The 56,330-nt window shown below is 69.2% G+C and carries 51 protein-coding genes (1 of these 51 running past the window's edge); 37 read left to right on the top strand and 14 right to left on the bottom strand.

Translation table 11 applies throughout. From position 1 onward, the window contains the following. The 11 genes in view from HUA74_RS32455 to HUA74_RS32505 are tightly spaced (at most 35 nt apart) and all read left to right on the top strand, a layout consistent with a single transcriptional unit that may run on beyond the window. Positions 1 to 2,708: the 3' portion of a TAT-variant-translocated molybdopterin oxidoreductase gene (locus HUA74_RS32455; protein ID WP_174457686.1), read on the top strand. It extends 457 nt beyond the left edge of the window; only the last 2,708 of its 3,165 coding nucleotides appear in the window; the start codon falls outside the window, past its left edge; the stop codon is at positions 2,706 to 2,708. A gap of 2 nt (positions 2,709 to 2,710) precedes the next feature. Continuing rightward, entirely contained in the window at positions 2,711 to 4,111 is a 1,401-nt protein-coding gene (nrfD, locus tag HUA74_RS32460) for an NrfD/PsrC family molybdoenzyme membrane anchor subunit (RefSeq protein WP_141646857.1), read from the top strand. Positions 4,112 to 4,115: 4 nt separating this feature from the next. Next, entirely contained in the window at positions 4,116 to 4,661 is a 546-nt protein-coding gene (locus tag HUA74_RS32465; RefSeq protein WP_141646858.1) for a DUF3341 domain-containing protein, read from the top strand. Beyond that, positions 4,658 to 5,251, top strand: a complete 594-nt coding sequence (locus tag HUA74_RS32470; protein WP_141646859.1) for a cytochrome c — start codon at positions 4,658 to 4,660, stop codon at positions 5,249 to 5,251. The genes HUA74_RS32465 and HUA74_RS32470 overlap by 4 nt, the downstream gene beginning before the upstream one ends. After that, complete coding sequence (locus HUA74_RS32475) at positions 5,248 to 6,483, top strand: hypothetical protein (RefSeq protein ID WP_141646860.1); 1,236 nt, start codon at positions 5,248 to 5,250, stop codon at positions 6,481 to 6,483. Before HUA74_RS32470 ends, HUA74_RS32475 begins: the two co-directional genes overlap by 4 nt. Then, the gene (locus tag HUA74_RS32480; RefSeq protein ID WP_141646861.1) at positions 6,480 to 6,941 is read left to right on the top strand and encodes a hypothetical protein; all 462 of its coding nucleotides are present in this window, start codon (positions 6,480 to 6,482) and stop codon (positions 6,939 to 6,941) included. Before HUA74_RS32475 ends, HUA74_RS32480 begins: the two co-directional genes overlap by 4 nt. Positions 6,942 to 6,976: 35 nt before the next feature. Then, on the top strand, positions 6,977 to 7,858 hold the full coding sequence (locus HUA74_RS32485; protein WP_141646862.1) for an SCO family protein: 882 nt from the start codon (positions 6,977 to 6,979) through the stop codon (positions 7,856 to 7,858). Continuing rightward, entirely contained in the window at positions 7,855 to 8,901 is a 1,047-nt protein-coding gene (gene coxB / locus HUA74_RS32490; protein WP_141646863.1) for a cytochrome c oxidase subunit II, read from the top strand. Before HUA74_RS32485 ends, coxB begins: the two co-directional genes overlap by 4 nt. Further along, positions 8,885 to 10,552, top strand: coding sequence for a cbb3-type cytochrome c oxidase subunit I (locus HUA74_RS32495; protein ID WP_141646864.1), 1,668 nt, complete (start codon positions 8,885 to 8,887; stop codon positions 10,550 to 10,552). Before coxB ends, HUA74_RS32495 begins: the two co-directional genes overlap by 17 nt. Beyond that, positions 10,542 to 11,207 (top strand): cytochrome c oxidase subunit 3 family protein, encoded by a 666-nt coding sequence (locus HUA74_RS32500; protein WP_141646865.1) that lies wholly within the window; start codon positions 10,542 to 10,544, stop codon positions 11,205 to 11,207. The genes HUA74_RS32495 and HUA74_RS32500 overlap by 11 nt, the downstream gene beginning before the upstream one ends. A 13-nt stretch (positions 11,208 to 11,220) precedes the next feature. After that, a complete protein-coding gene (locus HUA74_RS32505) occupies positions 11,221 to 11,679 on the top strand; it encodes a cytochrome C oxidase subunit IV family protein (RefSeq protein WP_141646866.1) in 459 nt (152 codons plus the stop codon). An 84-nt stretch (positions 11,680 to 11,763) separates the two neighbouring features. Here HUA74_RS32505 and HUA74_RS32510 read toward each other — a convergent pair whose 3' ends face one another. Beyond that, the gene (locus HUA74_RS32510; RefSeq protein ID WP_174457630.1) at positions 11,764 to 12,768 is read right to left on the bottom strand and encodes a DUF481 domain-containing protein; all 1,005 of its coding nucleotides are present in this window, start codon (positions 12,766 to 12,768) and stop codon (positions 11,764 to 11,766) included. A gap of 185 nt (positions 12,769 to 12,953) precedes the next feature. Between HUA74_RS32510 and HUA74_RS32515 the strand changes: the two genes are divergently transcribed. The 6 genes from HUA74_RS32515 (at position 12,954) to HUA74_RS32540 (ending at position 19,468) form a co-directional block, all read left to right on the top strand. Continuing rightward, positions 12,954 to 13,619: a hypothetical protein gene (locus HUA74_RS32515; protein ID WP_174457631.1), complete on the top strand. Its 666-nt coding sequence runs from the start codon at positions 12,954 to 12,956 to the stop codon at positions 13,617 to 13,619. 51 nt (positions 13,620 to 13,670) lie between these two features. Continuing rightward, a complete protein-coding gene (locus tag HUA74_RS32520) occupies positions 13,671 to 14,627 on the top strand; it encodes a GNAT family N-acetyltransferase (protein WP_174457632.1) in 957 nt (318 codons plus the stop codon). A gap of 20 nt (positions 14,628 to 14,647) precedes the next feature. Then, the gene (locus tag HUA74_RS32525; RefSeq protein WP_174457633.1) at positions 14,648 to 15,796 is read left to right on the top strand and encodes a hypothetical protein; all 1,149 of its coding nucleotides are present in this window, start codon (positions 14,648 to 14,650) and stop codon (positions 15,794 to 15,796) included. A 20-nt stretch (positions 15,797 to 15,816) separates the two neighbouring features. Then, positions 15,817 to 16,164 carry a YkgJ family cysteine cluster protein gene (locus HUA74_RS32530; RefSeq protein WP_174457634.1) on the top strand — a complete coding sequence of 116 codons (348 nt, stop codon included), beginning with the start codon at positions 15,817 to 15,819 and terminating at the stop codon, positions 16,162 to 16,164. 53 nt (positions 16,165 to 16,217) lie between these two features. Beyond that, a complete protein-coding gene (locus HUA74_RS32535) occupies positions 16,218 to 17,186 on the top strand; it encodes a hydrolase (protein WP_174457635.1) in 969 nt (322 codons plus the stop codon). Positions 17,187 to 17,341: 155 nt separating this feature from the next. Beyond that, entirely contained in the window at positions 17,342 to 19,468 is a 2,127-nt protein-coding gene (locus HUA74_RS32540) for a Bd3614 family nucleic acid deaminase (protein WP_174457636.1), read from the top strand. Positions 19,469 to 19,496: 28 nt separating this feature from the next. Here the strand turns inward: HUA74_RS32540 and HUA74_RS32545 are convergent, their stop codons facing one another. Then, positions 19,497 to 20,111: a hypothetical protein gene (locus HUA74_RS32545; protein ID WP_141646873.1), complete on the bottom strand. Its 615-nt coding sequence runs from the start codon at positions 20,109 to 20,111 to the stop codon at positions 19,497 to 19,499. Positions 20,112 to 20,758: 647 nt separating this feature from the next. Between HUA74_RS32545 and HUA74_RS32550 the strand changes: the two genes are divergently transcribed. Together HUA74_RS32550 and HUA74_RS32555 are read left to right on the top strand one after the other, a co-directional pair. Further along, positions 20,759 to 21,913, top strand: coding sequence for a hypothetical protein (locus tag HUA74_RS32550; RefSeq protein WP_174457637.1), 1,155 nt, complete (start codon positions 20,759 to 20,761; stop codon positions 21,911 to 21,913). After that, positions 21,910 to 22,536, top strand: coding sequence for a hypothetical protein (locus HUA74_RS32555; protein ID WP_141646002.1), 627 nt, complete (start codon positions 21,910 to 21,912; stop codon positions 22,534 to 22,536). Before HUA74_RS32550 ends, HUA74_RS32555 begins: the two co-directional genes overlap by 4 nt. A 4-nt stretch (positions 22,537 to 22,540) precedes the next feature. On the opposite strand, the gene HUA74_RS32560 is transcribed toward HUA74_RS32555, so the two are convergent. Then, positions 22,541 to 22,954 carry a DNA-binding response regulator gene (locus HUA74_RS32560; protein ID WP_141646001.1) on the bottom strand — a complete coding sequence of 138 codons (414 nt, stop codon included), beginning with the start codon at positions 22,952 to 22,954 and terminating at the stop codon, positions 22,541 to 22,543. A 12-nt stretch (positions 22,955 to 22,966) separates the two neighbouring features. Further along, the gene (locus HUA74_RS32565; RefSeq protein ID WP_141646000.1) at positions 22,967 to 23,413 is read right to left on the bottom strand and encodes a DMT family transporter; all 447 of its coding nucleotides are present in this window, start codon (positions 23,411 to 23,413) and stop codon (positions 22,967 to 22,969) included. Positions 23,414 to 23,539: 126 nt separating this feature from the next. Here HUA74_RS32565 and HUA74_RS32570 point away from each other — a divergent pair, with 126 nt between their 5' ends. Both HUA74_RS32570 and HUA74_RS32575 read left to right on the top strand, forming a co-directional pair. Further along, on the top strand, positions 23,540 to 24,919 hold the full coding sequence (locus HUA74_RS32570) for a DEAD/DEAH box helicase family protein (protein WP_174457638.1): 1,380 nt from the start codon (positions 23,540 to 23,542) through the stop codon (positions 24,917 to 24,919). A 69-nt stretch (positions 24,920 to 24,988) separates the two neighbouring features. Beyond that, the gene (locus tag HUA74_RS32575) at positions 24,989 to 26,206 is read left to right on the top strand and encodes a DUF790 family protein (protein ID WP_174457639.1); all 1,218 of its coding nucleotides are present in this window, start codon (positions 24,989 to 24,991) and stop codon (positions 26,204 to 26,206) included. Positions 26,207 to 26,220: 14 nt separating this feature from the next. Here HUA74_RS32575 and HUA74_RS32580 read toward each other — a convergent pair whose 3' ends face one another. Further along, a complete protein-coding gene (locus tag HUA74_RS32580; protein WP_174457640.1) occupies positions 26,221 to 26,592 on the bottom strand; it encodes a helix-turn-helix transcriptional regulator in 372 nt (123 codons plus the stop codon). Positions 26,593 to 26,700: 108 nt separating this feature from the next. Here HUA74_RS32580 and HUA74_RS32585 point away from each other — a divergent pair, with 108 nt between their 5' ends. Both HUA74_RS32585 and HUA74_RS32590 read left to right on the top strand, forming a co-directional pair. Further along, positions 26,701 to 27,096 carry a response regulator gene (locus HUA74_RS32585; RefSeq protein WP_246137506.1) on the top strand — a complete coding sequence of 132 codons (396 nt, stop codon included), beginning with the start codon at positions 26,701 to 26,703 and terminating at the stop codon, positions 27,094 to 27,096. A gap of 64 nt (positions 27,097 to 27,160) precedes the next feature. Further along, positions 27,161 to 27,994: a metallophosphoesterase gene (locus HUA74_RS32590; RefSeq protein WP_141645996.1), complete on the top strand. Its 834-nt coding sequence runs from the start codon at positions 27,161 to 27,163 to the stop codon at positions 27,992 to 27,994. A 100-nt stretch (positions 27,995 to 28,094) separates the two neighbouring features. On the opposite strand, the gene HUA74_RS32595 is transcribed toward HUA74_RS32590, so the two are convergent. Further along, the gene (locus HUA74_RS32595) at positions 28,095 to 30,311 is read right to left on the bottom strand and encodes a M4 family metallopeptidase (RefSeq protein ID WP_174457641.1); all 2,217 of its coding nucleotides are present in this window, start codon (positions 30,309 to 30,311) and stop codon (positions 28,095 to 28,097) included. Between the two features lie 579 nt (positions 30,312 to 30,890). Between HUA74_RS32595 and HUA74_RS32600 the strand changes: the two genes are divergently transcribed. The 3 genes from HUA74_RS32600 (at position 30,891) to HUA74_RS32610 (ending at position 33,510) form a co-directional block, all read left to right on the top strand. After that, on the top strand, positions 30,891 to 31,868 hold the full coding sequence (locus tag HUA74_RS32600) for an NADPH:quinone oxidoreductase family protein (RefSeq protein ID WP_174457642.1): 978 nt from the start codon (positions 30,891 to 30,893) through the stop codon (positions 31,866 to 31,868). Positions 31,869 to 31,993: 125 nt separating this feature from the next. Continuing rightward, positions 31,994 to 32,302 carry a hypothetical protein gene (locus HUA74_RS32605; RefSeq protein WP_174457643.1) on the top strand — a complete coding sequence of 103 codons (309 nt, stop codon included), beginning with the start codon at positions 31,994 to 31,996 and terminating at the stop codon, positions 32,300 to 32,302. A gap of 29 nt (positions 32,303 to 32,331) precedes the next feature. After that, positions 32,332 to 33,510 (top strand): winged helix DNA-binding domain-containing protein, encoded by a 1,179-nt coding sequence (locus HUA74_RS32610; RefSeq protein WP_174457644.1) that lies wholly within the window; start codon positions 32,332 to 32,334, stop codon positions 33,508 to 33,510. A gap of 14 nt (positions 33,511 to 33,524) precedes the next feature. On the opposite strand, the gene HUA74_RS32615 is transcribed toward HUA74_RS32610, so the two are convergent. Next, on the bottom strand, positions 33,525 to 33,929 hold the full coding sequence (locus tag HUA74_RS32615) for a hypothetical protein (RefSeq protein ID WP_141645991.1): 405 nt from the start codon (positions 33,927 to 33,929) through the stop codon (positions 33,525 to 33,527). A gap of 138 nt (positions 33,930 to 34,067) precedes the next feature. On the opposite strand from HUA74_RS32615, the gene HUA74_RS32620 reads away from it, so the two are divergent. From HUA74_RS32620 to HUA74_RS32655, 8 genes are all read left to right on the top strand, one after another. Next, positions 34,068 to 35,663: a right-handed parallel beta-helix repeat-containing protein gene (locus HUA74_RS32620; protein ID WP_174457645.1), complete on the top strand. Its 1,596-nt coding sequence runs from the start codon at positions 34,068 to 34,070 to the stop codon at positions 35,661 to 35,663. Between the two features lie 231 nt (positions 35,664 to 35,894). Then, positions 35,895 to 37,313 carry a hypothetical protein gene (locus tag HUA74_RS32625; RefSeq protein WP_174457646.1) on the top strand — a complete coding sequence of 473 codons (1,419 nt, stop codon included), beginning with the start codon at positions 35,895 to 35,897 and terminating at the stop codon, positions 37,311 to 37,313. A 33-nt stretch (positions 37,314 to 37,346) separates the two neighbouring features. Then, complete coding sequence (locus tag HUA74_RS32630; protein WP_174457647.1) at positions 37,347 to 38,459, top strand: XdhC/CoxI family protein; 1,113 nt, start codon at positions 37,347 to 37,349, stop codon at positions 38,457 to 38,459. After that, positions 38,456 to 39,055, top strand: coding sequence for an NTP transferase domain-containing protein (locus tag HUA74_RS32635; protein WP_371817338.1), 600 nt, complete (start codon positions 38,456 to 38,458; stop codon positions 39,053 to 39,055). Before HUA74_RS32630 ends, HUA74_RS32635 begins: the two co-directional genes overlap by 4 nt. Before the next feature lie 383 nt (positions 39,056 to 39,438). Further along, positions 39,439 to 39,834, top strand: a complete 396-nt coding sequence (locus HUA74_RS32640) for a hypothetical protein (protein WP_174457648.1) — start codon at positions 39,439 to 39,441, stop codon at positions 39,832 to 39,834. A gap of 55 nt (positions 39,835 to 39,889) precedes the next feature. After that, entirely contained in the window at positions 39,890 to 40,465 is a 576-nt protein-coding gene (locus HUA74_RS32645) for a YqgE/AlgH family protein (RefSeq protein WP_174457649.1), read from the top strand. 179 nt (positions 40,466 to 40,644) lie between these two features. After that, positions 40,645 to 41,907 (top strand): hypothetical protein, encoded by a 1,263-nt coding sequence (locus tag HUA74_RS32650; RefSeq protein WP_141645985.1) that lies wholly within the window; start codon positions 40,645 to 40,647, stop codon positions 41,905 to 41,907. A gap of 119 nt (positions 41,908 to 42,026) precedes the next feature. Then, entirely contained in the window at positions 42,027 to 43,610 is a 1,584-nt protein-coding gene (locus tag HUA74_RS32655; RefSeq protein ID WP_254625335.1) for a PAS domain-containing sensor histidine kinase, read from the top strand. On the opposite strand, the gene HUA74_RS32660 is transcribed toward HUA74_RS32655, so the two are convergent. Continuing rightward, the gene (locus tag HUA74_RS32660; RefSeq protein WP_174457651.1) at positions 43,607 to 46,255 is read right to left on the bottom strand and encodes a winged helix-turn-helix domain-containing protein; all 2,649 of its coding nucleotides are present in this window, start codon (positions 46,253 to 46,255) and stop codon (positions 43,607 to 43,609) included. The two genes, HUA74_RS32655 and HUA74_RS32660, sit on opposite strands and share 4 nt — an antisense overlap. A 635-nt stretch (positions 46,256 to 46,890) precedes the next feature. On the opposite strand from HUA74_RS32660, the gene HUA74_RS32665 reads away from it, so the two are divergent. Further along, on the top strand, positions 46,891 to 47,151 hold the full coding sequence (locus HUA74_RS32665) for a hypothetical protein (protein ID WP_254614659.1): 261 nt from the start codon (positions 46,891 to 46,893) through the stop codon (positions 47,149 to 47,151). A gap of 29 nt (positions 47,152 to 47,180) precedes the next feature. On the opposite strand, the gene HUA74_RS32670 is transcribed toward HUA74_RS32665, so the two are convergent. The 3 genes from HUA74_RS32670 to HUA74_RS32680 form a co-directional block, all read right to left on the bottom strand. Continuing rightward, positions 47,181 to 48,017 carry a hypothetical protein gene (locus HUA74_RS32670; protein WP_174457652.1) on the bottom strand — a complete coding sequence of 279 codons (837 nt, stop codon included), beginning with the start codon at positions 48,015 to 48,017 and terminating at the stop codon, positions 47,181 to 47,183. Positions 48,018 to 48,156: 139 nt separating this feature from the next. Next, the gene (locus tag HUA74_RS32675; RefSeq protein ID WP_174457653.1) at positions 48,157 to 48,978 is read right to left on the bottom strand and encodes a TIGR02452 family protein; all 822 of its coding nucleotides are present in this window, start codon (positions 48,976 to 48,978) and stop codon (positions 48,157 to 48,159) included. 155 nt (positions 48,979 to 49,133) lie between these two features. Continuing rightward, positions 49,134 to 49,976 (bottom strand): hypothetical protein, encoded by an 843-nt coding sequence (locus tag HUA74_RS32680; RefSeq protein WP_174457654.1) that lies wholly within the window; start codon positions 49,974 to 49,976, stop codon positions 49,134 to 49,136. Positions 49,977 to 50,292: 316 nt separating this feature from the next. On the opposite strand from HUA74_RS32680, the gene gstA reads away from it, so the two are divergent. Continuing rightward, complete coding sequence (gene gstA / locus HUA74_RS32685; RefSeq protein WP_174457655.1) at positions 50,293 to 50,901, top strand: glutathione transferase GstA; 609 nt, start codon at positions 50,293 to 50,295, stop codon at positions 50,899 to 50,901. After that, positions 50,898 to 51,257 (top strand): VOC family protein, encoded by a 360-nt coding sequence (locus HUA74_RS32690; protein WP_174457656.1) that lies wholly within the window; start codon positions 50,898 to 50,900, stop codon positions 51,255 to 51,257. Before gstA ends, HUA74_RS32690 begins: the two co-directional genes overlap by 4 nt. Here the strand turns inward: HUA74_RS32690 and HUA74_RS32695 are convergent. The 3 genes from HUA74_RS32695 to HUA74_RS32705 are packed head-to-tail and all read right to left on the bottom strand — an operon-like array spanning position 51,241 to position 56,195. Beyond that, positions 51,241 to 51,906 (bottom strand): TetR/AcrR family transcriptional regulator, encoded by a 666-nt coding sequence (locus HUA74_RS32695; RefSeq protein WP_174457657.1) that lies wholly within the window; start codon positions 51,904 to 51,906, stop codon positions 51,241 to 51,243. The genes HUA74_RS32690 and HUA74_RS32695 overlap by 17 nt on opposite strands. 18 nt (positions 51,907 to 51,924) lie before the next feature. Further along, positions 51,925 to 55,047 (bottom strand): efflux RND transporter permease subunit, encoded by a 3,123-nt coding sequence (locus tag HUA74_RS32700; RefSeq protein WP_174457658.1) that lies wholly within the window; start codon positions 55,045 to 55,047, stop codon positions 51,925 to 51,927. Next, complete coding sequence (locus tag HUA74_RS32705) at positions 55,044 to 56,195, bottom strand: efflux RND transporter periplasmic adaptor subunit (protein WP_174457659.1); 1,152 nt, start codon at positions 56,193 to 56,195, stop codon at positions 55,044 to 55,046. The genes HUA74_RS32700 and HUA74_RS32705 overlap by 4 nt, the downstream gene beginning before the upstream one ends. Positions 56,196 to 56,330: the final 135 nt, after the last annotated feature.

The following is a 56,330-nucleotide window of genomic DNA, read 5'->3' on the forward strand; positions in this document are numbered from 1 at the left end:
AGGGTCGCCCGGTGAAGGTCGAGGGCAACCCCGACCACCCGGTCAACCAGGGCGCCGCCTGCACCTTCGAGCAGGCGTGGCTGCTGTCGCTCTATGACCCGAGCCGCGCGCGCGTGCTGCGCCAGGGCAAGACGCCCCGCGCCCAGCGCGTGCTCAACGAGACCATCGCGTCCCTGGTCGGCAAGTCCGCCTCGGAGAACGGTGGCTCGCGCGTGCGCTTCCTCACGGAGGCGGTGGGTTCGCCGCTGACGAGCGACCTGCGCAACCGCATCATCAAGAAGCTGCCCAACGCGCGCTTCCACAGCGCCTCGTCCAACCAGGACACGCAGGCGGAGACGCTGCGCACCCTGTTCGGCGGGCAGCACGTGGCCGCGCTGTACGACTTCTCCCAGGCGGACATCGTCCTGTCGCTGGACGCGGACTTCCTGGAGAGCTGCCCGGGCAACCTGCGCAACATCCGCGAGTTCGCGGACCGTCGCGACCCGCGCAAGGGCAAGCTCAACCGCCTCTACATGGCGGAGGCCCGCTTCTCCATCACCGGCGGCATGGCGGACCACCGCCTGCGCCTGAAGTCGCAGGAAGTCCTCGGCCTCGCCGCCGCGGTGGCCCAGGCCATCGGTGGCAGCGCCGCTTCCCTGGCGGGCGCCGCGGCCGCGAAGTCGCCGCTGCGCGGTGAGCTGGGCAACTGGGTGCAGGCGGTCGCCTCCGACCTGCGCGCCGCCGGTCCCGGCCGGTCGCTGGTCATCGCGGGTGAGCGTCAGCCCGCCGCGGTCCACGCGCTGGCCCACGCCATCAACAACGCGCTCGGCAACGGCGACAAGACGGTCCGCTACATCCAGGCCCCCATCGCGGAAGCGACGGGCATGTCCGAGGTCCGCACCCTGGTGCAGGACATCGAGGCCGGCCGCGTCGACACGCTGGTCATCACCGCCTACAACCCCGTCTTCACGCTGCCGGACGACGTGGGCCTGGGCAAGGTGCTCAGCAAGGACCACCCGGCTCGCGCCAGGCTCAACGTCCTCTACACGGCGCTCTACGAGGACGAGACCAGCGCGCACGTCGACTGGTTCATCCCCGCGGCGCACCCGCTGGAGACGTGGGGCGACGGCCGCTCGGTGGAGGGCACCGTCTCCATCGCCCAGCCGCTCATCCAGCCGCTCTTCAACGGCATGCCGGAGTCGGAGCTGCTCGCCATGTTCCTGGACGAGCCCTTCCGCCCCGCCTACCAGCTCCTGCGCGACTACTGGCGCGGGCAGACGGCGAACGCGGCGGACTTCGAGGCCCGCTGGGAGTCCTGGGTCGCCCAGGGCTTCATCGAGAACACCGCGTCCAACCCCGTCGCGGGCTCGCCGGACTTCGGCGCCGCCGCCTCGCTGGTCGCGGGCTACACGCCCCCGGCCTCGGGTGACCTCGAGCTGAACTTCGTCAACGACTACAAGGTCTACGACGGCCGCTTCGCCAACAACTCCTGGCTGCAGGAGCTGCCCGAGCCCATCACCAAGATGGTCTGGGACAACGCCGCCCTGCTGGGTCCGGACACGGCGAAGGCGCTCAACCTCGCCCCCGGCGACATGGCGGAGCTGACCTACAACGGCCAGAAGCTGACGGTGCCGGTGTGGGTGGTTCCGGGCCACGCGGACAACACGGTGACCATCGCCCTGGGCTACGGCCGCAACGGGCTGCACGAGCAGGTCGCCAAGGGCGTGGGCTTCAACGTCAACCCGATTCGCACCAGCAAGAACCCCTGGTTCGACGGCGGCGCCACGCTCACCAAGGTGCGCGGCAGCTACAAGTTCAGCCTGACGCAGACGCACTGGCGCATGGAGAACCGCCCCATCGCGCTGGACATGCCCATCTCCGAGCTGGAGCACCCGTCCACGGAGACGCAGCACACCCTGCACCGCGTGAAGGGCGAGCTGAAGCCGGGCATCCAGGACAACCTCGTCGATTTCGACTACTCCAAGGGCTACAAGTGGGGCATGGCCATCGACCTGTCCCGCTGCACGGGCTGCAGCGCGTGCGTGGTGGCCTGCCAGGCGGAGAACAACATCCCCGTCGTGGGCAAGGAGCAGGTGGGCCGCAGCCGTGAGATGAACTGGCTGCGCATCGACCGGTACTTCGAGGGTCCCGAGAACGACCCGAAGATGGTCATGCAGCCCGTGATGTGCGTGCACTGCGAGAAGGCCCCCTGCGAGTACGTGTGCCCGGTGAACGCCACCGTGCACTCGGACGAGGGCCTGAACGACATGGTGTACAACCGCTGCGTCGGCACGCGGTACTGCTCCAACAACTGCCCGTACAAGGTCCGCCGCTTCAACTACCTGCACTACACCGCGGGCAAGACGGCCACCGAGAAGATGCTGATGAACCCGGACGTCACGGTGCGCAACCGCGGCGTCATGGAGAAGTGCACGTACTGCGTGCAGCGCATCGAGCGCGCCCGCATCGACGCGCGCGTCAACAAGCACCTCATCAAGGAAGCGGACCTCAAGACGGCGTGCCAGCAGACGTGCGCCGCCCAGGCCATCGTCTTCGGCTCGCTGAACGACGAGAACCAGCTCGTCACCCAGCTCACCGAGGACGTCCGGGCCTACAAGCTCCTGCACGAGCTGGGCACCCGTCCGCGCACCTCGCACCTCATCCGCGTGCGCAACCCGAATACCGCCCTCGAGCCGGCCAAGGCCGCGACGAAGGAAGGGAGCCACTAATCATGGCCGAGACCGCCGCCACCCCGCTCGATCCGCTTGAGCCCCGGGACCTCATCCCGCCGCACCACGACGACAAGTCCCTCAACGAGACGCTGCTGGACCATGTCTGGCGCAAGCCGGGCAAGGGCTGGTTCATGCTCTTCGGCCTGACGCTCAGCGCGCTGGGTCTGCTCGTCGTCGGCGTCACCTACACGCTCGCTCGAGGCATCGGCGTGTGGGGCAACAACCAGCCGGTCGGCTGGGCGTTCGACATCATCAACTTCGTCTGGTGGGTCGGTATCGGCCACGCCGGAACGCTCATCTCCGCCATCCTCCTGCTCTTCCAGCAGAAGTGGCGCACGAGCATCAACCGCTTCGCGGAAGCCATGACGCTGTTCGCCGTCATGTGCGCCGGTCTGTTCCCGCTGCTGCACACCGGCCGTCCCTGGTTCGCCTTCTGGCTGTTCCCCTACCCCAGCACCCTGGGCGCGTGGCCGCAGTTCCGCTCCCCGCTGGTGTGGGACGTGTTCGCCATCTCCACGTACCTCACGGTGTCCGCGCTGTTCTGGTTCGTGGGCCTCATCCCGGACCTGGCCGCGCTGCGTGACTCGTCCAAGACGAAGCTCCAGCGCACCATCTACGGCCTGTTCGCGCTCGGCTGGCGCGGCTCCGGTCGGCACTGGCACAACTACAAGATCGCCTACCTGCTCCTGGCCGGCCTCTCCACGCCGCTCGTCGTCTCGGTGCACACCATCGTTTCGTTCGACTTCGCGGTGTCCCTGCTGCCCGGCTGGCACGCGACCATCTTCCCGCCCTACTTCGTGGCTGGCGCCGTGTTCAGCGGCTTCGCGATGGTGATTACGCTCATCGTCCCGGCGCGAAAGTACCTGGGTCTGCGGGACGTGATTACGGACCGCCACCTGGAGAACATGAACAAGGTCATCCTCGCGACGGGCCTCATCGTGTCCTACGGGTACATGATGGAGCACTTCATCGCCTGGTACTCGCAGAACCAGTTCGAGTTCTGGACCTTCTACGTGAACCGCGCCACGGGCCCCTACGCCGGCGTGTACTGGCTGATGATCGCCTGCAACGTCATCACCCCGAACATCTTCTGGTTCAAGAAGTGCCGCACCAGCGTGCCCATCATGTGGGTGGCCTCCATCGCGGTGAACATCGGCATGTGGTGCGAGCGCTTCATCATCATCGTGACGTCGCTGAGCCAGGACTTCCTGCCGTCCTCGTGGGGCATCTACACCCCGACCTGGGTGGACTGGTGCATCTACATCGGCACGCTGGGCCTGTTCGGCACCCTGTTCCTCCTGTTCCTGAAGTTCGTGCCCGCGGTGGCCATCAGCGAAGTGAAGGAGCTGCAGTTGGAGCTCAAGCACGCCGCCCACCAGAAATCCCACGGAGCGCACTAGAGTCATGGAAGCCACTGTCCTCGATTCCTGGGTGCTGGCCGAGTTCGAGACGCCAGATGTCCTCGTGGATGCCACCCGTCAGATGCGGGAGAAGGGCTTCCAGGGGATGGACACCTACTCTCCGTACCCGCTGCACGGCGGCTCGGAGGCCCTGGGCCTGCCCCCCTCGAAGGTCCCCTTCATCGCGCTGTGCGGTGGGCTCACGGGCCTGACCACGGCGCTCGCCATGCAGACCTGGATGAACACGTACGACTACCCGCTGAACATCGGTGGTCGTCCGCTCCTGTCCCTGCCGGCGTGGGTGCCGATTACGTTCGAGCTGAGCGTGCTGTTCGCCGCGTTCGGCATCTTCTTCGGCCTCTTGGGGCTGAGCCGGCTGCCGCAGCCGTACCACCCCGTCTTCGAGTCCGACGCCTTCCGCACCGCGTCCACCCACGGCTTCTGGCTGAGCGTGCCGCATGCGACGGGCCAGGACGCCGCGGCCGTCATTGACCAGCTCAAGGCCCTGGGTGCCACCCAGGTGACCGTCGTCACGGGAGAGAAGGAATGAGGTGGCTCATCCCCGCCGCCGGACTCGTCGCCCTGTCGGGCTGCGACGTCCCCTCGGAGTTCCTCCAGCGCATGGAGCACCAGGCCAAGTACGAGTACTACGAGGCCTCTGATTTCTGGGCGGACGGCCGTGCCATGCGCACGCCCCCGGCCGGAACGGTGCCCCGCGAGCGCTTCGACAAGCTCCCGGAGCTCAAGGACCCCGTCGCCCGGCAGACGGCCCTCAGCGGCCGCGCCAACGGCCAGCCCGTGGCCACCATCCCCGTGACGGTGGACCAGGGCCTGCTGAGCTTGGGTCAGAAGAAGTACAACATCGTCTGCTCGCAGTGCCATGGCGTGCTCGGCGACGGCAACAGCGTGGTGGCGGAGAACATGGCCCTGCGCCTGCCGCCGTCCCTGCTGGAGCTGGAGAGCAAGGCGGCGGGCCACTTCTACACGGCCATCAACGAGGGCTACGGCGTGATGCCGTCCTTCTCTGGTGAGCTCGACGTGCGCGAGCGCTGGGCCGTGGTCGCCTACGTGCGAGCCCTTCAGGAAGCCCGCAACACCCGTACGGGCGGGCAGCAGCCCGTTCCGCAGGAGAACCGATGACCCCCGCAGCCGAAGCCTCAGCCCCCCTGGAGCGCTACACCGGCACGCCGAAGTTGATGGTGCCGGCGTTCGGCCTGGGCGCCCTGGGCCTCTTGGCCACCCTGGCCGGCTTCTTCGCCTCGAGCGATGCCTATGCCAAGGGTGCGGCCGCCCACAGCTACCTGCTCGCCTTCGTCTACTGGGTGGGCATCAGCGTGGCCTTCCTCATCATGGTGGCCATCTTCCACACGGCGAAGGCCAAGTGGCTCATCGTCCTGCGGCGCACCATGGAGACGGGCGCGTCCGCGGTCCCCGTCTTCATCCTGCTCATCATCCCCGTGATTCTCATGGCGGGCTACCTGTACCCCTGGTGGCCGGGCTCGCCGCTGCGCGCCGCCATCACCGGCCTGGAGTCCGAGCACCTGTCGCACAAGGAGCACGGCTACCTGAACTGGAAGTTCACGCTCGTCCGCCACGTCATCTACTTCGTGGTGTGGGCCTTCGCGGCGTGGAAGCTGCGCGGGCTGAGCCTGAAGCAGGACGCGGAAGGCGGGCTGGACCTCACGGTGCGCATGCGCCGCTTCTCCCCCGGAATCCTCCCCTTCCTGGCGCTGACCATCACCTTCGCGTCGTTTGACTGGCTGATGAGCCTCACGCCGCTGTGGCAGTCCACCATCTTCGGCGTCTACTACTTCGCGGGCAGCTTCCTGGCCGCCTTCTGCATCCTGACCATCGCCACCACCAACGCCCGGGGCAAGGACCTCTACGGCAACGTGGTGACGCCGGCCCACTTCCACAACCTGGGCAAGCTGATGCTGGCCTTCACGGCATTCTGGGCCTACATCGCCTTCTCCCAGTTCATGCTGGTGTGGATCGCCAACATCCCGGAAGAGGCGCCCTGGTACGGCCTGCGCATCTTCGGCGCGTGGAAGCCGATGTCCATCGCCCTGTTCTTCGGCCACTTCGTGCTGCCGTTCTTCGTGCTGCTGTCACGGAATCTGAAGCTGCAGCCCCGCAAGCTGTCGGTGGTGGCCGTCTACCTGCTGGCCATTCACGCGGTGGACCTGTACTGGCTCATCTGGCCGGCGCTGACGGGGACCAACGGCCCCACCTTCCACTGGACGCTCATCACCGCGTTCCTGGGTGTGGGTGGCATCGCGGTGGGCTTCGCGCTGATGAACGCGCGCAACAACTACACGATGCCGGTGAAGGACCCCTACATCGCGGAGTCCCTGAGGTACGTGCAGCCATGAAGAAGACCCAGGTTGAGCTCGAGTCGCGTGTCATCGTCGGCGCCCACGGTGTGGCCGCCGAGGAAGACCACATCGTGATGAGCAAGGTGGTGGGCATTGGCGCCGGCTCGCTCGTCATCTTCGCGGTGGGAATCGTCTGGGCGTACGCCATCCAGGTCCGCACCATGAAGGAGGCCCAGCCGGACGGTCCTCCTCCGCGTCCGGCGGCCATGGGGCAGTACGAGGTGGGTATCGTCAACCAGCGCCTGTTCGAGCAGGACTGGCACGCCGAGGAGAAGATTGGCGGCCAGCAGCAGGCCCTGCAGGCCGGCTGGGGCGACCAGCCGGGCGTCAAGGCGCACCCCAACCTGGACGAGGCGATGAAGACCGTCATCGCCAAGAGCCGCAACCCGCCCCCGGCGCCTCCCGCGCCCGCCCCGCCGCCGGCTCCGGAGCCCACTCCGGCGCCGCGGCAGTAGCTTCCCTCACCTGCCTCGCGTAAGAGCCGTCCGCGATGATGTCCATCCTCTCCTACATCTCCCCGTGTGCCCCGCGCCGGGGGATGCTCGCCGTCGTGGCGCTGCTCGTCGCCACGGCGCTCCCGGCCTCCGCGATGCCGGGTGGGGGCAAGACGCCCCGCGCCATCGTTGAAGCACAGCAGGACGCGCCCCCGCAGCTCAAGGGTGTGGACGTGGAGGAGCACCTGGGTGAACCGGTGCCCCTGACGACCCGCTTCATCGACGTGAACGGCCAGGACGTGACGCTGGGCTCGGTGTTGCCCAAGACACTCCCCACCCTGTTGACGCTCGTCTATTACAACTGCCCCATGCTCTGTAACCTGGTGCTCAACGCCCAGGTGAAGTCCATGCGGGAGCTGGGGCTGGAGCTGGGCCGCGACTACGAAGCGGTCACCATCAGCGTCGACCCCGAAGACACCCCGGCGATGAGCAACGAGCGCCGGCGCAAGCACCTTCAGTCCATGGGGAAGCCGGAGAGCGCGCCCTGGCACTTCCTCACGGGCACCGACGAGCAGATCCACCGCATCGCCGACGCGGTGGGCTTCAAGTACACGTATGACGCGAGCACGAAGCAGTACGCCCACCCCGCGGTGGTGATGGTGCTCACGCCGGAGGGGAGCATCTCCCGGTATCTGTACGGGACGGACTTCCCCGCCAAGGACATGAAGCTGGCGTTGCTGGAGGCGGCCGGTGGCCGCGTCGGAACCAGCTTCGACCGCGTGGTGATGTCCTGCTTCAAGTATGACACCGCGACCCGGCGGTATGGCTTCTACATCTTCGGGTTCATCCGCCTGGGCGGCATGGCTGTCTTCCTCGCCCTGGCGACGATGCTGATCTATTTCTGGAGGCGCGAGCTGAAGAAAGGCGCGGCGGCATGAGCGAGCTTCTCAACAACCTTCTGTTCCTCCCGGAGAGCGCGTCCACGTTCGCGGAACGGGTCGACCTGCTGCACCACTTCGTCGTGGGAACGACGATGGTGATGTCGGCTGGCGTTGGCCTCGCGGCGCTGTTCATGTTCTTCCGGTACCGCCGGCGGATTCCCGACCAGGCAACCGAGTACGTCGTCCCCACGCTGAAGACGGAGTTCCTCTTCGTCTCCGTCCCGCTGGTGTTCTTCCTGGCCTGGTTCGGTATCGGCTTCAGGGACTTCACCTGGGTCACCACGCCGCCCAAGGACGCGATGGACGTCTACGTCATGGGCAAGCAGTGGATGTGGAAGTTCGCCTACCCGGAGGGCCCCAACGGCGTGAACGTCCTTCACGTCCCGGCCAACCGTCCGGTGCGACTGCTCATCACTTCCCGGGACGTGCTGCACTCGTTCTACGTGCCGGCCTTCCGCATCAAGATGGATGCGCTGCCGGGTCGCTACACGCAGATCTGGTTCGAGGCGACCAAGCCCGGCACGTACCAGGTGCTCTGCACCGAGTACTGCGGCCTGTCGCACTCGAAGATGCTCGCGGAGGTCGTGGTCCTCCCCCAGGAGGAGTACGACGTCTGGATCAAGGACCAGCGCCGCGGCCGGTTGCAGGACCGCCAGGACGCGCTCGCGGACACCTCGCTGGTGCCGCCGGTGGCGCGCATGGTGGACCAGGGCCAGGTGCTGGCCGGGACGCAGGGTTGCCTGAAGTGCCACTCGGTGGATGGCTCGGCGCACATCGGCCCCACCTTCGTTGGCATGTATGACCGCGTGGAGAAGCTGGATGACGGCCAGACCATCCGCGTGGACGAGGCCTACATCACCCAGTCGATGATGGACCCTGGAGCCCACCTGGTGTCGGGCTACCAGAATGTGATGCCGACGTATCAGGGCAAGCTGCAGGGCCCCGAGACGGCCGCCATCGTCGAGTACATCAAGTCGCTTCGCACTCCGAACGTCCGCGAGGGCGCCTCCGAGGGACCCGCCTATGACCCCATCCAGTAGCCTCGATACGGCGGGGGCCGCCCCGCACGACGAGCACCACGACGACCACCCGAGCTATCTGGTGGATGGCACCACCATCAAGAGCTGGCTCTTGACGGTGGACCACAAGCGCATCGGCGTGATGTTCCTGTTCTTCATCCTGCTGTTCTTCCTCGTGGGCGGCATCTTCGCGATGCTCCTCCGGGTGGAGCTGCTGACGCCGGGTCCGACCATCATGGACGCGATGACGTACAACCGTACGTTCACGCTCCATGGCCTGGTGATGATCTTCCTGTTCATGATTCCGGCGATTCCGGCCGTCTTCGGCAACTTCATGTTGCCGCTGATGCTGGGCGCCAAGGACGTGGCCTTCCCCCGGCTGAACCTCGCGTCGTTCTACATCTACCTGACGGGCGCCGTGTTCATGCTCTGGGGCATGCTCAACGGCGGCCTGGACACGGGCTGGACGTTCTACACCCCGTACAGCACGCACACGACGACGACGGTGGCGCCGGTGATGTTCGGCGCGTTCATCATCGGCTTCAGCTCCATCGCCACGGGCATCAACTTCATCGTCACCTGCCACACGATGCGCGCGCCCGGCATCACCTGGTTCAAGATGCCCCTGTTCGTCTGGGCCATCTACGCCACCAGCTGCATCCAGGTGCTCGCGACGCCGGTCATCGGTCTGTTGACGGTGCTGGTCGCGGTGGAGAACCTGTTCAGCTTCGGCATGTTCGACCCGGCGCGCGGCGGCGACCCGGTGCTCTTCCAGCACCTGTTCTGGTTCTACAGCCACCCGGCCGTGTACATCATGGTGCTGCCCGCGTTCGGCGTGATGAGCGAGATTGTCAGCACGTACAGCCGCAAGAACATCTTCGGCTACCGCGCGGTGGCGTACTCCAGCCTCGGCATCGCCTTCGTCGGCTTCTTCGCCTGGGGCCACCACATGTTCGTGTCCGGTCAGTCGACCTTCGACGCGGGCGTGTTCGGCGTGCTCACCATGCTGGTGGGCGTGTTCACCGCCATCAAGGTCTTCAACTGGGTGGGCACCGTCTACAAGGGCGCCGTCGACTTCAAGACGCCGTTCGCCTACTTCTGCGGCTTCCTGTTCTTCACCGTGTTCGGTGGCATGACGGGCATCGCGCTGGGCACGGTGTCGCTGGACGTCCCGTGGCACGACACCTACTTCGTCGTCGCCCACTTCCACTTCATCATGGTGGGAGCGACCATCATGGCCTTCCTGGCCTCCCTCCACTACTGGTTCCCGAAGATGTTCGGGAAGACGTACCACGAGGGATGGGGCCTGGTGTCCGCGGCGCTCATCATCCTGGGCTTCAACGCGACGTTCATCCCCCAGTTCCTGGTGGGCAACAACGGCATGCCGCGCCGGTACTATGACTACCCGGAGCGCTTCCAGGCCCTGAACGTGGCCTCCACCGCGGGCGCGTCGCTGCTCGCCTTCGGCTTCATCATCATCGCGTGCTACCTGACGTACGCGCTGGTGTTCGGCGAGGCCTCTGGCAAGAACCCGTGGCGCAGCAAGGGCTACGAGTGGGTGAGCGAGTCGCCTCCGCCGACGCACAACTTCGTGGGCCCGCAGGTGACCTTCCCCGAGGAGCCCCACTTCTACGTCGACCCGAAGAAGGCCGAGGTTCCCGATGCAGTCTAGCGCCCACACCGCCGACGGCACGGCCAACGTGCCGCGCCTGGCGGAACACTTCGCGTCGCTCGAGGTGCAGAACCATGCCGCCCGTCTGGGCATGTGGCTGTTCCTGGCGACGGAAATCCTGCTCTTCGCCGGCCTGTTCGTCTGCTACGGCTGCTACCGCTTCCTCTTCCCGGAAGCGTGGGCGGCGGGCAGCCGCAGCCTGGACCTGACGATGGGCACGGTGAACACCATCGTCCTCATCACCTCCTCGCTGACCGCGGCGCTCGCGGTGCACTACGCGAAGGAGGGGAAGAACAAGATGGTGGGCGTGATGTTCGCGCTGACCCTCGTGATGGCGGTGGGCTTCCTCGTCATCAAGTACTTCGAGTACGCGCACAAGTTCCACATCGGGACGCTGCCGGGCCGGTACTACTTCTACGAGGGGATGCAGATGCCCGGCATCACCCTCTACTTCACGGTCTACTTCTGCTCGACGGCGCTGCACGCGCTGCACGTCATCATCGGCATGACGGTGCTGGCGGTGGCGATGGTCCGGGCGTTCAAGAAGAAGGACTTCGGCCCCAACAACTACACGATGGTCGAGCTGGGCAGCATGTACTGGCACCTCGTCGACCTGGTGTGGATCTTCCTGTTCCCCATGCTGTACCTGGTCTGAGGGCGACACCACCATGGCCATCGCCAACGAATCCCATCAGGAAGAGAAGAACATGCACGCGCACCACGGAGCGGGCCGCTACTGGCTCATCTGGGGTGTCCTGCTGGTGTTGACCGTCGTCACCGTCGTCACCGGCCGCATGCACCTGCCGTCCTTCGGCCTGCTGCTCGCGCTCGTCATCGCCACGGTGAAGGGCACGCTCGTCACGCTGTACTTCATGCACCTGGCCGAGCACCGGGGCGCCAACCGCATCGTCTTTGGCGTCTCCATCGTCTTCGTGGTGCTGATGCTCATCATCCCGCTCGCGGACTTCGGCACCCGCTTCCGTGGCGCCAACCCGCCCGGCTCGCAGTACAGCGACCTGCAGCCCCCCGATATCGGCACGGGCGCGCAGCGCGGCCGGTTCGGCGGTGGGCTGAGGCCGCACCAGACGAAGGACACGCCCGAGACTCCGGAACCCGGGCACCACTGATATCCCGGGGCCTTTCAAAAGGCCCCTGCTTCAACCGCGCGGCGCCGAGGGAGACTTCCCCGGCGCCGCGTTGCTTTTGTCCGGTTACAGCGCCACTTCCAGGTTGAAGGCCAGCGCGGTGTCCGTGGACACCTTGCCTTCGGGCGGCTTGCTGTCGTGCTTCACCATGAAGCTGACGCCCAGGGACAGCGACTCGGTCAGGCCCACGGAGAGCTGCGTCTGGCTGTTGGCCAGCACGCGGGAGTCACCGATGACGCTCAGCAGCACCTCGGCGTCCTCCTTCAGGAGGACTTCCTTGGTGATGCCGTAGCGGAAGGCCACGCCGAAGCGCGGGCCGCCCAGGTCCACGTCCGGCAGGTCCATCCGCGACGGGTAGTACTGGAAGCGCGTCTCGCGCGCGTAGCGGAAGGCGAGGTCCGTGCGCAGGTAGGACTCGCGCTCGTCCTTCGACTTCTCGTCCCACCAGAGGACGCCAAGACCGCCTTCGCCGGAGGTCCGCGACTCGACGCTGCCCACGTGGTCCGTCAGCGCGCCCGCCAGCAGGTAGCCGCTGAGCATCTTCGTGAAGCGCCGGTCCCCGCGCAGCTCCACGCCCGCGTTGAGGGCCACCAGCTGCGACTCCGCCTCCTCCCCCGACACCTCCGGCGGACGGCTGCGGCCATAGTTGCCGAAGGCCTTCACGCCATAAATCCAGTGCTCGGTGGTGCGCGACGCGCTGGCCAGACCGCTGAACGTCAGGGTGGAGGCGTTGCCCGTCAGGGAGATGAGGCCCAGGCCCACGACGATGTCCCACTCCTCCTTCTTCTTCGCGGCGGCCGCGGCTGCGGCGGCTGCATCAGCATCAGCCGGCTTCGCGGGCGTGGCGCCGGCGGCGATGCCAGCGGCGCGCTCGGCGGCCTCGGCGGCGCGGGCACTGGCCTCGGCGGCGCGCTCGGCGGCGGCGGCGGCGCGCTCGGCGGCGGCGGCGATGCGCTCCTCCGGCGTGGCGGCGACCGGGGCGGCCTGCGGGGCGGGCTCCTGGGCGGGAGCAGTCGGCGCGGGCGTCTGGGCCTGCAGGGACGTGGCAATCAAGAGGGCTGCGGAAAGCATCGGTTCTCCAAGGTCTTCGCGGTGCCGGCGGACAGAGTCCCGGAGAGCACCATGCGTCCTTTGCCGCCCCCGGGGCCGGCGCGGCTCCCTTCCTGCTTCAAACACGCAGCGTGCGGCAATGGTTGATTGTCGTGGTTGTGCTTAATTCCAGGGGGGGCCCGCTACACCCAGGAGATTCGCATTTCATGAGCACCGCCCGAGTCGCGCTGCTGTGCACGCTGCTTCTGCCCGCACTGGCCGCCGCCCAGCGCGTCACCGTCCCCGTGGACGTGGGCGTGGGGCCCGCCGCGTACATGTTCTTCGGGCCCGTCTTCGACGACCAGCCCATCCACACCGGTGTGAAGCTCTCCGTTGAGGCGGTGCTGGACAAGGACTGGCTGAAGAAGAACCAGCGCGCCATTCCCACGCGCTATCGCAAGTACGCGAAGAGCGTGGACGAGGTCCGCATCTCCCCGTCCATCTTCATCCCCGACTCGTTCATCATCTCCCCCAAGCTGAAGAACACCGGCATGTATGGCGTCACCTGGAAGCCCCTGGGACTGGGCCTGCCATTGAGCTCGGGGCCGGTGCGGTTCTCCGTGGGAGGCGGCCTCTTGCTGACGTATGCGTATCTGTACTCGGACACGCTGGCGAATACGCACTTCCTGCGGCCGGGCGCCGAGCTGGGCGTGGACCTGGAGCTGCAATTCTCCAAGAACTTCCTCATCAGCCTGGGCTGGGAGTCCGCGCTCTACGTTCCCCAGGCGCTGGGGAGCCTGGGCCTGCCGGACCGGGTGCGCGACGGCATCTTCCATGTGGGCCAGGCGTACCTCCAGCTCCACGTCCGATTCCCATACACCACGCACCTGTAAGCCTTCCGGGTGGATGCGCCGGACGCCTGGGTGGCGCTACGTTGGCGTGACATGCACCTGGCCCTCGCCACCGATGCGCAGAAAGCCGAACGGGACCGCGTCACCCACGCCGCCTGGGGCTCGCCGCTCTCCGTGGAGCAGTTCCACCAGCGAGAGCTGCGACTGCGCGCCCACCCCTGGTGTCGGGAGGGGATGCGCACCTGGCTGTGGCTCGACGACGCGGGCCAGGTGCTGGCCTCGTGCGAGACGTTCCACACGGACAGCTACCTGCGAGGCCTCGACGGCGTGGCCACGCGTGGCGTCAGCCAGGCCATCGCCAGCGTCTTCACCGAGTCCGCGCTGCGGGGCCACGGGCATGCGACGCGGTTGATGGACGAGGTCGCCGCCCGACTGGAGCACGAGTCTCCCAACCACCACGCCGCCCTCCTCTTCTCCGACGTGGGCCCCGCGCTCTACCGCCGCTCCGGCTATCTCGAGGCACCCGCGTGGGACTGGCAGCTGTCCGCAGTCGGCGGCCTGTCCACGCACGCGGTGGACGCGCTCCTGTGTGACGGCGACGTGCCCGGAGTCGTGGCGAGGACCCAGCGTCCGGACGTGCCCTTCCTCCTCTGGCCGAGCGCCGCGCAGATGGACTGGCATCTGGAGCGGGAGCGCATCTACTCGGAGCTCCTGCACCGGCCCCGCCCGGAGGCGTGCGGCGCGATGGTGGGCAACTCCTCCGCGCTGTGGGCGATGATGGCCCGGTATGGCGAGCTGGTGGTGCTGCTGCTCGACGCGGAGTCGGTGAAGGACGCCGTCGCCCTGCTGGAAGCCGCGCGAGGCGTGGCCCACCGGGCGGGACTGGCTCGCGTGGTCATCTGGGAGGAGCCCGCCACCCTGCCCTGGGTGGCGCGGGTGCCCGGCGCCCTCCGCGTGGCGCGAGATGGCTCGCTCCCCATGATGCGGCCCCTGCGTCCTGGCCTGCCACCCGCCGAGCGCGTGGCGTTCTCCCGCGCGCTCTGGGTGTGACGCCCGGATAGGATGCGCGCATGGCCAAGCGCACGCGCATCATCGAGGGCACCTGGAACTGCACGTCGTGCGACGCCAAGGACATCCTGGCCCGGCACAAGCGCTGCCCGACCTGCAACAACCCCCGCGAGCTGTCGGGCGACGAGTCGGACTTCGACTTCGGCGACGTGGACGCGCAGAGCGGCAAGTCCCTTCGCGAAGGGGTGACGGACGACAAGGCGCTGGAGCTGGCGGGCGCGGGCGAGGACTGGTTCTGCGCCTTCTGTGGCGCCGCGAATCGAGGGGACCAGCCCCGGTGCAAGCACTGCGGCGCGGAGCGCTCGGCGGACGCGAAGGCCGCGCCGCTCCAGGCGTTCGACACGCCCGAGAGGAAGCCTCCCGCCGCGCCACCGCCGGAGACGAAGCCGCGCTTCACGAAGAAGTGGCTGTGGCTGGGCGTGCTGTTCTCGTGCTGCTTCAGCTCGGGCCTGTACGCCATGTGGGCCCGGACCCCGCACGACTTCCCCGGGGAAATCACCGGCACGTCGTGGAAGGTCGCCGTGACGCAGGAGCGCTTCACCGCCGTGCAGAAAACAGGCTGGGCGGATGAGCTGCGGCGGAGCAGCGCGCGGATGCCCGTCAACGGCGCGGGTGAGGTGGCGGGCGTGGACAACGTGCGGGACTGCGTGGAGCGTCAGCGAGGCACTCGAAAGGTGGCGGACGGAACAGAGCGGGTGTGCCGCTCCAAGACGCGCCGGGTGGCGTGTGGTACCGAGGAGAAGTGCCGCCGCCGGGACAAGGGCAACGGCTTCGTCGAAGAGGTCTGCGAGGACATCACGAAGTACTGCAACGAGCGCTACGAGGACTGTCAGAACGAGACGCGCTACCGCAACGAGCCCGTCTACGCGCGCCAGTGCGCGTATGACACGTATGAGTGGAAGCCCGTGGACCGCCGCGAGGCGACGGGGCAGGACGGCAACCCCGCGTGGCCCACGCTCCAGCCAGGCGCCACGGACCGACAGCACCGCTCGGAGGAGTACACCGTGCACATCCGCTACGAGGATGACGGCGTGAAGGAGACCGTGCTCATGCCGAAGACGGAGCGGGATTTCCTGAGGTGGAAGAAGGGCCAGGGTGTCGTCGTCACGGTGACGAACTCGGGGGATTTGAAGCAGGTCGTCCCACGCTGAGTCACGGAAGGACCTCCCTCATGGAATGCACCCGTTGTGGCGCCTGCTGCGTGGCTCCGGACATCGCCGCGCTCGACAAGCCGCTGGGGCTGCGCTGTCCGCACCTCACCCAGGACAACCTCTGCTCCATGTACGAGAACCGGCCGAGAATCTGCCGCGACTACCAGGCAGATGAGGTCTGCCAGGTCATCGAGGCCCCCACGCTGGAGGAGCGCGTGGGCAAGTACCTGGCCCTCTTCGACCTCACGGACGAGGCGAAGGCCGTGAAGGCGCGGGGCTGTGCGTCCATGAAGCGGGCCCGACTCCAGTCGCCGCCAGCGGGGCCCGAGTCACCCACCCAAGCGCCCGGTGGAGAACGACCCCGCTGACGGGCCGACACGGACCCTTGTCCCCGTCCCCCTCAGGGGGCTATCCCGGAGTCGTGAACTTCCAGCCGACCGAGCCCTTCGTCGCCGCACCGGGCCTGACGAACGAGCATGCGCAGACCATCTACGCGAACCTCGTGCGTCCCCGTCATGTCCCTCCGCTGAGGCGGGAGCGGCGCGAACTGCCCGACGGGGACTTCGTCGACCTGGACACCTTCGACGGCCCCGCCGGCGCGCCGCACGTGGTGGCGCTGCACGGCCTGGAGAGCTCGTCCCGGGCCGGCTACATCACCGCCATCCTCCGGGGCGCCGCGGAGCGAGGCTGGGGCGCCACCGCGCTCAACTTCCGCTCGTGCAGCGGTGAGCCCAATCGGCTCGCGCGCACGTACCACTCGGGCCACATCGACGACGCGCTCGGCCTCTTGCGCGACTTGGGCGAGCGCGCCACCGGGCCGCTGTTCGCCGTGGGCTTCTCCCTGGGTGCCAACGTGCTGTGCCGGCTCCTGGAGGACCAGGGCGAGGACGCACCCGTGAAGGCCGCGGCTTCCGTCAGCGCGCCGTATGATTTGGACGCTTGTTGCAAGAAGCTGGATGGCCCCGGGCCCATCCACCTGGTGTACCGGGAGCGCTTCTTGCGGACGTTGAAGGGCAAGGCGCGCGCGAAGCTCAAGCGCTTCCCCAAGGCCTTCGACGGCCGCGCCATGGAAGCGGCGCGCACGGTGCGGGCGTTCGACCATGCCGTCACCGCGCCGCTGCACGGCTTTGACAGCGCCGAGCACTACTACGCCGAGTCCTCCGCGGGCCCGAAGCTGCACGCCATCCGCAAGCCCACGCTGCTCATCAGCGCCGCGGATGACCCGATGCTGGAGGCCCCCGTCATCCCGCCCAACGCGAAGGACAATCCGCGCTTGAGCGTGGTGTTGACCGAGCACGGCGGACACGTGGGCTTCGTCGCCGGCCGCGCGCACCGCCCCCGCTTCTGGGCCGAAGACCAGGTGCTGGAGTACTTCGCGACGTTCCGCTGAGCGCGTGCCGCCCTCGCGCCGCCCGCGACGTCCCGTCAGGACGCAGATGCGTCCTGACGGGACACGTGGCCCCCGCTCCAACAGTCGCCCACGCCCGCCGCTCATCCGCTGACCCGTCGGGGCCCTGGTATGGGCTTTGCTGCTCGCAAAGCTCCATGAGCCATCAAGCACTCGCCCACCGCATCGCGGAGCTGACCGGAATGGCTCGCTTCGCGTTTTGCGTCATCGACGGCCCTTTGACATACAAGCTCAAGAGGTATGACGCCCTGGTCTGCTACTCGACTGGAATCGAGGGCAACCTGCCCGTCCCTCCCATCGTCGCCCTGCAGATGGCCTTTCGAGGCGGACTCACCCGCATCCACGTGCCGTCAGGTTACAGGCAGACGCGCTGGGAGATGGGGACCTTGAAGTTCCTCAAGCGCGCGGCGGAGGAAGTCAAACTCCTCGAGGGAGATGTGACGCGTTATCTGCTCATTGCATTCCCCATGGCGGGGAGCGACTGGACCCTCATCAACTTCCTGAAGGCCGAGCCGCGCAAACTGTCCACGATGGAGAGGGCAGGCATCACGAACTACCAGCCCCTGGGGCGCTTCAGAGCTCCGGCTCCAGACAGCATCGTGGGCCCCTCGCTCAACCTTCGAAAGCCGGGCGCATGGGATGCGACCGCGATCCGCGCGCATCGCTTCTACATGATGCTGGCGTTCAGCCTCCTCCATCACCGCGGGGAGCTCCTCCAGGGCCTGTCCGGCTTCGCGCAAGAGGGCAAGGGCCAGAGCGTGGGCGCGGTCCTGGTGGATGGCACGGGAAAGATTCTCTCGTGGTCCGTCAACACCGCCTACGACAACGCCTGCTTTCATGCCGAGGTCAATCTGTTGCACGCCTACCTCGGGCGACACCAGCAACTCCCGGACGGGTTCGCGATCCTCTACACCACGCTCCAGCCCTGCCACATGTGTGCGGGGCTCATCGCGAGGTTGATTGAGCAGGGACATGAACTCCAGGTCGTCTATGGCGAACACGACACCCATTACTCGGGGGGGCGGACGGTGCTCGACGAGAAGAACGCCCAGCTCTATCTGAACTCGACAGAGAAGTATTCGGGTGGGAAACCCAAGGCCGTTCGACTGCCCAAATCATTCGCCCCGACTTCATCGCGCTACATGCCCGACGAGTTGGAGAAGAGCTTCAGCAAGGCCGGCGAGCAGGAGGTCCACTCACGGCTCGTCTATCTTTTGGGAAGAAAAGGCCAGGAGAAGATTGTCTTCGACGAGAAAGGGTACTACCCGGGCCCCGTTCTCATCGAGCAGGCCTGGGAGGCATTGAAGCTCAAGCTGCGCAAGTACCTCGACCGGGAGTTCGACGACACCGATCTCTTCGAAGTCCGCCAGAATCTGAGTCAGTTGTCCCGGTATCTGTCTCAATGGCTGACCCATATGGGCCTTCGTGAGCCTCAGCCCCAGCGCACGGTGACTTCGACCCGAAGCACGTCGAACTGGGACGAAGGCAAACTCCAACACTTCACCGCGCCCGCATTCCTGCACGCGACCAACCTGCGTGAGGACGACGCTGAAATGCTCCCGTTCGAGTTCCCGTCGCCCCCACCTCAGCCGAGCATCATCCCTTCACCGAGCGACCTCAACAACGGGCCCTTCTCCTTCCTCTCGGTCTTCCCCCAGCCTGCGCCGAGCCAGGGCATTCCGCGCTTCAGCTCCCGGCCGGAGCAAGAGGAGAAGAAAAAGGCCTCGGTCATCCTCGTCGACGTCACCAAGGACGAGGAGGAGGCCTTCCAGCCTCCGAGGGGGACTCCTCCTGTGTGGCAACCCTCGACCATCGTTATCGACCTCACCAAAGAGCTCTCTCCCGTCACCTCACATTCAGCGACGCCCACGAATCGGAAGCGGCCCCTGGAGGGCCTGAACGGCCCACCCAACATCTTCGGGAAGCAACCTTCCAAGCAACACACGACGAATCCGGTGGAGAAGAAGAGGAGGGTGGAGCACCCGGCGCCGCGGGCGCAGACAAACACTCAGCCCTCGTTTCCGCTCATGGATGGCGGGCAGCCCTACACCACCGTGGAGATGATGAGGGTGCATCTGACGCGCACCAAGCAGCGCACCGTGCGGCCTCCGGGCAAGGTTCCCAAGGCGCTCGTCTACCACGTTGGTAACTGCCCGAAGATGAGCCTGGTCCGCTACACCTTCCAGAGTGAAGAGGGCCTCATGGCCCTGCAGTATGGAGATGCCAGGGGCTTCAATGCCTGCCCCCACTGCCATCGGCAGTGAAGCAAGCCCCCGAGAACCGAAGCGCGGTTCAGCCGAAGGACAACAGGAAGCCCAGCTTCGCCGTGGGCCGCACGGTGCGCAGCATCCACGAGCGCTCTTCCCCAGGACCCACCGAGCCGCGAAGCGACTCGTCCAGGTCCTTCATGCTGGGACCGTACAGCTCCATGAAGCTGACGCCGCCGCGCAGGAAGAAGGTGATGCGCCCGGGCATGTTCAGCTCCAGCCCCACGAGCGCGCTGGCGTAGCTGTAGCCCACGCGCTCCATCGATGGCAGGGGCGGCAGGGACAGGTCCGCGAGCCTGCGCTCCAGACCCTGCACGTCCGCGGGCTGCGCATGACCGACGTCCAGCGTGAAGGCCGGCGAAAGCCTGCCGCGCATGGGAAGCAGCGTGAGCCCCGCGCGCGCGCCAGCACGGACGCCATTGTGCGTGGCCCCCAGGTGCAGCCGCACCGCGTGCGTGGGACGGAACGAGATGGACAGGCCCGCGCCCTCCGTCACGCCCGCATCCAGCATCAAACCAAAAGGCGCCAGCCGCTCGGGGTCCTGTGCCGCCCTCCGGCGCACCTCCACCCCATCCGCCGCCAGCGCCACGCGCGCCACGAGCACGAACAACAGCGCGGTCAACGTGGACAGCATCCCCATGCGTCGAGTCCCCACCCCAGCCCGCCGCGACGCTCCGCGGTCCCCGTCATCGCCAACCAACACCCACCGGACAGCTCCGGCGGCCCCTTGCCCTCCCAGGTGACGTCCCCCTGGCACCACCCTGCCCCGCCCTCCACCGCGCGACGACGCCTTCGCGCGTGCCACCCCGTCGTGGCCCCCATCCCCGAGGTGAATCAGGCTCCGGTGGAAACCCCCGCTTCCACCAGAGCCCGGCTCGCCCTTCCCGCCGCCCGTCCCCCATCCACCTGCGCCACCGCTCGCGAGTCCCGAAGCCCCGCCGCGCCTGTCGCAACCACGCCCCCTCACCGGCCCCCGTCCTGCTCCGACCCACTGACGAGCCTTGCCTCCCCACTCCAGGCACCGACTTGTCCCCGCCCGACCCCTTGCACGACGCGTCCCCGCCCCCATCGCCCCCCACCGGACCGCGTCTTCCCCCGCTGCCTGAACCCATAGCATTCGCCGTGCCGACGCCTGCGGGGCGCTCGAAGCCAGTGAGTACGCGCGGTTGCGGGGAGGCCATCGTCCTTGGGGATGAGGCCACCGGTCGGAACCGGAAAAATCTCCGGGCCTCCAGGGTGGGCGGCCTAACGTGCATGCGCGTTGTTTGCCGAAGGGGAGGAATCGCTTTGCGCCTGCAAGTCGTCACCACGGCCCTGCTCGCCCTCAGCGCGTGCTCACGCACGACGGAGGGGCCCTCGCCCGCGGTGGAGCGCATCGTCAACCCCCGCGCCCGCGTCAGCGAGCTTCCCCAGGTCTGCAACGCGCAGGGCGGGCAGACAGGCTGGAGCCTGGAAGTGGTGGGCAAGCGCTTCACGCCCGTCCCCGGCGAGGCGCTCACGGACACGCCGACGGTGGAGCTGCCCGTGGTGACGCTGCGAGGGCCATCCACGTACACGCTGACGCGGAGCCAGGTCTTCTACGTGCGTCCGGAGCTGCTCGTGCTCAACGTTCCCACGCGCGACAGCACGCCTCCGGTGGAGCTCGCCCCGGGCACCTATGAAGTGGAGGTCGCCAATCCCCTGGGCGGCACCGGCTCGCTGCCGGACGCGGTGAGGGTGGTGCCGCCTCCCACGGTGACTCGCGTGGTGCCTCCGGTGGATGGGTACACGGCCACGGGCACCAATCCCATCGTCATCGAGGGCAGCGACTTCCAGCCAGGCTCGTCCCCCATCATCGTCCTGCGCCGCGAGGGCGAGACCGACCTGCCGCTCTTCTTCGTCACCGTCGCCTCGACGACGCGCATCGAGTCGGAGATTCCGCCGGGCACTCCCGAGGGCCTCTATGACCTGGTGGTCACCCAGCCTGAGGGCTGCGCGGACATCGCTCCTGGCGCGGTCGACCTCCGCTATCCCCACCTGGGGGCACTCACGCTGACGCCCAGGTCCGGCGGCGAGCTGAGCAACACCGCCATCCGCCTCTTCAATGCCCCCACGGGCGACCAGCGCGGCTTCACGGACGCGCCGGAGCTCTTCGTGCTGGCGTCCTTGAAGACAGCCCCCTCCGTGTTGCAGCGCATTCCGCTGCGCGCGGTGACGCGGGTGTCGGCCAACGAGGTCACCGCGGAGCTGCCCACGTGCTCGGGCTTCGAGGAGCCTGTCAGCGACCCCAAGTGCCCCAACGGCCTCGCCCCCGGCGGGCCCTATGCGCTCGAGGTCATCGACCCGAGCGGCGCGGTGGGAGCGGTGCCCGCGTCGGAGGGCTTCACCGTGGTGGCCGAGCCGACCGCGACGCGCACCTCCGACGACGGGGCCCCTCCCCTGCCTGGAGCCCTCCTGCCATGAACGCACTCGTGCTCGTCGCGCTCACCGCGCTCGCCGCTTCCGGCTCGAAGTCCGCCGCCTCGACGGAAGGTGTCGGAGGAGGCCGCGTGCTGCTGGCGCCGAAGGTGGGCTTCTTCAAGTCCACCGCGCCGCTGGGGGGAGACCTCTACCTGGGCCTGGAGCTGGGCTACGTCACGCCGCTCTTGAAGCGACGGCTCGCGGTGGTGCTGGAGGTGAACTACCACCGGCCGCAGGCCTCCGGTGCGCTCACGGACTCACAACTGGGGGGCTTCGGCGCGCCGCCTCCGGATGGCCGCTACACGCTCGCGGTGCGCGAGGTCGCCTTCCTGCTGTCGGCGGTCTTCCGCTTCGAACGGGCCCTGGGTCCGCTGACGCCGTACGTGGGAGGTGGCCCCGGGCTGTACCTGCACCGCGCCACGTCCGACCTCTTCGGCGCCACCGCGTCGGAGAGCGGTGGCGGCCTGGGCCTGCAAGCGCTCGCGGGGCTGGAGCTTCCACTGGGCCCCGGCGGCCTCTTCTTCGAAACGCACTACCACCTGGCCCCGCTGGACTTCGTCACCACGGGCGATGTGAATGTCGGAGGCTTCCTCGCGGGAGGCCTGGGCTACCGCCTGCGCCTGTGAGGCTTCAGGCCCGTCCCACCGGCGGGCGCAGCACCCTCAACACTTCCTGGGCGACCAGGTCCCGGACCGCGGTCCTCAGCGCATCGAGGAGGTGGTGGAGGGATTCGGTGGTGTCACCCGGGGCGTCGATGACGCGCTCGTGGCTGCCGTCGAAGACGCGCATGCGGCCCGGCACCAGCGCGATGACCGGCTGCGTCGGGTAGCGCTTGCGCAAGAGCCCGAGGAAGAGCGGGTGGTCCTCGTCCTGCCTGCGCAGGTCCACCACCACGAGCGCGGGTGGTGACGAGGTGATGGACGCGAGCGCGTCGTCGGTGTCGCCGGTGGCGGAGATGGCCAGGCTCTCATCGTCGACCGCGAGGACGCGGCGCAGCAGCTCGCGCGAAGCGACATGGGGGCTGGCGATGAGGACGCGACGCATCTGACTGGAAACCTAACCCTTCCAGACCGCGATGGCCGCACCCGAGAAGGCGACCGCAGACCCCAGCACCCGGGCGAGCGTGGCGGGACGGTTCTCCACCATCGCATCCCAGACAAGGCTGGTGGCGAGCTGCGCGGCGATGAGCAGGAGGACGGAATGCACGGCGCCCACGCGGCCAATGGCCCAGGGCATGCCGACCACGATGACGACGCCGCACAACCCGGGCAGCAGGTGCCAGAAGGTGAAGCCGGAGAAGCGCCCCTGTGCGGCGGCCTCGGGCCACAGGCCGGGCACGGAGCGCGCCACCGCGTACACGGCGAAGGTGGCCACCGTCGCAACCACCATGTTCATCAACACCGCGCCCAGCAGGCCCCACTGGCCGGCGAAGCGCTTGTTGAGACCACCCTGGGCGACGACTGCCAGCCCACACAGCAAGGGAACGAGCGAGACAAAACGCATGGGCGCGGGTGGGTATCCCGAACGCGGGGCCTCCTGCAAGGAGACATGCGCGGCCACGACTTCCCTCTCGCCTTCGCGATGTGGCTGGCGGAACGTGGATTGACCGGCTAGGTCCCATCGGCGCCCATGGACGGCTCCTGCGAGCTCCACTTCGACTGCGGCACGCTGGTGGCTCCCACGCTGCCGGATGACGCGCGGCTGCTCGCCCTGTTCCAGAAGGATGGTCGCACGGGTGTGTACCGCGCGCCGGCATGGCACTACCGCGACGTGGTGCTGCGGCTGCGGGAGCTGGGCGTGGGGTACGACGACCGGGCGAAGCGCTTCGAGCCGCTCGAGATGGCGCTGACCGTTCCCATCCAGCCGTTTCCCCACCAGAGCGCGGCGTTGGAGGCGTGGACGAAGGCAGGGGGACGGGGCCTGGTGGAGCTGCCGACGGGCGCGGGCAAGACGCTGCTGGCGGTGCTGGCCATCGCCCACGTGAAGCGGCCCACCCTGGTGGTGGTGCCGACGCTGGATTTGATGACGCAGTGGCAGGGCGTGCTCGCGCGCCACTTCTCCGTGCCGGTGGGGATGCTGGGCGGCGGGGTGAGTGACCGACAGTCGCTGACGGTGACGACGTACGACTCGGCGGCGATGCAGACGGAGTTCCACGGCAACCGCTTCGGCCTGCTGGTCTGCGACGAGTGTCACCACCTGCCGGCGCCGAGCTACCGCTTCATCGCGGAGGGCTCGTTGGCGCCCTACCGGCTGGGCCTCACCGCGACGCTGGAGCGCACGGACGGCGGGGAGCGGGTGTGCGAGGAACTGCTGGGCCCACGCGTACACCGCACCGACATCCGCGAGCTTCAGGGCGAGTACCTGGCGCCCTACGAGGTGAAGCAGGTGGCGGTGCCGCTGACGGCGGACGAGAAGGCTCGCTACGACGAGGCACGGGCGCTCTATCTCAACTTCGTGCGCAAGCTGGGCGTGCGGCTGTCCGCGCCGGATGGGTGGGCGCGCTTCCTGGCGCAGAGCCAGCGCAGCGACGAGGGCCGGGCCGCGTATCGCGCCTACCGCGAGCAGCGTCGCATCGCCCTCACCTCCAGCGGCAAACAGGAGGTGCTGTGGCGCATCCTCCTGGAGCACCGCGAGGACCGCGTGCTCGTCTTCACCGACGACAACGAGACGGTGTACACGCTGGCGCGAAGGCTGCTGCTTCCCGCCCTCACGCATCACACGCCCGTGCCGGAGCGCAAGGCGCTGCTGGCGGCCTTCTCCTCCGGGGAGCTGCCCGTACTGCTCACCTCACGCGTGCTGAACGAGGGGGTCGACGTGCCCGAGGCGCGCGTGGGCGTGGTGCTCAGTGGCAGCGGCAGCGTGCGCGAACATGTGCAGCGGCTGGGACGCATCCTGCGCAAGCGCCCCGGAAAGCGCGCGCTCTTGTACGAGGTGTGCTCCGCGCAGACGGCGGAGAGCGGCATCAGCGAGCGGCGACGTCAGCACGACGCCTATCAGGAGGAACCCTGAGGTGCTGATGCCCGCGCGACTCACCGTCGGGGCTGGACTGGCTCGCCGCGTCCTGCCACGAGGCTGCATATGCTGACGCGTGAGCTGCTCGCCTTCCGCGTGAGCAAGGGCGTGCTGCGCCCCGCCTTCGTGAAGCGCGACGATGAGGCACTGCTGTCCCTGGCCTCGGAGCTGCTGGCCACCGTGGAGTCATCCCGGGGCGAGACGAGTGACGACGTGGAGGAAACCCTGGGCCTGTCGGCCGGGGCCTTCACCCGCCCTAAAATCGCGCGCGGACTGGTGAAGCTCGTCCTGGACCGGCTCGTCTTCGAAGAGCCCGCGCCCGGCGCCTCCGAAGCCCGCTGGGAGCGCTTCACGACGGCCGCCCGAACCCTGCGCACGCTGCCCCCCGACACCTCCGTGGAGGGTTACGAGGCACGGCTGGAGCAAGCCCTCGGAGTGCCCCTGACGGACGCACGGGCCGCGCTCTACGCGGACCTGCCTGGGAATCGAAAGCTCCTGGGCTGGGATGGCGAAGCCCCCACGGCGCAGGTGCTCGTGGACCGCTACAACCTCGCGCTGGCCCAGGGGCCGCTGCTGTCGGCCAGGCGCCTGACGCTGCGGGCTCGCTCACCGGAGCTGCTGCGCGTGCGCAAGGTGCTGCGATGGCTGAAGTTCTGCCGCCTCGTCGCTGAGGTGCGCCGCGATGGTCCGGACTGGGAGCTGGAGGTGGAAGGGCCTGGCGCCATGTTGGCGATGCAGAAGAAGTACGGCCTGCAGCTCGCCTCGTTCCTGTCGGTCGTCCCGGTGCTGGAGCGCTGGGAGCTGAAGGCCACCGTGGAGCCTTCGCGCCGGCAGGCCACGCTGACCCTGAGCGACAAGGACCCGCTCGTCTCGCCCCTACCCGCCGCGTTGGGCCACGTGCCGGAGGAAGTCATGTCGCTGTCCGCGAGCTTCGCGGATGACGCGTGGGAGCTGGACCTGACGCCGCTTCCCCGACACGTGGGCGCCGCGAGCCTGTGCGTGCCGGACCTGACCTTCCGTCACCGCGCGTCGCGCCAGGAAGTCGCGCTGGAGCTCTTTCACCCCTGGCACGCGAGCGCCCTGACACGCAGGCTCGCGGAGCTGCGCACACGACCGGACACAGGACTCCTGCTCGGAGTCGACCGCGCGCTCCTGTCAAAGGAGCCCACCGAACGCGAGACGCTGGAGGCCCACCCCCAGGTGGTGCTCTTCCACGGGTTCCCCTCCGCGAAGAAGCTCCGTGAGCGGCTGGGGAAGCTGGAGGCCGCGCGCGCCAGCACGTAGCGCACGGCCGGGTGTCAGCCGTTGCCCTTGGGCCGGAACTGCGCGGCCAGGACACTCAGCAGGCGGATGGCGCTGCGGTCCAACTGCTTGGCCCGACGCAGCAGGCGGCGCAGCTCACCGGACTCGCCATACTCGCTGGGAGGCTCCGCGGCCCACTTCACTTCCTGGGTCGGCTTGAGGCCCAGCGCTTCGTCCGCGGAGATGGAGAGCACCACGCACAGCCGGCGGAAGGTCTGGATGCTCGGCAACATGTGGCCGCGCTCCAGTCGCCCGTAGACTTCACTCGCGATACCGATGCGCTCCGCGACGTCGGCCTGCGTCAGATTCAGGCGAGTCCGTGCGAGGCGCGCAGCTCCTCCGAGGCGGGATGCGAGGGTCTTTTCCATGTTCGTTAACCTACCGGGTCCGCCCATGTCGATATGACTTGAGAGGTTGGCATCCAAGAACTTCCCAGGTAGTCTTATGGGAACCTGACCTGAGGCGTTCCCCTCACCGTGACGGCGTCGAAACCGATGACCGCGAAGCCCGTACTCACCTTCTTGTTCGTGGACGAAGACCCGCTCGCGCTCGCGGCGCTGCGGCGACTCGCGAGGGACCTGCCAGGTGACAAGCGCTTCGCGCGCGACATGACGGAAGCGCTCGCGCTCGTGCAGGAGGAACCGCCGCGCGTGGTGGTGAGCGGAGACCTGCTGCCGGATGGGGATGGACTGGGCCTGCTGGAGCAGGTGCGCGCGCGCCACCCGTGTACGGCCTGCGCGCTCCACGCGGTGCGCCCTCCGGCCAGGCCGTGTCTCCGGGGCATCACCTGGATGGACCGCGCCGCGCCGCCCTCGGAGGTGCATGCGCTGCTGCGGGCCCTGGGCGCGCGCCCCTGGACGTGCTCGGCCTGAGACAGGGACACCTCACGGTGCGGCGCGCCTCCGCCACCCGCGTTAAGGTGGCCCCCGCTCCGCCATGAAGCTCTACGCCATCAGCGACTTGCATCTGCGCCACGCCGACAACCGGCTGGCCCTGCAGACCCTCCCCTTCTTCCCGGACGACTGGCTCATCGTCGCCGGCGACGTGGGCGAAACCCTGTCCGAGATGGACTTCATGCTGCGCACCCTGACGGCGCGCTTCCGACAGGTCATCTGGGTGCCGGGCAACCACGAGCTGTGGACCCTGCCCTCCGAGCAGCCCCCGCTGAAAGGCGACGCGCGCTACCAGCGACTGGTGGCGCTGTGCCGCAGCCACGGCGCGCTCACCCCCGAGGACCCCTACCCGCGCTGGCCCGGCGAGGGCCCGCACCGCGTCATCGTCCCCATGTTCCTGGGCTACGACTACTCGTTCCGCCCGGACCACGTGCCGGAGGACAAGGCGCTGGAGTGGGCCTGGGAGGATGACCTGCTGTGCACCGACGAGGTGCTGCTGCATCCCGAGCCCTATCCCACCCGCTCCGCGTGGTGCGCCGCGCGCGTCGAGGCGACCCAGGCGCGGCTCGACGCCCTGCCCGCGGGCTGCACCACCGTGCTCGTCAATCACTACCCGCTGCGCCACGAGCACGTGCGCCTGCCGCGCATCCCCCGCTTCTCCATCTGGTGCGGCACCAAGCGCACCGAGGACTGGCACGCGCGCTACCGGGCGGAAGTCGTCGTCACCGGCCACCTCCACATCCCGCTGACGCAGTGGCGGGATGGAGTGCGCTTCGAGGAGGTGTCGCTCGGCTACCCCCAGCAATGGAAGCACCGGGGCGGAATCGAGCGGTGCCTGCGCGAAATCCTGCCGGGCCCCGCCGTCCGCCCGCTCTGACGAACCCCGCACATGACAAAGCCCCGGACGTCCGTGAGGAAACGGACGACCGGGGCCTGGTCCGGCGCGACCCGAAGGCCGCGCCGGTTACGTCAGGTGCTTACTTGTGCGACGCGATGAACGCGATGCCGTCGTAGCCACCCTTGGCGCCGAAGACCTCGATGTAGTACTTGCCGGCCGGCACGTTGATGAGGTTGCACACCTCGGACTGGTGCTCCTTGACGCTGCGGCAGTCGTAGTCGAACTTCGACGGCGCCGACGCGAGCTTCACGTAGATGTCCGGGTTGCCCTCACCCTCGCCCGTCTGGATGTACAGGCTGTTGGTGCCGGTGCCGGGCTTGCGCTCCGGAACCTGGATGGTGAACACCCGCGACGAACCCGCCGCGCCAGAGAGGTTCTTCACGGCCACGCCGCTCTGCACGGGCACGTAGCCACCCTTCCAGGTGACGGTCAGCGTCACGCCCGTGTAGGGGCTGAAGCCGTTGAGCATCACGTACCACTTGCCGTGGTTCGGCGTGGGGAACGGGCAGCTCTCCGCGTTGCCCGAGCGGTACGGACGGCAGTCGTACAGGCTCGTCGTGGGAGCATTGCCGTACCGGACGTACATGTCCGCGTCGCCCGTGCCACCGGAGATGGTGAACGTCAGGTCATACGCGCCTTCCGGCACCGTGACATCCCAGTACTTCTTCTCGCCGCGGCCACCGGAGATGTTCGAGATGGGGACGTCCTTCTCGATGGGGTCCGAGACGACGATGATGGGCACGCCGACGCCCGTCGCCTTCCAGGCGTTGCTCACCGACTCGATTTCAGCGGCGGTGTAGCCCAGCTGCGCCGCGGCCTGCTCGGTGGCGAGCTTGGCCGCATCGAAGTTGGAGCCGGCCAGGAGGATGTCCCGGTTGGCGCGGTAGAAGATCTGCCCGGCCTTCTCGATGCCGATGCCCGCAACCACCGTCGTCGTCTTGGCGCGCGGGTGCGTGCCACCCTGCGAGAGCAGGTAGAACGCCAGGTTGGGGATACCGGAGCTGTAGTGCACGTCCACGCCGGAGGAGTAGTCCGGGTAGTAGTCGAGCGAGTCGCCGTCCTGCGTGGGGTTCGCCATGTAGCGCAGGGCGTCGTTCGGGATGGACGGGGTCCAGATGTCGTCGCCCACCAGCCACGTACGGTTGCTGACGACCTTGCCATCGCCGAACCACTCGCACACCGCGCCGAAGATGTCCGACATGGACTCGTTCAGGCCGCCGGACTCACCGGAGTAGGTGAGGTTGGACTCGTGCTCCGTCACGGCGTGGGTCAGCTCGTGCGCCGTCACGTCCAGCGAGTTCGCCAGGTTGCTGGCGTTCACGCCGTCGCCATCGCCGTACACCATCTGGGTACCGTCCCAGAAGGCGTTCACGTAGGCGACGCGGTGGTGCACGGTGCTGATGAGGACGCCACCGGTGTTGTCGATGGAGTCACGGCCGTACAGCTCCTGGTAGCAGTCGTAGACAGTGCCCAGGTGGTCGTAGTTGGTGTTGACGACCTCGTCGGCGTGCTCGGGCTGCCCCTCGGAACGAGCCAGCGCACCCGGCAGGGTGGTGGTGTTGTTGCCGTTGTGCAGGCGGCGGTTGAGCGCCGTGTGGACGCGCGGCAGGCGGGCCATCACGTCGCCGTTCTTCGCGTTCACGAGCACGTCGTCGCGAACCGGCGTGCCGTCGCGCTTCTCACCCGTCTGGGTGAGCTTGTACGCGAGGATGAGCTGGTCGGAGTCGCGCCAGTAGACGAGCTCGCTCTCCTCCTGGATGACCAGACCCTCGTGCGTCTCACGGTCGGCCTGGAGGGACGCCTTCGCCACCGACACATCGACGCCGGCCTTGGTCTCGGCCTTCAGGTCGCTGCGGGTGTTGGTGTTCGCCGCGTAGACCTCGCCATTGCGGGCGTGGATGCGCAGCTCGCCGCCCAGCACGGGGATGTTGTTGACCCGGATGCCATAGCGGAAGTGGCTGTCACCCTGAAGGTCCGTGTAGGCCTTCTTCAGGAACAGGTCGCCCGTGTTCAGGTGGAACAGGGGAGCCACGGCGGCTACCGCGGGGGCCAGCTCGGCCTCACGCATGGACGCCGCGCCCGCGGGCGCAATCGCGATGGGGCTCAGCTTGCCCGTGATGAACGTCGGGACGTCGGAAGCATCCCGCGCGAGAATCTTCGTCCCGGACTCCAGGGCCGCGGTCTTGCTTGCGGTTTCCTGGGGCTTGGCCTCGGGAGCAGGGGTGGACTCATTGCAACCAACAAGGAAGGACAGCGCCGCAACACCAAGTGCACCGCGCACTCGCTGATTCACCATTGTAATCCTCCTAAGCGGAAAGATTAGGAAGCACAGTGCCACGGGATGGTTACGTATTTCAAGGTTGCGCGATAATTTCACTAAGTAGCCTATTCTTAAATTACGAGTTTTGGGAAAAATACCCATGCATTTCAATGACTTATGGGTGCCCTACCCACTGCTTTCACGGATTCATGCGACGTAGTGGGTAACCCTAGCCCCCTCAGAATTTCCAGAAAAAAGCGTGACCGAAGACAGTCAGCCAAGGTCCGCGCGCGAGGCCCCGGGCAATTTCGGCGGCAATTTCGACAGGAATTGAGGGTGGGAGGGATTCCGGCGTCCGAGTGGTGCGGCCATGCGTTTTCAGGCTCGCGCTCTACCACTGAGCTATCTCCCGGAAGACAGTCGGGAGAGCTGGATTCGAACCAGCGACTTCAAGCACCCAGGGCGTGTAGGGCTGTACCGGCCGGACGCCGGAAATCCTCTCGGGAGACGCGCGCCCCGCGCCGCGCCTGACGGGGAGTTCCACGGGGCAGCCACCGTGTGTCCCTTTGCGGATGCGCTGGGGTGCGCGAGGCTCCCGCGCTGGGAGGAAGGGACATGCGCGCACTTCAGTTGCAGCGACTGGAAGGACCCGAGGGCCTCACACTGGTGGAGGTGCCGGAGCCCGATGCGGCGGATGCGGTGCTCATCGACGTGGTGGCCGCGGGGGTGAGCTTTCCGGACCTGCTGCTGACACGGGGGCAGTACCAGTTGAAGCCGCCCGTGCCCTTCGTGCCGGGCGTGGAAGTGGCGGGCGTGGTGCGCTCCGCGCCCGCGAGCGCGACGGTGAAGCCGGGCGACCGGGTGATGGCGTTCAGCTTCGGCCTGGGAGGCTTCGCGGAGGTGGCGGCGATTTCGCCGGACATGGTGTTCCGCATCCCCGCGCGGTGGAGCTTCGAGGCGGCGGCGGGCGTGGTGATGAACTACCACACGGCGCACTTCGCGCTGCACCGGCGCGGGCGCTTGAAGGCCGGCGAGACGGTGCTGGTGCATGGCGCGGCGGGCGGCGTGGGAACAGCGTCCGTGCAGGTGGCGCGCGGCGCGGGGGCGCGGGTGCTCGCGGTGGTGAGTGACGAGCGCAAGGCGGAGGTGGCGCGCAAGGCCGGGGCACACGAGGTGCTGCTGTCGAGCGGGGACTGGCTCTCGCAGGTGAAGGAGAAGACGGGCGGACTGGGCGCCAACGTGGTGGTGGACCCGGTGGGCGGCGACATCTTCGACAAGAGCCTCAAGGCGCTGGCGCCGGAGGGACGGCTGCTGGTGGTGGGCTTCGCGGGAGGCCGCATTCCCGAGGTGGCGGTGAACCGGCTGCTCTTGCGCAACATCGACGTCGTGGGCGTGGCCTGGGGCGGCTTCCTCCTCCATGAGCCGTCGGTGACGGCGACCATCGCCAAGGACCTGGAGGCGATGGCGGACCAGGGCATCCTCGAGCCGGTGGTGGGCAGCGTCTTCCCGCTGGAACAAGGAGCGCAGGCCCTGCGCGAACTGGAGAGTCGGCGCGCGACGGGCAAGGTCGTCCTGCGCATGCGGCAGGGCTGAGCGACGCGGGGGCGAGCGGGGGAATACCGCTCGCCCACCGAGCATGCGTCCCTTCGGCCCCGTGCACCGCCTCGCTGTCGTCTTCGGGCGTCGTCCGCAGGTTGCTGACAGGAGGTGTCAGCGCCATGGCGGACGACCCCATCATCGACCGGCAGCACCAGCGCGAACGCGAGCAGGAGCGACAGCGGCTGCGCGAGCAGGAGCAGAAGGACCTGGAGGTGGAGGCGCGACGAGGCGCTCGGCCCCTGGAGGGCTACGCCGGAGGGCACACCACCTGGGCGAGCGCGCAAGATGACGCGGAGGCCTCCGTCGTCCACGCCCACGACGCGGAGGAGTCCTGGGAGGCCAGTCAGCGGCAAGCCCGCCTGGTGCCCGAGCCCTCGGGCCGCGCCGTCGAGGAAGAGGAAGAAGACGCACCTCCAGAGCGCGACTGAGCCAGGGGGCAGCGACTAACGTCCGCGCCGTGCCCTCGACTTCGCTTCCCGTTCCCACCGTGCTGCAGCCCGACGAGGCGCGGCGTTACCTCGTCGGACACCTGGGACTCGCGCGCCCCCTGTTTCCTCCCGGGGCGCGCGGAGTTCGCGCGCTCCTCAAGTCGCTGCGCTGCATCCAGTTGGACCCGCTGGATGTCATCGGCACCAACGCGGACCTGGTGGCGCTGGCGCGCGTGGAGGGCATCGCTCGCGGCGACGTGTACCGCCACCTGCTGCCGGGCCACGCCTTCGAGCACTTCGCCAAGGAGCGCTGCCTGCTGCCCGCGAGCGCCTTCCCGTACTACCGCGAGCGCGCGGCCCAGGCCCCCTGGTGGCGGCTGGAGGAGCGGCTCAAGCGCATCCCCGAGCCGGTGTTGCACGCCGTGCTGGACGAGGTGACGCAGCGAGGCCCGTCCTCCTCTCGCGAATTGAAGGACCACGGCGCGGTGGTGCCCATCGACTGGAGCGGATGGAAGGGCACCGCGCGCGCCACCGCCATGGCGCTGGAGGTGCTCTGGACGCGCTGCCAGGTGGTGGTGTGCGGACGCGGCCCCGGCGGCAAGGTGTACGACGTGCCTGGACGCGCCCTGCCCCGGATGGCCGACGCCCGGGTGAAACACACGTTCGAGCGCTGGGCCCTGAGCGAACGCGTGGAGGCCGCCGGCCTCTTGAGCCGCGCCAGCGGACCGCACTGGTCCATGCTGTCCGACGTGCGCACCTCGGCGCTGCCCGACACGCTGGTCGCCGAAGGGCTCCTGGAGGAAGTCACCGTGCCGGGCTCGCCCCGACGGTACCTGGCGCCCTCGGGATTTCGGGAGCGAGAGTTTCCGGAGCCCGACGCTCGGATGCGAATCCTGGGGCCGCTGGACCCGGTGCTCTGGGACCGGGGGCTGGTGAGCGTGGCGTTCGGCTTCGACTACATCTGGGAGGTCTACAAGCCCGCCGCGCAGCGACAGTGGGGCTGGTACGTGTGTCCGCTGCTGCACCGGGGACAGCTCGTGGGGCGACTGGAAGCCCGCGTGCGCGAGGGCGTGCTCCAGGTGGACAATCTCTGGCGCGAGAAGGGCGTGAAGCTGGACGACGCGGCGCTGGACGAAGCCCTCGCGCGTCACGCGGTCGCCTGTGGCGCGGAGGTCGCTCGCAGGCCCCGCGCCCGCGCCGCGTCCTGAGCCCTCAAGGCCGCTCAGGTCGGCGGCTTGGGCAGCTCGCGCTCCAGGGCATCCGCCGCGCCCGCGTCCCGCAGGACGCCGAAGCGCTGACGGGAGCACGCGAGGAGCTGCCCCGCGTAGACGGTGTCCGACAGCGCCCCCACGAAGTCGCCATGCTCCGCGAGGGTGCGGGCCCGCTCGTCCATCAAGTGGGCGAGGATGCGCGCCTGCTCCGCGTGCGCGAACAACCGCACGACGGAGCGCGCATCGAACAGCGTCAGCGTATCCAGCTCCATGCCGAGCGTCGTGAGGCTGGCCTCTCGCAGACTCTGGAGGCTGGCCTCCAGTGAGCGCTCCGCCCGATTGCGAGCGAGGTCCGGGGCCAGGCGACCGAGCTCGCGGAGGGACTGGAGGACGATGACCTGACGCAGAAGGGGCATGCGGGGGAGAACTACACTCCGGGCCGGAGGAATCATCCAGTCCCCCTGTCCTCCTTTCCCACGAGTCGGCCCCGCGTCGCCCGCCCCGCCACGACACCCGGTGGACCGCCCCACCGGAGCCGCGTCACACTCCGTGAAATGCACCGCTTCCGATGGGTCTTCTTCGTCCTGCTTCAGTCGCTCGTCGCCCAGGCCGCCGAGTACCGCGTGGGCCCGGGCCAGCCTCTCGCCAGCATTGGCGCCGTGCCCTGGGAGTCGCTCCAGCCCGGTGACACGGTGTTCATCCATGCCCGCCCGACGCCCTACGCGGAGAAGTGGGTGCTGGGTGTGCGCGGCACGGCCTCCGCGCCCATCACCGTGCGCGGGGTGCGCGACGCGGCGGGCAACCTGCCGGTCATCGTCGGGGAGAACGCGACGACGCGCTCGCAGCTCAACTTCTGGAGCGAGCAGCGCGGCATCCTGAAGATTGGCGGCTCCAACACGCCCGCCGACACGATGCCCGCCTATCTCGTGGTGGAGGACCTGCACCTGCGCCGCGCACGAGGTGCGTTCACCGGTCGCAGCGGGGCCTCCACCTACAGCGACAACGCGGCCGCCATCTTCATCGAGAAGGGCGAGCACCTCACGATTCGCGGCTGCGTCCTGGAGGACAGCGGCAATGGCCTGTTCGTCGCCAACGAGACGTCGGACCTGCTCGTCGAGCGCAATCACATCCTCGGCAATGGCAACGTCGACAGCATCTACGAGCACAATGCATATACCGAGGCGCTCGGCATCACCTTCCAGTTCAACCGCTTCGGGCCCCTGTGCTCGGGGTGTCTGGGAAACAACCTGAAGGACCGGTCCGCCGGCACCGTCATCCGGTACAACTGGATTGAGGGCGGTAACCGGCAACTCGACCTGGTGGAGTCCGACAGCGTAGCCGTTCGCGCGGCCCCGTCCTACGCTCGTACGTTCGTCTACGGCAACGTGCTGCTGGAGCCCGCGGGCGCCGGTAACCGGCAAATCATCCACTTCGGCGGAGACAACGGGACGACGGCGGACTACCGCTCCCAGCTGTACCTCTTCCACAACACCATCGTCTCCTCGCGCACGGACCGCACCACGCTGCTGCGGCTGTCGACGAATGCCCAGACGGCGCACGTCACGAGCAATGTCGTCCTGGTGGCCGCGGTGGGAGGCAACACGGTGTCGCTCACGGACGAGGCTGGCACGCTGCGACATGGCGGTAACTGGTACAAGCCGGGTTACGTCTCCACCTTCGGCACGCTCACGGGCTCCGTCGTGGACACCGGCGGTAACCTCACTGGCACCACGCCCGGCTTCGTCAACCTGGATGGCCAGGATTTCCACCTCGCCTCGGGCTCGCCGCTGCGCGGGGCCGCGGTGGCGCCTCCCTCCGAGGCCGCGTCCCTCACAGTGGACTGGCAGTATGTGAAGCACGTCGCGGCGGAGGCACGCACCGTGACGAGCCCGGGACACATCGGTGCCTACGGGGATTCTTCGGGACCGGTGACCGGGACGCCGGATGCGGGCCCAGGCACTCCGGACTCCGGGACACCTGACGCGGGGCCGGGGACTCCGGATGCTGGGGCGCCTGACTCGGGAACGGATTCACCCGGGAAGTCCAACGATGACGGGGGTTGCGGAGCAACGGGCAGTAGCTTCGCGGGTCCTCTCGGGCTGCTGACCCTGGCGGCCCTCGCGCTTCGCCGGAAGTGGGTGCGGGAGTAGGCCCTGGCAGCCCTCGCGCTTCGCCGGAAGTGGGTGCGGGAGTAGGCCCTGACTTCCGGAGGGAGCCACGTGCCGAGCTCTTCACGGGCACAGCACGCCTGTGTGCACGGGGGCTGCGCGCCCCCTGCGCTGACCTCGACCGTGCCCCTTCTCGCGACTCCAGGGGCCTTGGAGCCAGGCGAGTGAGGCCCCCTGTACGAGATGCCGGAGAGGCTGCGAGACTCCTCCGCGGTGGTTGACTCCTCTGCCGTCCCCTCGGCCCCTCCCGTGAAGCCCGTCCGCCGTGTCGCCAGCCGACGCGAGCAGGGCGTCGTCTTCTCCGTGTCCTTCCTGTTCCTGCTCGTCCTGGAGGCGCTGTTCCGCCGGTTCACGACGGACGGGCTGCGCTTCCAGGCGTGGAACTCCGAGCGGATGATGCAGACGCTGTCGCTCCGGGAGCTGCGCGACGAGCCGGTGCGCTCCCTCTGGTATCTGCACATCCAGCCTCCCCTGCTGGACGTGTTGCGCGCGGTGCTCGGAGGGCTTCACGGCTCGCTCGACAGCGCCGCCCTGGTGGACGCCGTGGACCGGTGGACCTACGTCGCCTGGGCACTGGTGTTCGCGGCGACCGTGACGCTCGTCTTCGCCTGGGTGCATCGAGTGGCGGGGAGGGCCGCCGCCATCGTCGGCGCGGTGGTGACGGCGCTGCATCCTGGCGCCCTCGCCTTCGCCACCTTGCTGGACAGCACCGCCGCGAGCGCCCTCGCCTTCCTGTGGTTCTGCTTCGAACTGTGGCGACTTCAGCGAGAAGGAGGCTCCATCGCCCGGCTCGCCACCGCGTCACTGGTCCTCTTCTTCCTGCGCTCCATCTTCCAGTGGCCCTTCTTCCTGCTCGTGGCCCTGTGCCTCGCGCTGAGGAACGTTCCCCTCCGGCGCGTGGGACGGTACGTCGCGCTGGTGGCGCTGTTCGCGGGGCCCTACGTCGCCAAGCAGCTCGCGCTCTTCGGCACGTCCATGACGTCCACCTTCGACGGACTCAACTTCTGTCGAGCCATTGGCCTGGGCGAGCCGGACCTCGGCGCGATGCGCCTGCCCTCGAACGTGCTGCCCACGGGGCTGCCCTCCCCTTCGAGCGCCGCCGTGCTGCGCCAGGACGAGAAGCTGGGGGGTTACTACAACTACAACCACCTGGATGCCCTGCGCTACTCGGCGGGGCTGAAGTACGTGTGCCGCCGGGCGCTGCTCGAACAACCCCTCTCCACGACGCTGGCCTCCTTCGCGGAGAACGCCTCGCTGTATGGCGAGCCCTCCAGTCGCTACCAGCCCAATGTCCTGGTGGACCGGCTGCCGTGGCGCGAGCCGCTCGACTTCTTCTTCTCTTCACCCGTGCTCTGGCTGCTGCTGCTCCTCACGGGGGGAATGGCCGCGAGGCGACTCGAGGGCCGAGCGGCCTGGCTCCGCGTGGCTGGACTCCTGCTGCCCGTGTTGTACGTCGCCACGGTGAGCATCCTGTTCGAGAAGGGCGAGAACATGCGGTTCAAGTACTTCATCGAGCCGGTGCTCCTCGTGTTCCTCTGTGTGGAAGGCTCACGACTCGCCGCGCGGGTCATCGCCCGGTTCACGACACACACCGTGCCAGTGAAGACACACGAAGGCTCCGGAGTCGGTTGACGCCCGCGCCTCTGCTAGGCTGCGCGGCGGAACATGAAGGACCTGGACGCCATCCTCCGCGCCCGCGCGCACTCGCGGGGCCCCTGGGTACTGGCCACGGTGGTCGCCGTGTCCGGCTCGTCATACCGCAAGCCCGGCGCCCGGATGTTGATGGGCGAGGACGGCTGGCTCGCGGGTGGAGTGAGCGGCGGCTGCCTGGAGGCAGACATCGTCCGCAAGGCGTTCTTCTGGACGAGCACCGGCCCGCGCGTGCTGCGCTACGACTCCACGGGAGAAGGCGCCGAGGACGAAGGGGGCCTGTCCTTCGCGCTCGGCTGCAATGGCGTCGTGGATGTCTTGCTGGAGCGCTGCGAGCCGGGCCCCGTGGATGCGCTCGCCTTCGCGGCCGAGGCACGAAACCTGGGACGGCGAGCCGTCGTCGCCACCGTGTACCAGGGGCCCACGCACGCCGTCGGTGCGCGACTGATGTTGCGCGATGACGGACTGGAGGCCGGTCACATCGCGGGCCCCCTGGGGGACGCCGTTCGCGAGGCGGCTCGCGAGGCGCTGGAGGTGGGGCGCACCTGGAGCGGCCCGTGTGGCGGCGCGGACGTGCTGGTGGAGGTGGTGGAGCCTCCGCATGCGCTGGTGCTCTTTGGCAGCGGCTTCGATGTGGCGCCCGTCGTGGTGCAGGCGGCAGGGTTGGGATGGCAGGTGACCGTGGTCGCGGATCGCCCCACGGAGACCTTGCGGCGCCGCTTTCCCCTCGCGCACGCGGTGGTGTCCGCGAAGGCGCGCGAGGCCGCCGCGACGGTGCCCCTGTCTTCACGCACGCTGGCTGTGTTGATGACGCACAGCCTGCCCCAGGACCAGGAGCTGCTGGCGGGCCTGCTGCCTCGGGCCCTGCGCTACCTGGGCGTGCTGGGGCCTCGCTCTCGCACGGACAGACTGCTCGCTGCGCTCTCTCCGGCGCCCAGCGCGGCGATGCTGGAGAAGCTGCACGCGCCCGTGGGGCTGGACCTGGGCGCGGAGGGCGCGGAGGAGATTGCCCTGTCCATCGTCGCCGAGCTTCAGGCCGTCGTCGCGGACCGAGAGGGAGGGAAGCTGCGCGAGCGACAGGCGCCCATCCACACGGCGGCGACGCCTCCCGTGCGGAAGCTCGCGTGACCGCCGAGCGCGCAACGGTGGGCGTGGTGTTGCTGGCGGCGGGAGGCTCCTCTCGCCTCGGGCACCCCAAGCAGCTCGTTGTCCATCAAGGCCAGACGCTGGTTCGTCGCGCCGCCGAAGCGGCCCTCTGCCTGGGTGGGCCCGTCGTCGTCGTCCTGGGCGCTCACAAAGAAGCCATTGCATCGGAACTCACCGGGCTGCCCGTTCGAACCGTGGCGCATTCCGACTGGGCACTCGGCCCGGGTGGCTCGCTGGCGGCGGGACTCGCGGCGATGCTCGCGACAACCGACGCGCCTGCCGCGGAGGCCGTGCTCGTCATGCTGTGCGACCAGCTTCGCGTCGATGCCGCGCATCTGGCGGCGCTCGTGGCCATGTGGCGAAGCACCGGTGCCCCCGTCGTGGCCTCCGAGTACGACGGGACTCGCGGCGTGCCTGCCCTGTTCGCTCGCTCGGTCTTCGCGGAGCTGGAGTCGCTCTCCCCCGAGCAAGGTGCGCGCAAGGTGATTGCCCGTGAGCCCTCGCGTGTCGCCACCGTCCTGCTCCCGGGCGGCTCCGAGGACGTGGACACTCCCTTGGACCTGGCCCGGCTGAAGTAACCAGCGAGCCCTCCTGGCCCAGCTCCTGCTGGAACTTCCGGAAGCGATGGCCGTCGTGAAGATAAGGCCCCTCGCGCGTTCCCACCCACAGGAGCCCCACCCAGTCGCGCAGCACCTCCGTGACGACTTCCACGGGGAAGACACGCGAAACTCCCGCCTCCTCCTCGGAGGCGCCAGCCAGGAGAAGCCACAACAGGAGGACGAGCGGTCTTGGCACGCGAGGCGCTGACAGAGGCAGGGGCCCCGGACGGCAGCAAGGTCGCGACCTCGCGTCCGTCCGCCCTTACAGTCGCCCGCTGTTCAACTTATGCTGTCCGCAGGGTGGCACGCGGAGGGCACCACATGGCTCACGCCCGCGGCCACCGCCCAGGGGGGAATACTTCATGGAGAAGAAGGACCAGCAGACACTCATCAAGGTCGGCCTGGGCGTGCTCGCCTTCAAGTGGTTGTCGGGAGAGTTCATCTTCCTGTTCTCCATCGGCATCCTGCTCGCCATTGCCTCCATCGGCATCGTCATCGGGCTGGCCGAGTGGTTCCTCAAGTACGGCCTCATCGCCCTCGGCATCTACGTCATCTTCGTGCTGACGCTGCGCTGGCTGCACGGCGGCAAGAAGCAGCGCGACCTGTCCGACCTCCCCGACTTCGAGCAGCTCACGGCGTCCTCGCGCGCGAAGGCCGAGCGGCTCGAGGAGATCGACCCGGACGAGGCCCTGGCCCGCTTCAAGGCGGAGCACCTGGCGGAGCTCCAGCAGCCCACCCCGCCGCTTCGCAAGCCGTGAGCGTGAGCGCATCGACAGCGCGGACGTGTGGCCTCCGGCGCCCAGGTGTGGCGACGTGAGGCACCTGGCCCGGCGCCCCCTGCGATGGATGCTGCTCCTCCTCGCGCTGTCGATGCTCGTGCTCTTTCCCCGCCTCATCGACGCGCTCAAGGCGCTGGAGCACGAGCCCGTGGAGCTCAAGCCGGGCTCGCTCCTCGTCGCCAGACCCGGCCGCGTGTCTGGCGCCTTCGACGAGACGGTGGTGTTGCTGCTGGACGCGGGCGAGGCGCGGAGCACCTGGGGGCTGGTGCTCAATCGCGTGCGCACCCAGGAGGACCAGCCGCTGCCCGTGGGCGTGGACCGCTGGGGCGGGCCGGTCCGCGCGGAGCACCGCATCACCCTGACGCTGCGAAGGCCGCCACCCGAGGGAGCGCATCCCCTGCCAGGCGGCCTCTCCTGGTACGAGGGGAGCCGGGAGCCTCACCTGCCCGTCGGCGCCTCGCTCACCTTCGAGGGCCTGGCCGCCTGGGCCCCCGGACAGCTCGAGGAGGAGCTCGCCCGGGGAGGCTGGTGGGTGATGGAGGGCCGCGCGACGGATGTGTTCACCGCGCCGGGCTCGCTGTGGGTGGAGCACGCCGCTCGACACCTGTGAGGGCGTGACGCACTCCCGCCTTCCTTCGTGCAGCCCCGCTCATGGGACGCATGGGAATCGCACGGCCTGGATTCGTCGACCTCCGGACACTGCTGCAATGCGGCGACGCCGGTACGGCTTGGGAAGGTCCTGGCCCGTGACTACCTCCCCAGGGCCCCGCCACTCCGAGACGGTTTCCCATGCGACAGCTCCGCTCCCCTGCCCCGTTCCACCTCTTCTCAGTCCTGGCGCTGGCCACCGCGCTGACCTCCACGTCCGCCCTGGCCCAGCCGGCGGCGACGCCGCTGGAGGACAATCGCCGCATCACCCTGGGCTACATCGCCATCGCCTATGAGCTGGGCGCGGTGTTGGACCCGACGCTCGAACCCGGCGGCGCCAGCGCCGTGCGGCCCAACTGGTTCACCTTCGCGCCCCACGCCTCGCAGACCGGAGGCGAGGGCATGTTGGGCACGGCCATCGCGAAGCGCATCATCGCCGCGGCGCGTGGGCAGCCCTCGCTGTCGGTGCTCCATGCGCTCCAGCGCGTGGGACTCAACGCCCAGCTGCGCGTCTCGCCCGAGCAACTGGGGTTGGAGCTGGTGCTGCGCGGACTTCCCATCGACGCGGCCTCCTCGCTCGCCGCGCTCATCACGTCGCTCAACGGCGCGGCGCTGCTGGACGTGCGCACGCTGGCCGCCACGGCCGCGCGCTTCGCCGCGCTCTACTGGAGCGCTCCGGGCTTCTGGCCGCTCGACAAGGCGGAGAGCATCGTCATGACGCTGGAGCGCACGCTCCACGAGGGCAACCTCGCCATCTTCACGGACATCGGCGGCTCGGGGCAGCTGTACCTGGACTGGCGCCGGGGCGCGGGCGCGGTGACGCCGGAGCGCGTGCTGACGGAGTTCACGCTGGTGGACTCGGTGCCCGCGCAGGCCTCGCAGGCGTATGCCTACGCGCTGGCGCACGCATACGACGTCCCGCGTCCCTACCTGTTCGAGCAGGTCTTCCCGGGGATGCACTACAAGAGCCTGCTGGTGGCCGCCTTCGCGCTCTACGAGAAGGCCCGCGTGGCGCCGACACCCGCCGAGCGCGACGCGCTGGTGGCCATGGGCAACAACTACATCGCCTGGCGCGAGCAACATGACATGGCGCAGCCCGTCTTCTCGCCCCCGGTGCCGCGACCGGACGAGGTGTCGCGCGTCGCGCTGCTCCAGATTCTCACCCCGCTGTTGCGCACGGAGTTCGGCACGGTGGTCTGGAACTACGCCGACTATGCGTACAGCCAGCCGGACCGCGATGGGAATCCCCTGACGTCTCCGCCCACGGAGTACAACTGGGCCGTCTTCATGGACCGGTGGACGGGCATCCTCTACGCCTTCGACCAGGCGTACCTCCAGCCCACGGGGCTGTGGGTCATGCCGACACCCATCGAGGACCCGACCGCGCTTTCAGGCGGGTCCTGAGCCGCATGCCCCGTCCGCCTCGCGGAGTCAGCCGGAAGAGGGGTCGAAGCAAGCTCCGGTGGATGGCCCGGCGTGCGGACGCAGGCCCGCGTCACGATTCTCCGAACAAAGGAGGCGACTTGACGCATTTGGAGCGCCAGGGGACGGTTCAGTTCTACATGAACCCCGCGCCGTCCCCCGTGTCCGGCTCCTCGAAAGACACCTCCCACGACCCGCGAGTGTTGCCCGCCGCCGCCGCTGACGAGGCGGGCCTCTCCGCCGACGCGCGCCTGAGTGTGCTGCGGGAGATGATGAGCGAGGCGTTCCTCTGCCTGGACGCCCATGGGCGGATTCGAGAGGTGAACGGCCGCGCCGCCGCGCTCCTGGGCCTCCCCGCCGACCAGCTCCGGGGACAGGAGCCGTGGGTGGCGGAGCCCGCGCTCGCGGGCACGTCCCTGCATGAGCGGTTGATGGCCGCGCTCGCCACCCGCGAAGGCGGACGCTTCCTGGCGGAGCTGCCCTCGCGCACCTGGCTGGACGTGAATGTCCAGGTCGTCGGCGAGGAGACGTGGGTGCTCGCGGCCGACATCACCCGCCGGCAGCGCGCGGAGAACGAGGTGGCGCGGACCGAGGAGCGCTTCCGTCAGCTCGGCGAGCGCTTCCAGGTGGCGCTGGACTCGGCGCAGATGGCCGTCTGGGAGACGAACCTCGCCACCGGGCAGGTGTTCCGCTCGGAGGGACATGACCGTCTCTACGGCTATCCGCATCCGCTGACGGAGTGGACCCACGAGAGGTTCATCGAATCGCTGCATCCGGACGACCGGCCGGGCGTCCAGTCGCAACTGGATGACATCTTCGCGGGCAAGACGGATTCGTACACCTCCACCTTCCGGACGTACTGGCCGGACGGCTCGTGGCACTGGCTCACCAGCCGGGCCCGGGTGCTGCGCGACGCGACAGGCAAGGTGGTGGTCATCCGGGGCGCCATCCTGGACATCACCGCGCTGAAGGAGACGGAGTTCGCGCTGCAGGAAGCGGTGCGCACGCGCGACGACTTCCTCTCGCTGGCCAGCCACGAGCTGCGCACGCCGCTGACGTCCCTGCGGCTCCAGGCCCAGCTGCTGCGGCGCATGAGCGAAAGCGCGCCCACGGAGACGCTCGGCTCGGTCAAGGTGCAGGCGAAGCTGGAGGCCACCGAGCGACAACTGCGCAGGCTGAGCGCGCTGGTGGACAACCTGCTGGATGTCAGCCGCATCCGGACGGGCAAGCTGGACTTCCACTTCACCGAGGGCGACCTCGCGGCCGTCGTCTCCGACCTCGTTGCGCGCTTCGGAGACGAGGCCCGTCAGACAGGAGTGCAGCTCAATGCGTCGGTGGAGGGGCCGATGATGGGCCGCTTCGACCGGCTGCGGATGGAGCAGGTGGTGAGCAACCTGCTGTCCAATGCCCTGCGCTACGGCTCGGGCAACCCCGTGTTCCTCTCGCTTGCGCGCTACGGCGGCACCCTCCGCTTGATGGTGCGGGACAACGGGCAGGGCGTCCCGGAGAAGGACCGCGAGCGCATCTTCGAGCGCTTCACCCAGGGCGACAACGCGCAGCGGCGCGGAGGCATGGGGCTGGGGCTCTACATCGTCCAGCAGATTGTCGAGGCCCACGGCGGCCACATCCGCGTGGAGGACTCGCCCGGCGGTGGCGCGACGTTCGTGGTGGACCTGCCGCTCTAGGACGCGCCGGGCTCGTCGCGGACGAAGGCGAAGCCCCGAGGCACCTCCAGGCGATAGCCCGGGTCCTCGAACAGAAGGCGCGCGCCGGTGCCCTCCAGCACCTCCCGCAGGTGGCGCACGTGGACGCGCAGCGCGTTGTCGTGCAGGCGGGGGTCATAGTCCGCCTCCCACATGGCCCGCACACACGCCTCCTTCGACAGCGTGCGCCCGGGTTGGCGAGCCAGGGCGTACAGCAGGCGGCGAGGGAGCACGCGCGTGGCCAGCGAGACGGTGTGGCCTCCGGCTCGCAGGGCATGGTCCCTGGCGTCCAGCACCACCGCGTCCGAGGCGGCGACGGGCGCCTCGACGGCGAGCCGGGAGCCGTCGGACGTCACCACCCGCAGCGAGGCGAGCGTGCGCGCCAGCTCCGGAATCAGCTCCGGGTCCGCCGCGCCTTCCGACGCGGAGCGCGCCGCCGCCTCCATCGAGCCCCGGACCTCCGTCGCGCGCTCGGAGAGCCGGTGCAGCATGGCCCGGGACAGGTGGGCCAACGCGCGCTCCATCGCGAAGTCCTCGCCTCGCGCGAGGGGCTCCAGCGACGCCAGCAGTCCCTCCGCGCGCACGCTGTCGCCCGCCGTCGCCGCGGCCAGCGCCGCCAACGCCCGCTGTCGCGCCGCCACGCCCGGACGCACCTCGCGAGGCTCCACGGCGCCAGGGCGCTCCACCTGCCGCAGTACGTCCGAGGAGCGGGCCGTCTCGGCGGCGCGAACCAGTCCCTCGGCGCCGCGCGCGCGTGCATCCGCCGCCGCCTCGTCCAGCAGCGCCAGCCCCTCCGCGCGCCGCCCCAGCTCCAACAGCATGCGGCCCGCGCCAACGCGGGAGAGGTGGTGGACGAAGAGATAGCCGCCCTGCTCCGCGCGCACGGCCACCTCTCGCAGACCGGCCAGCGCGGCGCGCCGCTCGCCCCGCTCTCCGAGCACCAGCGCGGCGATGCAGTCCAGCTCCAGCGCGAGCCTCGGCGCGCCCAGCTGTCCCAGCCGCTCCCGCACGCCATCCAGCGCGGCCTGCGCCTGCGTGAAGCGCCCCAGCCGACTGAGGATGCCCGCGGACATCGCGGCCACCAGCGGCCCGCGCGAGTCGAGCGGCGCGCCCTCCAGCAAGGACAGACACTGGCTCAGGGGCTCCTCGAGCCCCTCGTCCCGGCCTTCAATCCAGCACATCAGCGCGCGGGCATAGGCGCACCAGCCGAGCACGCGCTTGTCGTCGGATGCGGCGCACGCGGCGTCCAGCATCTCCAGGGACTCATCCAACCGGCCCTGGAAGAAGCGCAGCGCGGCCCAGGCGAGCAGTTGCTGGAGGAAGACCTCCGCGTCGCGCGGCATGGGCATGGACCCGAGCGTCCGCTCACACGCGGGCAGCTCCAGCGAGAAGAGGGCCACCCGGACCAGCACCGTGCCCACCTGCTCGCGCAGCCCCGCGCCCCGCGCATCCTCCGCGTCTCCCAGTGAGGCCAGCAGCGCCGCGAGCTCCGCGTACGCGCGGCGCAAGTCCAGCAGCCGCACCTGGGCACGGGCGCGCGCAAGCCCCACGTCCGGTGTGCACAGCGCGGGCGGCAGCGAGCCCAGCAGTGCCAAAAGCTCCCCCGCGGCGCCCTGCCGCACGAGGGCCTCCGCCTGCTCGACGACGAAGGAACGGCGCTGCTCATGGCGCCCCAGTGCCTGGAGATGGCGGCACATCGCGCGCACCCGCACCACTTCCGGCAGGGGCTCGCGCGCGAGCAACCCCAGGAGCGCTTCGTGCGCGGCGCGTGCCTCGTCGGCGTCGAGCAACGTCTGGAAGGCCTCGCGCACCAGGTCGTGGACGCCGTGGCGGCCCCGCGCGTCCGTCTCGACGAGGAGCCGGGCGGAGAGCCGCCGCAGCGCCTCGCCCGCCGCCTCTTTTGGCAGCACGTCGCGCAGGGCCGAGGCGGGCAGTGGCAGCTCCGACAGGGCCAGCACGGCGGCCACATGCCGCTCGTCCGGAGGCAGCGCGGCGAGGGCGGCGCGCACCGGCTCCTCCACGTCCGCGTCATTCGCATGCGCGCGCCTGAGGAGGAACGGCACGCCCCGCGAGCGGGCCCACGCCGCGGCGAAGCCCTCCCGCGCGCCATAGAGCGTGTCCAACTGCCGCCACAGCAGCTTCGCCGCGGCCTCCGGCAGCCCATCCAGCCGCAGCTCGAAGCGGTCCGGACTGGTGGCCTGGCGCGGCACCTCCTCGCGCGAGGTGGCCAGCAACGCGCCCTGGCGCAGCCGCCCGCCGAGCCCCTCCACCAACGCGAGCCGCTCCTCCGGCCGCAGCACGTGCAGGTCGTCCAGGACGAACAAGGCCCCGCGCGCCTCCAGCTCTCGCGCCAGATCCTCCAGTCGCGAGTCATCCGACAAGGCCTGGGCCACGGGCGCCTCGCGCAAGAGGCGGCGCGCGTCGTCGACCACGGCGTCCAACGTGTCTCCAGGGGCGATGCGCCGGTGGACCACCGGCCCCCGGTGGCGCGCCGCGACGGCGGCCACCAGCGCGGACTTGCCCACCCCTGGCAGCCCATAGACGACGCCGGTGCGCACGCGCTTCAGCAACGTGCCCAGCCGCTGGAGCTCCTGCTTGCGCCCCACGAAGACGGCGGGCGGCCCCAACCCTCGCGGCGTTCCGGCCCGCGACGCGTCCTCTCGCGACGCACGGGCAGCGCGCGAGACGGTGCCTTCAGTGCGCCTGCGTCGACTGCGGGGAGAGGGCGTTCCGGTGGGCATGATCGACCTCGGACCGACTCAGGAACCGCCCTCGCCGCGCGGCGCTCGCTCGCCCTCACGCGGGGTGAGAAGCGACAGGGACAGCGTCTCGGGCGTCACCGCGCGGCCAGGTCTCATGTGCCCCAGCCTGACACACCCTCCGGCCGTATCCCTATGTCCAGCCGTCAACGACTGAGGGTTCGCCACTACGCGGAATCCGCCCACCCTGTGGGCCAACCCCAGACATCGTGTGTTTCAGGGTCACTCCGATTTTTCACAATTTGTCGCCCTCCGAGAAGGAATTGGCGCGCGAAGCGAAACAACTCGAAGTGAAATCGCGCATCATTCCCCAGCGTCCCAATGGCCAGGGAGCAAGCAGCCTCACCTGGTCAGCGCGCCATTGGGATTTCCGTCCGGAGGGCGCTCCGATGTGGATTGAAACCATCATCATGCCCCGGGAAGAGCGTGGGCCTCGACAGCCCCCGCCGCCCCCGCGAGACAGGCGTGCAGTCCTGCTCGCGGCGGGAGAGGAGAGCCGCGCCTTGCGAGACCAGGTGATGGGGTTCCTGAGCGCGCATCACCTGCTGGGAGCGGTGAAGTGGATGAGTGAGCCGGGCTTCCTTCCCCTCGTCACCCTGCACTGCACGGAGCGCGCCCTGGAGAAACTCCGCGAGGCCGCTGAGTTCGTCGTCGGTTGCGCGGCGCCCGTGGATGCCTACCAGCCGCTGACCACCACGGAGCCGGAGCTCTCTTCTTCGGAGCCGGTGTCCATGGCGGTGCCCGTCTTCGCTCGCTATCCCTGATGCATGGGCGCCCTCTTTGGCGCCACGCCTCACACCTGGGCCGCCGCCTCTGACTCCAGCAGGAACGCGCCCAGCTCCAGCACACGCTCCGCCACGCGGGCCGCATCGCTCGCGGAGGTGCAGAGCCGGGTGATGGCCTCTTCCGCGGACTCCGCGCTGGCCAGCCCGCGCACCCACTCCGGGGTGCCATCCTCGCCGGCGGGGTGTCCCTCCTCGGCGGCCAGCATCCAGTCCCGCGCGCCCTGACGCAGCCGCTCGGCCTCGTCCGCCGTGAAGACGAGCACCGCCGTGTCGTCATGCGTCGCGGTCCTCGGGTGGACCCGGCGCAGCGCCTGCACGAGCTGGTGGGCCACCCCCGTCAGCGTGACTTCGTGGACGTGGCTGTGCGCATCGCCCACCTCGCCCCGGCTGCGCAGGATGAGATTCCCCAGGAGCGCCGTGTACTGGAAGTCCTCGCGCCCGGTGCGCTCGTCGGTGGTGAAGACACTGGCCTCGCGACCGAGCCACGACTCCGAGCCCACGAAGCGGGCCTCCCCCACCACGACTCGCACCGTCGCCGTGGAGACGCCGCGCGCCTCGCACACCTCGTCGGAGAGCGCTCCAGCGGAGAGCAGCTGGTGGTACGCCGCCAGCCCCTCGTCCAGGGTGACGTCGAAGTCCACCTGCCACCCCGTGAAGCAGAGGTCGTCCCCCGCGATGCCCGGACCCGCGGCGGCGCCCCCCACGCCGCGCGCGAAGTCCTGGAGCACCGACAACATCCCCGTGGGGCCGACGAGGACGCGGACGGTGCGAGCATCCCGCGCCGGCAGGAGCCATGAAGTCCCGCTCGCGAGCACGGCGAGCTCCGCCGTCCGCCCCCCAGCCATCGGCGATTCCCCCGGACCGCCCCAATCCCCTGTCATCGACTTCCCCCTGAAGTGAATGCTTGGGGAGTTGTCGTCCAAACCGGGGCGGAGGTGGAATTAAACCGAGTTAAATCCGCCGCCCCGCCCCCCCGACGCCACGTCACGCGAAGTGCTCGCGGAAGGCGCGCGGGTTGGGCCCGTCACCGCTCCGCTCGTACACCGCGAACACCACGCGCCTGAAGGCGCCGGGCAGGGCCGCCAGGGCGAGCGAGAAGGCGTTGGCGACCTCCACCGGCTCGTTGCGGAAGACGCCGCAGCCCCATGCTCCCAGGACGAGGACCTCATGGCCCTGGTGCGCCGCCACCTGGAGCACCTTCAGCGCCCGCGCGCGCAGCACCTCGTGGATTTGAGGCCGCAGGCCCACGTCCACCCGAAGCGCCTCACCGGCATTGGGCGCGGGCGCGGTGAGCACGGAGAGGCAGAAGGGCCGCTCCAGCAGCTCCAGCGAGTCGCCCCGGAAGAACGGCACGTCCGGCGAGTAGATGAGGTGGTCGGTGTACAGCATCGAGCGCTCGGCGCGATTCGCGTCGTAGTAGCCCCGCTGCGCGAGCAGACACGGATAGAGCGCCGAGCAGCGCGCCAGGTCCTCCTCCTGCGCCTTCGCGCCGCCCAGGAAGCCGCCGCCCGGGTTCTTCGCGGAGGCGAAGTTGAGCGCGGCGACCCGCGTCTCTCCTTCCTCCTCCACCAACCGCCGAGCGGCCTGCCCCGTCTTCTCGCCCGTGACTTCGATGTGGAGGTCCGGACGCTCCAGGCCCGGCGCGAAGGGAGGGAGCCGCCCGAAGTCGTCGGGCCGGTACAGCAACGTCCCGCTCACGGCGAGCGCCACCAGGTTCCCCAGCGAGACGCTCCGCCCCGAGGGCGCCTCATACGTCCCCAGCTCCGCGATTCGCACCGTTTGCCGCGCCAGCTCCTTCAACGACATGACCCGCTCCTGACAGACCTCCGCCGCGAATAGGCGGCGAGACTTCGTGTTAATTACACACGAACCATATCAACCCGTCCTGACAGGTGTCGCGCGACGGGGAGGAACGAGCCGCCGGCCCCGGGGTGCGCCAGGGCCGGCGGTGAGGCCGGGTGCTACTCGCAGCCGACGCGCTGGGTGCGGCTGACCACCAGGTTGTCGACCCACGTCTCGGAGGCCGACGGCCCCTGCGGATGCACGAAGCCGTAGCCCACCCAGAAGTTGTTGAAGGAGCGCATGCCGATGTCGGTGAAGTCGTGGGCCAGCGCGCCGTCCACGTAGACTCGCGCGTTGCCGTGGGTGCTCGACGCGGTGGGGCGGCGCACCTCCCACTCCAGGCAGACCCAGCGGCCGGTGGACATGCCCAGGTTGACGGGCGGGCCCTGACGATTCCAGCCCTGCCCCGTCCTCGCGGACCAGTCATCGAGCGCGAACCCCGTGTCCCGGATGACCTGCAGCTCGATGCCGCCGAAGTCCGAGTTCGTGTCGGAGAAGAGGACGAAGTAGGTGCCCATCTGCCCCTGGTCGCCAGGGAAGGCGTTCATGAACACGTGCGCGCGCACGAAGAGCTGCGTCTCGAACGGGGGGATGCTCTTCATCCAGCGGGCAATCGCCTCACCCTCGCCCTGCTTCTCGTCGATGCCGTCCTCCGTCACGATGTGCAGCGAGCGCGCGCCGGTGTGAGGCTTCGTGCCGTCCGCCTCGATGGTGGAGTGCTCGCGGCCGACATCCCAACCCGCGGAGCCGTTCTCGAACGTCTCGCAGAGGATGGCGCCGGTGGGGCAGGACGCGTTGCCCGTGCCGCCGTCGCCCGGGTGGCTACCGGCGTCGGTGCCCGAGTCGGTGGGATTGGAGCCACCATCATCGCCGGGCTTGTCATCGTCATCACCGGAGCACGCCGGCATCACGCCCCACGCCAGCAACGCGATGGGCAGCAACAGAGTGACTTTGAAACGCATAGGGTCCTTCCAGGTTCGGGCGCGAGGCCCGGCCATGTCTGACGGAGCGCCCCGCGGGGCCGGGGCTCGCTCTGGGGGTAAGGAGGCGTGGCGGGCTCCCCGGGCCGGCGCCAACCTCCGAGCGAAACAACTACCACTCCGAGCGCGCCCCCGGCAGCGGGGCCCGGCGGACCCAGGAGCGCGGCCCGCGCCACGTGCCGTCCACCCGCCCGCCTGCCCGGCACCACCCGGTGCCCCGCATCGAAACGGTGGCATCCCCTCCCGGGAAGGTGCAGAACTGCGCGCCTCGAACCCCCCACGTGAGGAATGCGCTCCCATGAAGCTCTACTACTCGTCCGGTGCCTGCTCCCTGTCCCCGCACATCGCCCTGCGTGAGGCGGGCCTGAAGTTCGACCTCGAGAAGGTCGACCTGCGCGGCAAGAAGACGGAGACCGGCGCGGACTACTTCGCCGTCAACACCAAGGGCTATGTCCCCGCGCTCCAGCTCGACAACGGCACGGTGCTGACGGAAGGGCCCGCCATCGTCCAGTACATCGCGGACCAGGCGCCCGAGGCGAAGCTGGCCCCCGCCAACGGCTCCATCGAGCGCTACAAGCTCCAGGAGCTGCTCAACTTCATCTCCACCGAGATTCACAAGGCCTTCAGCCCCCTCTTCAACCCGGCGTTTCCGGACGAGGGGAAGAAGATCTACAAGGACCGGCTCGCGGTGCGCTTCAAGACGCTGGACGAGGTCCTGTCGAAGAACACGTTCCTCATGGGTGAGCAGTTCACCGTCGCGGATGCGTACCTCTTCACCGTGCTGAACTGGGCGAAGCCCATGCAGGTGGACCTGGAGGCGTTCCCCGCGGTGAAGGCCTACCACGCGCGCGTCGCCGAGCGTCCCCACGTGCAGGCGGCGCTGGCCGCCGAAGGCCTCAAGAAGTGATTCCGGCCTTCGTCAAGCTGCTCGTCTCGGACCTGACGCGCTCCCTGGCGTTCTACGAGGCGCTCGGCTTCGAGCGCACCCAAGCAGAGCCGCCCTTCGTCCGCCTCCAGTGGGCTGGCGCGGTGGACGTCTACCTCGTCGCGCCTCCGACGCAGTTGCAGTTGGAAGGCCGGCGGGGACTGGGCGTGCTCGTGGGCTTCCGCGTCGAGGGCACCAGCGGCCTGGACGAGCTGCTCCTGCGGGCGCAGGCGCAGGGGGCCGTGGTGGAGGGCCCCGCCATCCAGCCGTGGCACACCCGGGAGGTCATCGTCACCGACCCGGACGGCTACCGGCTCAACTTCATCGAGCCCGCGTAGCGCCGCCTGACCTGGAGGGTTTGCAGAGGCCCTCCAGGAGCAGGTCCATCATCAGGGTCGCGGTGCGCATCAGTGGACGCATGTCGATCCACTTGTCCTCGGGCCCCATCACCAGGTGCAGCGCGACGAGGCCATGCAGGCCGCCCCAGAGCGCCTGACTCACCAGCTCCACGTCCTGGTGCTCGGGCCTGAAGCAGTCCGCGTCCTTCGCCTCCTGCACGGACTGGCGCAGGAAGGCATAGGCATCCTGTTCGGGGTTGCCCTGCTCCGGGCCGTCCGGTCCCGTGGTCCCCACTTCGGCCGGGCGGCGCTCCATGAAGAGCAGGCGGTAGGTGGTGGGGTACTCCTGGGCGAAGTCGATGTACGCCCGCCCCATCTTCCGCAGGCGCTCCACGGGGTCCTTCACCTTGCCGACCTTGTTGAGCACCTCCGCGAAGCGCAGGAAGTCATGGGCGCACAGCTCCTGGATGAGCGCGGCCTTGTCCTTGAAGTGCACGTAGATGGCGGTGGCGCTGTACTCGATTTTCTCGGCGACGCGCCGCATCGTCATCGCCTCGTAGCCCTCCTGGACGTAGAGCTCGCGCGCCGCATCCAGGATGCGCTGCCGCGTCGCCTGCTTCTCCCGCTCTCGTCGCTCCTTGATGCCCATGGTGCCTCTCGAGTGCCGCTATGCCGCGCCACCGGCCGATGCGACGGAGCCGGGCAGCGGGGACGCGGGCCCCTCGCTGGCCGGTGCCTCGCCCTCCCGCTCCACCTCCGGGGCCAGCAACTTGTACACCACCGGCGTCACCACCCGGGTGAGGACGGTGGAGGAAATCAGCCCACCGATGATGACCCACGCCAGGGGTGAGTAGAGGCTGCTGTGCTCCAGCGCCAGGGGCAGCAGGCCCCCCAGGGCCGTCAGCGTGGTGAGCAGGATGGGCAGGAAGCGCGTCTCGCCCGCCTGCTCGATGGCCTCGTCCACGGACAGGCCCCGCGCGCGCAACTGGTTGGTGAAGTCCACCAGGAGGATGCTGTTCTTCACCTCGATGCCCACCAGGGCGATGAAGCCGATGGAGGCGGTGAACGACAGCGTGTTGCCGGTGAGGAACAGCGCGAGGATGCCGCCCACCAGTCCCAGCGGAATCACCGACGCGACGATGAGCGTGCTGCGGAACGTGCGGAACTCCAGCACCAGCACCGCCAGCACACCGAAGGCCGCGATGATGCCGGCCGCGGACACGCCGTCGAAGCTCTCCTGGCGGCTCTCCAGCTCTCCGGCCGCTTCCAGACGGTAGCCCGGCGGCGGCTTCACCTCCGCGTCCAGCCGGCGCAGCACGTCCTGGATGACGTTGTCGTTGATGTAGCCGGTGGCCACGCTGGCGGAGACGGTGACGGAGCGCTCGCCGTCGTGGTGGGTGACGCGGTTGGGGCTGGCCTCCAGGCGCACCTGGGACACCTGCATGAGCGGCACCTGCGCGCCGGTGACACTGGCCACATGCAGGCGCTCCAGCGCGCCCAATGCCGGCCACGCGCCGGACTCCAGCGGCATCCGGACGAGGATGGGATGGTCCTCGCCCGCCTCGTCGCGGAAGGTGCCCGCCGGCAGACCCGCGAGCCCGAAGCGCACCGCGCGCGCCACCTCCGCCGCGGGCACACCCAGTTGCCCCGCCTTCTCCCGGTCCACCTCCACCTGGAGGTCCGTGCGACGCGTCTGCACCGGGTTCTTCACGTAGAGGGTGCCCGGTGTCGTCTCCAGCACCTGCTGGGTCCGCGCGGCCAGCGTGCGCAGCGTCTCCAGCTCCGGCCCCACCAATCGCACCGCCACGGGCGCTTCGATGGGAGGCCCCTGCTCGAACTCGCGCACCTCGATGCGCGCGCCGGGGTACGCGGACAACTCCGCGCGCAGGCCGTCGAGCAGCGCGGGCGTCGTCTCCGAGTCGTAGTCCTGGAGCTGGACGAAGAGATCGCCCACGTTGGGGCGCTCCGCGCTCGGCTGGACGTTGTAGTAGACGGACGGATGGCCCCGCCCCGCGTTGGCGGAGACGGAGACGACCTCCGGCCGGCGGCGCAGGGCGTCCTCCACGAAGCGCACGGCCCGGTCCGTTTCCGGGAGGCTGGCCCCCTCGGGCGTCTCCACCTTCACGTAGAACATGGGCGTGCCGGCCTTCGGAAAGAGGCTGAAGCCCACCACCGGCACCAGCGCCAGGCTGCCCACGAAGAGCGCCGCGGCCACCACCACCGTCACCACCGGCCGCGCCAGCGCGCGGTGCAGCAGCGGGCGGTAGCTGCGCTCGATGAAGTGGTGGAAGAAGCGCAGCACGCGGTTGCCCTCCGGGTGCTCGCCCTCCGAGAGGAAGAGGCTGGCCAGCAGCGGAATCACCGTGAGCGACACCAGCAGCGAAGCGAGGATGGTGAACACCACCGCCATGGGCAGGCTGCGGATGAACTGACCGGACGTGCCGGGCAGGAACAGCAGCGGCACGAAGGACAACACCAGCGTGGCGGTGCAGCCCAGCACGGCGAGCCCAATCTGCGACGTGCCCTCGATGGCCGCCCGCACCCGGCTGCGCCCCATACGCAGGAAGCGGGCGATGTTCTCCACCACCACGATGCTGTCATCCACCAGGAGCCCCAGGGCGATGACGAAGCCGACGATGGAGAGCTGGTTGAGCGTGAAGCCCGCGTGGTGCAGCGCCGCGAGCCCCAGGGCCAGGGACAGGGGAATGGACACCATGACGATGAGGCTGGCCCGGAAGCCCAGGGGCAGGAGCGTCACCAGCACCAGGGCCAGCGCCAGCGCGAAGTCCATCGCGAAGCCGCCCAGCCGCCGCTCCACCTGGAGCGACTGGTCGAACCCCGTCTCCAGCCGGACACCCTTCGGTAGCTCCCGGGCCCACTCGCGGGCGACCTCGAGCGACGCGTCCCTCACCGCGAAGACGTTGCCGCCTTCCTTCTGCGTGACGCCGACGAAGACAGCGCGCTCGCCGTTGAAGCGACCCAGGTGCACCGCGTCCTGGTCCCGAAACGACACGTCCGCCACGTCCTGCAGGCGCACCACGCCCGCCTCGCCACCGGACACCACGGTGGCGCGCACCTGTTCGAGCGACGTGTACTCGCTGCTCGTCTTCACGTTGAAGCGCCGCGCGCCCAGGTCCACGCTGCCCGCGGGGACATTGAGGTTGGCGCCGCCGAGCGCTTGCAGCACCCGCTCCAGCGACACGCCCACGCGCGCCAGTCGCTCCGGGTCCACCGACACGCGCACCTCCTGCTTCGTCGCCGCGAAGACCTCCGCCTTCTTCACGCCGGACACATGCGTCAGCCGGTCCGCCAGGGCGTCCGCGTGCCGCTCCAGCTCTCGCGCGGAGACATGGGGCCCCACCAGGGCGAACTGCACCACGCTCACGTTCGCCGCGCTGTGACGGAGGACCTCCAGGCGCACCAGTCCCGAGGGAAGCTGGGGCCGCGTGGCGGTAACCTGCCGCAGCACCTCCGCGTGTTTGTCATCCGGGTCCGTGGAGGACTCGAACTCGATTTCCAGCTGCGCCAGCCCGTCCTCCATCTGGCTGCGCACCTCCTTCACGTCATCGAGTTCCTCGAAGGCCTCCTCGAGCGGGTCCACCACGAGCTGCTCGAGGTCCGCCGGGCTCGCACCGGGGTACACGGCGATGAGCGTGAAGCCCGGCATCGGGAAGACAGGGTCCTCCGCGCGGGGAATGGACAGCGCGCTGGAGACGCCCAGCGCGACCAACATGGCGAACACCACCAGGGTGAGCTGCGGGTTCTTCACGGCCGCGGTGGAGAGCTTCATCGCGCCTCCACCACCGCCACCGCCTGGCCGTCGCGGAGGAAGGCCACGCCATCCGTGACGACGTGGGCGCCCACGTCGGGCCCCTCGGACAGGGCCGCGCGGCCGTCCTCGGAGGAGAGGAAGGCCACCCTCACGCGCTGGCGCCGCGCGCTCCGACCATCCGGGTTCACGATGAAGACGCTGGCCACGTCACCGTCCCCTTCCAGCAGTGCCTCCACGGGAATGAAGCGCACCGTCTGCCGCTCGGACGGAAGGACCCGCGCCTTCGCGGAGAGGCCTGACAACAGTCGCGGGGAGGGCTCCGCGCCACCTCGCTCGTCGGCGCCGGCCACACGTGCGGGAACCTCCTTGGGGAGTCGCAGCTCGAGCTCCACCTCCGCCGTGCCCAGGCCCGGCGTGGCGGCGCTGGCAATCTCGCTGACGCGCGCCTGGAACGTCCGGCCGGGGTAGGCGTCGAGCGATACTTCCGCCGCGTCCCCTTCCCGCACGCGCACGACGTCGCGGTCCGTCAGGCCCACGCGGACGACCCAGCCGCCATCCGCGCTCGCGAACTGGAAGAGGGCCTGGCCGGGGGACACCACCTCACCGGGCTCCACCAGCCTCCGGAGGATGCGCCCGTTCGAGGGCGCCACGAGGGTGGCCTGTCGCTGGTTGAAGGCCGCGGCGCTCCAGGCGGCGTCGGCGACCTCGAAGGCCGTGGTGGCGTCTTGCAGCTGCGCGCGCGTGGCCACCTGGGCCTCGTGAAGTTGCTTCGCGCGCTCCAAGTCTCGGGCCGCCTTGTCCCTCGCCTCGCGAGCCTGGGCCACCTGGGGGCCAATCTCCGACGGGTCCAACGCGGCCAACACCTGCCCTCGCGTCACCGACCGACCCTCGTCCACGGCGACCTGCCTGACGATGCCACCCAGCTTGAAGGACAACCGCAGCTCCTGCTTCGCGGCGAGCACCCCGCTGGCGCGCACCGGACGGGTGACCTCCTCCGCCACGACGGGCACGGAGCGCACCTGGACGGGCGCTTCACCGGAGGAAGCAGGCCCCGGAGCGGCGGTGGCCGGGCGCGAGCACCCCACCAGGGACAACAGCCCCACGACGAGGATGGCGAAGCCGCTCATCCACGCGGCGGACAGGGTCAACGACGGGGCACGCACCATGACGGCGACTCCCTCCCGCCTTCATCGAGGCAGGCAGACACCCCTCCTCATCGCGAGGCCGGGTTTACACAGGACCATCAATTAACGCCGTTAACTAAACGAGACAAGGTTGTTCACATAACTTCATAAACCCCC

This window comes from Myxococcus sp. CA051A (assembly GCF_013336705.1).
GTDB classification, from domain to species: Bacteria; Myxococcota; Myxococcia; order Myxococcales; family Myxococcaceae; genus Myxococcus; species Myxococcus llanfairpwllgwyngyllgogerychwyrndrobwllllantysiliogogogochensis.

Excerpts from the sequence above, each read along its gene's own strand:
- HUA74_RS32640 (WP_174457648.1), top strand. The coding sequence starts at position 39,439 with ATGGAGAAGAAGGACCAGCAGACACTCATCAAGGTCGGCCTGGGCGTG.
- HUA74_RS32520 (WP_174457632.1), top strand. The coding sequence starts at position 13,671 with ATGCACCTGGCCCTCGCCACCGATGCGCAGAAAGCCGAACGGGACCGC.
- HUA74_RS32630 (WP_174457647.1), top strand. The coding sequence starts at position 37,347 with ATGAAGGACCTGGACGCCATCCTCCGCGCCCGCGCGCACTCGCGGGGC.
- HUA74_RS32700 (WP_174457658.1), bottom strand. The coding sequence starts at position 55,047 with ATGAAGCTCTCCACCGCGGCCGTGAAGAACCCGCAGCTCACCCTGGTG.
- HUA74_RS32675 (WP_174457653.1), bottom strand. The coding sequence starts at position 48,978 with ATGTCGTTGAAGGAGCTGGCGCGGCAAACGGTGCGAATCGCGGAGCTG.
- HUA74_RS32465 (WP_141646858.1), top strand. The coding sequence starts at position 4,116 with ATGGAAGCCACTGTCCTCGATTCCTGGGTGCTGGCCGAGTTCGAGACG.
- HUA74_RS32580 (WP_174457640.1), bottom strand. The coding sequence starts at position 26,592 with ATGGAAAAGACCCTCGCATCCCGCCTCGGAGGAGCTGCGCGCCTCGCA.
- HUA74_RS32500 (WP_141646865.1), top strand. The coding sequence starts at position 10,542 with ATGCAGTCTAGCGCCCACACCGCCGACGGCACGGCCAACGTGCCGCGC.
- HUA74_RS32555 (WP_141646002.1), top strand. The coding sequence starts at position 21,910 with ATGAACGCACTCGTGCTCGTCGCGCTCACCGCGCTCGCCGCTTCCGGC.
- HUA74_RS32620 (WP_174457645.1), top strand. The coding sequence starts at position 34,068 with ATGCACCGCTTCCGATGGGTCTTCTTCGTCCTGCTTCAGTCGCTCGTC.
- HUA74_RS32475 (WP_141646860.1), top strand. The coding sequence starts at position 5,248 with ATGACCCCCGCAGCCGAAGCCTCAGCCCCCCTGGAGCGCTACACCGGC.
- HUA74_RS32540 (WP_174457636.1), top strand. The coding sequence starts at position 17,342 with ATGAGCCATCAAGCACTCGCCCACCGCATCGCGGAGCTGACCGGAATG.
- HUA74_RS32695 (WP_174457657.1), bottom strand. The coding sequence starts at position 51,906 with ATGGGCATCAAGGAGCGACGAGAGCGGGAGAAGCAGGCGACGCGGCAG.
- HUA74_RS32650 (WP_141645985.1), top strand. The coding sequence starts at position 40,645 with ATGCGACAGCTCCGCTCCCCTGCCCCGTTCCACCTCTTCTCAGTCCTG.
- HUA74_RS32480 (WP_141646861.1), top strand. The coding sequence starts at position 6,480 with ATGAAGAAGACCCAGGTTGAGCTCGAGTCGCGTGTCATCGTCGGCGCC.
- HUA74_RS32605 (WP_174457643.1), top strand. The coding sequence starts at position 31,994 with ATGGCGGACGACCCCATCATCGACCGGCAGCACCAGCGCGAACGCGAG.
- HUA74_RS32560 (WP_141646001.1), bottom strand. The coding sequence starts at position 22,954 with ATGCGTCGCGTCCTCATCGCCAGCCCCCATGTCGCTTCGCGCGAGCTG.
- HUA74_RS32680 (WP_174457654.1), bottom strand. The coding sequence starts at position 49,976 with ATGCGTTTCAAAGTCACTCTGTTGCTGCCCATCGCGTTGCTGGCGTGG.
- HUA74_RS32670 (WP_174457652.1), bottom strand. The coding sequence starts at position 48,017 with ATGGCTGGGGGGCGGACGGCGGAGCTCGCCGTGCTCGCGAGCGGGACT.
- HUA74_RS32595 (WP_174457641.1), bottom strand. The coding sequence starts at position 30,311 with ATGGTGAATCAGCGAGTGCGCGGTGCACTTGGTGTTGCGGCGCTGTCC.
- HUA74_RS32600 (WP_174457642.1), top strand. The coding sequence starts at position 30,891 with ATGCGCGCACTTCAGTTGCAGCGACTGGAAGGACCCGAGGGCCTCACA.
- HUA74_RS32570 (WP_174457638.1), top strand. The coding sequence starts at position 23,540 with ATGGACGGCTCCTGCGAGCTCCACTTCGACTGCGGCACGCTGGTGGCT.
- coxB (WP_141646863.1), top strand. The coding sequence starts at position 7,855 with ATGAGCGAGCTTCTCAACAACCTTCTGTTCCTCCCGGAGAGCGCGTCC.
- HUA74_RS32525 (WP_174457633.1), top strand. The coding sequence starts at position 14,648 with ATGGCCAAGCGCACGCGCATCATCGAGGGCACCTGGAACTGCACGTCG.
- HUA74_RS32495 (WP_141646864.1), top strand. The coding sequence starts at position 8,885 with ATGACCCCATCCAGTAGCCTCGATACGGCGGGGGCCGCCCCGCACGAC.
- HUA74_RS32470 (WP_141646859.1), top strand. The coding sequence starts at position 4,658 with ATGAGGTGGCTCATCCCCGCCGCCGGACTCGTCGCCCTGTCGGGCTGC.
- HUA74_RS32485 (WP_141646862.1), top strand. The coding sequence starts at position 6,977 with ATGATGTCCATCCTCTCCTACATCTCCCCGTGTGCCCCGCGCCGGGGG.
- HUA74_RS32505 (WP_141646866.1), top strand. The coding sequence starts at position 11,221 with ATGGCCATCGCCAACGAATCCCATCAGGAAGAGAAGAACATGCACGCG.
- HUA74_RS32575 (WP_174457639.1), top strand. The coding sequence starts at position 24,989 with ATGCTGACGCGTGAGCTGCTCGCCTTCCGCGTGAGCAAGGGCGTGCTG.
- HUA74_RS32545 (WP_141646873.1), bottom strand. The coding sequence starts at position 20,111 with ATGGGGATGCTGTCCACGTTGACCGCGCTGTTGTTCGTGCTCGTGGCG.
- HUA74_RS32590 (WP_141645996.1), top strand. The coding sequence starts at position 27,161 with ATGAAGCTCTACGCCATCAGCGACTTGCATCTGCGCCACGCCGACAAC.
- HUA74_RS32705 (WP_174457659.1), bottom strand. The coding sequence starts at position 56,195 with ATGGTGCGTGCCCCGTCGTTGACCCTGTCCGCCGCGTGGATGAGCGGC.
- HUA74_RS32515 (WP_174457631.1), top strand. The coding sequence starts at position 12,954 with ATGAGCACCGCCCGAGTCGCGCTGCTGTGCACGCTGCTTCTGCCCGCA.
- HUA74_RS32565 (WP_141646000.1), bottom strand. The coding sequence starts at position 23,413 with ATGCGTTTTGTCTCGCTCGTTCCCTTGCTGTGTGGGCTGGCAGTCGTC.
- HUA74_RS32615 (WP_141645991.1), bottom strand. The coding sequence starts at position 33,929 with ATGCCCCTTCTGCGTCAGGTCATCGTCCTCCAGTCCCTCCGCGAGCTC.
- HUA74_RS32510 (WP_174457630.1), bottom strand. The coding sequence starts at position 12,768 with ATGCTTTCCGCAGCCCTCTTGATTGCCACGTCCCTGCAGGCCCAGACG.
- HUA74_RS32530 (WP_174457634.1), top strand. The coding sequence starts at position 15,817 with ATGGAATGCACCCGTTGTGGCGCCTGCTGCGTGGCTCCGGACATCGCC.
- nrfD (WP_141646857.1), top strand. The coding sequence starts at position 2,711 with ATGGCCGAGACCGCCGCCACCCCGCTCGATCCGCTTGAGCCCCGGGAC.
- gstA (WP_174457655.1), top strand. The coding sequence starts at position 50,293 with ATGAAGCTCTACTACTCGTCCGGTGCCTGCTCCCTGTCCCCGCACATC.